The sequence below is a fragment of the Propionicimonas sp. T2.31MG-18 genome, assembly GCF_964266745.1.
Lineage (GTDB): Bacteria > Actinomycetota > Actinomycetes > Propionibacteriales > Propionibacteriaceae > Propionicimonas.
This window is the reverse complement of record NZ_CAXWGX010000001.1, coordinates 572,411-630,081: the sequence shown is the minus strand read 5'-3', so window position 1 is coordinate 630,081 and position 57,671 is coordinate 572,411. Positions and strand designations below refer to the sequence as shown.

Sequence of the window (57,671 nt, the reverse complement as noted above, 5' to 3'; positions counted from 1 at the left end):
CGCTCGGCGCCCTGGGCGACCTCGAGACGCTGGCCGCGTGGGTGGCGTCCTGCCAGGGCACCTGCCCGCCCCGCCAGCTGGACGACGTCCGGGTCGTGGTGTTCGCCGGTGACCACGGTGTCGCCGCGGACGGGGTCTCGGCCTACCCGGCAGCGATCACCCCCGCGATGGTGTACGGCATCGCCGGCGGTCATGCCGGGGTGTCGGCGCTCGCGGCTGCCAACAACGTGACCGTGAGCATCTACGACCTCGGTGTCGCCGTGGACTTCCCCGACCTGCCCGCCGAGATCAGCCGGTTCAAGGTGCGCCAGTCCTCCGGCCCGATCCACCTTGAGGACGCGATCAGCCGCGCCGAGGTAGAACAGGCACTTGCTGCCGGTGACACGATCGCTGCCGAGCAGATCGCGGACGGCGCCCAGCTGCTGATCTCCGGTGACCTGGGCATCGGCAACACGACCATCGCCGCCGCCCTGGTCGCCGCATCCCTGGGAGTGCCGGCCGCGGCGGTGACCGGACGCGGCACCGGGATCGATGAGGGCACGCTGGTGCACAAGACGGCGCTGATCGAGGCTGCCCTGGCCAGGACCGGCGAAAGGGTGTCGGACCCGATCGAGCGGCTCGCCGCGCTCGGGGCCGCCGACTTCGCGGCCGCCGTGGGCTTCATCTCCGGTGCCGCACGCCGCGGCGTGCCGGTACTCCTCGACGGGGTGATCGCCGTCTCCGAGGCACTGGTGGCCGAGGACTACGCCCCCGGCACGAAGGCGTGGCTGCGGGCCGGCCACCGCTCCACCGAACCCGGGCAGGCCCTGGCGCTGGACAGGCTCGGCCTCACGCCGCTGGTCGACTTCTCGATGCGGCTCGGCGAGGGCAGCGGTGCGGTGCTGGCCGTGCCGATGGTGCGCTCGGCGGTGGCCGCGCTCACCGGCATCGCCCAGCTCTCCGACCTGACGTGAGCGCGTTCGCCGGGCTGCGACTGGCGTGCCGATCGGGCAGAGCCCGCGCCGCGAGGTGAAAGGCCTTCGCTGACGGCGCATCCGAACACTGAATCGTCCCGGGTCTGGTGGAGGCAAGTGGTGGGGTTTTGGCCGGCGTGGCCCGACGGTGTAGGCAGTCCGTCGGGCCTGCTGCATGAGGGGACGACACTCGTCGTCGACGTACCAGCCGCTGGGGGCGGGCCTGCACTAGTGACGCGCATCGGAGTATCCAGCTCGGCGCGGTTGCCTGCCCCACATCTGCCCCACGAAGCTCGTCCGCTGGCGTAAGAACGGCACAAAACCCGTAGTGGGAAGCATGTTTGGCCGTCTCCCGAGGGAGGTTCAACTCCTCTCTCGCGCACCGTAAGGTGCCTCTGACCAGGGCAAACAATCCTCTCTCGTGTTCCATTCCGGTCGGACCAGAACCTTCTGACTAGGACTTTCGCGGATGGCATGGGTGGCCGATGGCCAGATGAGCCCACGCGGGGCCGCTTCTGCCCCACAGAAATGGCCCGCTGAAACTGGATCTGACTAGGTACGGAAGACGACTGGGGCATCTCCGGACGGGCTGTGCTGCCCCACGAGAGCTCCAGGAACAGGACAGGAGCCGAGGCTCGTATCGCCGCTGCGACGCCGCCGTCATGGTTTCTCTCCCCGCTCCAGAAGAACGTCCTCAACCGGGCAGGCCTCCGCCACCCGTGAGCAACTCCCGATCACAATCGTGGCCTGGAGCGAACGCACCGACCACCGCAGCCGACGCCGAGGCGCTCTTGTGGATTGACCCCGTCAAGAACGAGACCACCATGACACCCACGAGAGCCATCAGGCTGCGTGACGCCACTGTCAACTGTTCGTGCAGCAGACCCTCTGATGGGCGACGAGAAGTTCTACGGCGGGGTCCGTCGTGTGCTCTGCCGCACGACCAGGCGTGGCCGAATCGGTTCCAGCAGCGCAGGGTCAGCTTCTTCATTGAGAAGTACCTCGAGGCACCGGCGGCCGAGCGCGCGGAAGTCCTGTCGCACCGTGGTGAGTGGAGGCATGAACTGGCTGGCGAACTCGTGATCGTCGAAGCCGACGACGCTGATGTCGTCGGGCACACGGACGCCGGCCTCAGCGAAGGCTCGCATCATTCCCAGAGCCATGAGGTCTGAGGCGGCGAAGACGGCGTCGGGGAGGCCGTTCTTGAGCAATCGCCTGCCGGCGTCGTAGCCGCTTTGGCCGGTCCATTTGCCGTGGATCGGCTCCGGTACTTCGAGGCCGTGGGCAAGCAGTTCGTCCTGCCATCCCTCGAGGCGGACGCTTCCGTCCAGCCAGTGCTGGTTGCCGGCGAGGTGAACGATGCTGCGGTGCCCGAGCCGGACGAGATGCCTAGTTGCGAGGCGGGCGCCGAGGCGCTGGTCCTCGGAGACGACTCGGACGCCGTCTGACGGAGTCGGGTCGGGCGCGAGCATCACGACCGGGAGTCCGCGCGCCCAGGTGAAGGACGCCGCCACTTCGCGAGTCGCAGCAGCTTCTCTACGCAGGGGGGCGATCACCACGATGCCGTCGACGAATGCGTCCGCGAACGTCTGAAGGGTGGACTGCAGCGATCCGAATGCGTCCCGTTCCTTGACGGTGAGCAGTACCGAGTAACCAGCCTTGCGAGCGGCTTCCTCCACGCCGTTGAGGGCGCCCATTGGGCCGTAGCGCCATGAGCCATCGGTGACCACCCCAATGGCGCCCGCGCGAGACTTCACGAGCGCGCGGGCGGCGCCATTTCGCCGGTAACCGGTCTCGGCGATCGCGCTGAGTACTCGCTGCTTCGTGTCAGGGGCGACGTGGCTACTTCCGTTGAGGACGCGAGAGACGGTCTGGTACGAGCAGCCGGCGATGCGTGCGACATCGTGAAGGCTCGGTCGCCTTGGTGATGGGGATGGCACGCCAGCAGCGTAGCCCATTTGAGGGGGTTGACACCCGACTGTGTCAACGTTCACAATCTCAGTCGTGCGAACGTTCACACGCAGGTGAGCGCAGCGCAAGATCGAACTCCACTGCTCGACGCAGAGCGGGTGTCGCCGATCGTCAATACCAGAACTCTTCATGGAACGCCGAAGGAGCGTAAATGAACAAGAAGTGGACCACCGCTGCCGCGGTCGCAGCCCTCGCCCTGGGTTTCAGTCTCAGCGCCTGCAGTACCGGTACGACCGCGTCCAGTTCGGCCGACAACGGGGTCTCCGCCAAGGCGGACGCGGCGCTGAAGGAGATCCAGGGCAAGGTGCTCAGCAAGGGCCCGCATGGCGAGGACCCGTCGCCCAGGGAGGCTGTCGCGCTGAGCGACTCCGAGGTCGCCCAGATCAAGGCCAAGGGCGCCACGGCCGCCATCGTGATGCACTACGCGGGCAACGACTGGGCTACGGCCCAAGTGAACGGGCTCAAGAGCGAGTTCGCGCGTCTGGGCATCGAGGTTGTCGCTGTGACCGACGCGAACTTCAAGCCCGACCAGCAGGTCTCCAACATCGAGACGGTTCTGGCCAAGAAGCCGGACATCATCGTGTCCATTCCGACTGACCCGGTCGCGACCGCTGCGGCGTACAAGAAGGCTGCCGAGGCGGGCGTGAAGCTCGTGTTCATGGACAACGTGCCGAATGGTCTGGTGGCGGGCACCGACTACGAGTCCGTGGTCTCTGCCGACAACTACGGCAACGGTGTGGTCTCCGCGCACCTCTTGGCCAAGTCCCTGGGCGGCGCGGGCAAGATCGGCGTCATCTACCACGAGGCGGACTTCTTCGTCACCAAGCAGCGCTACCAGGGGTTCACCGAAACCATCGCCAAGGACTACCCCGACATCAAGGTCGTGAAGGCTCAGGGCATCGCTGGCCCCGACTTCGCCGGTGACGCTCAGAAGGTGGCCGACGCCATGCTGAGCCAGAACCCGGACCTGAACGGAATCTGGGCGGTCTGGGACGTGCCGGCTGAGGGCGTGATGGCAGCAGCCCGCGCCGCCGGACGTACCGATCTGAAGATTGCCACCGAAGACCTGGGCACCAATGTGGCTATCGCGTTGGCGCAGAACCAGCTGGTCGTCGGGCTGGGAGCCCAGCAGCCGTTCCAGCAGGGTGTCACCGAGGCCGATATTGCCGGTGGTGCACTGATCGGCAAGAAGGCGCCGGCCTACGTTGCGCTCAACGCCCTTCCGGTCGATCACAGCAATGTGCTGGACGCCTGGAAGCAGGTCTACAGCACGGAGGCGCCGGCTGACCTTCAGAAGGCCTACGTGAAATGACCGTCGTCCCGGAGGGTGGCGTCGAGGGGATGTACTCCCCGGCGCCGCCCCCCGCCGTCCCAGCGGTGCGGATGGTGGGAATCAACAAGTCCTTCGACACCGTGAGAGTGCTTGAGGATGTCGACTTCGAGGTCCTCCCGGGCGAAGTACATGCACTGGCCGGGGGAAACGGGGCCGGGAAGTCGACCCTGATGAAGATCCTGCAGGGTGTCTACAGCAAGGACTCGGGATCGATCGAGATCGCGGGAAGCCAGACCTCCTTCGGCTCCATCCACGATGCCAAGGCCGCTGGTATCGGCATGGTGTTCCAGGAGTTCAGCCTGATCCCCTCCCTCACTGTCGCGCAGAACATCTTCCTCAACGCTGAACCGCTGAAGGCCGGCCTGATCGACGACCGGGCGATGGTGGAGCGCGCACGGGCCGTCTTCGACCGGATGCAGACGCCTGTCGACCCGACCCGCGAGCTCAGTGCGATGAGCACCGCCTACTGGCAGCTCACCGAGATCGCCAAGGCTCTCAGTGAAGATGCGCGGGTCCTGATCATGGACGAACCGACGGCATCGCTGGCCCGGCACGAGGCCAAGGCGCTGTTCGAGGTGATCACCCGGCTCAAGGAGCAGGGCATCGCGATCATCTACATCTCCCACCGGATGGAGGAGGTCTTCGAGATCGCTGACCGCATCACGATCCTCCGCAACGGGGTGCGCCTGCTCACCATGCCGTTGAGCCAGATCTCACCCGCCCAGATCGTGGAGGGCATCGTTGGAAAGGCGGTGGAGGTCTCCGCGGTCACAGCGGCGGTGGCCGACGACGCGCCGATCGTCCTGGAGGCCCGCGGACTGGCTTCCAGCAGCGGGATCCACGACCTGGACCTCACCCTCCGAGCTGGCCAGGTCGTAGGCCTGGCAGGCCTGATGGGATCGGGGCGCAGCGAGTTGGCCAGAGCCCTCTACGGCATCGACAAGATTACCGCCGGAGCGCTCGCCGTCGGCGGGCGCGAGGTGTCGATCGGGTCACCGAGGGAGGCGCTCGCCCACGGGATCTGCCTGATTCCCGAAGACCGTCGCCTACAGGGCCTGATCCTGGAGCACTCCGTGACCGGCAACCTTGCGCTGCCGCACCTCGACGAGGTTCGCAAGGGGTGGTTCGTCGACGAGCGCGCCACCTCTTCCCTGGTCGCGCGGCTCATCGCGACCTTCGGCATCAAGGTCGCCGACCCGAGCCGGCCCGCGAAGCTGCTCTCTGGCGGGAACCAGCAGAAGATCGTGATCGCCAAGTGGATCAGCCGCGGGCCCCGCGTCTTGATCATGGACGAGCCGACCGCCGGCGTGGACATCGGGACCAAGGCGGAGATCATCGCCACTGTCAGAGCCCAGGCCGCTCAAGGAATGGCGGTTCTGGTCATTTCGTCGGAGTACTCAGAACTCCTCGCAATGAGCGACCGACTCCTCCTCGTGCGCGATTTCACAATCGTGCGCGAGATCGATCGCTCGGCAGTCACCGACGAGCAATCCCTCGAACTCGAAGTACAAGGAGTGGCGGCATGAACGTGATCTCAACCAAGCCCGCCGAGATCGTGGGCGCCAGGAAGCGCTTCACCATCGACTGGCGACGCGACATCATCTACGTCGGGTTCGTCGCTGTCGTGATCGTCTTCGCAATCCTCCTGCGCGACCAGGGCTTCGTCTCGACGACGAGCCTGATGAACATCCTGCGCCAGACCGCCATCGTCACCGTCCTGGCGGTCGGCATGACCTACGTGATTGCCGCCGCCGAGATCGACCTTTCCGTGGGCTCCGTCGCCGGCCTCGCTTCGGTCGTGACAGCCATGACGCTGTCGTCCTTCGGCCTGGTGCCCGGCATCATCGCCGGGCTGGCGGTCGGAGCTGCGATCGGCGCCCTAAACGGAGCACTGGTCGCCTTCGTCCGCATCCCGTCCTTCCTGGTCACGCTGGCGATGATGGGCATCGCGTTCGGGATCGCCCAATGGACAACAGCCTCAGCGCCTCAACCGATCCTTGACATGACGTTCAACAACGTCTTCGGAGGGGGCTCCCTCGGGCCGGTCCCTGTCCTCATTCTCTGGATGCTCGTCGTGGTCGTCATCGGTTCGGTCGTCCTCAAGAAGATGCCGTTCGGCCGTCAGGTCCTGGCCACCGGAGCGAACAAGGTTGCCGCGGAGTACTCGGGGATCGCGACCCGGTGGATTCGCTTCCGGGTCATGATGATCTGCTCGATTGGGGCCTCCCTCGCGGGGATGCTCTACGCGGGACGGCTGCAGTCGGGCCGCTTCCAGTGGGGCCAGGGCGACGAGATGAACGCCATCGCCGCCGTGATCCTCGGTGGCACGGCGCTCTCGGGCGGGCGTGGATCAGTCATCGGCACATTCTTCGGTGCACTCCTCATGGCGACGATCAATTACGGCCTCATCCTCGGCGGCCTCGACACCAGCCAGCAGCAAATCATCCGGGGAATCATCATCGTGCTCGCGGTTGCGCTGGCGCGGCAGAAGTAACTCAACGAAAAGGAACGACAATGACTGAGAGAAACACGTCCCACATCGTTGTGGGCGACGGCCGGTTCGTCGTCGACGGCGAGCCGCTCAAGCTCTATGGCGGCGCCGTCCACTACTGGCGGCTCGACCGGGACAAGTGGGACGGAATCCTTGACTCCGTCAAGGGCATGGGGTTCAACATGATCTCCATCTACATGCCTTGGGAGATCCATGAGATCGCGAAGGGCGAGTTCGACTTCTCGGGCAACAAGGACATCGATGCGTTCATGACCTTGTGCGAGCAGAAGGGCCTGACGATCGTCGCCCGGCCCGGCCCCCAGATCAACTCCGAGCTGACCTGGTTCGGTTACCCCAAGCGCATCCTCGAGAACGACCGTCTGCACGCACGCAACGCCAAGGGAGGCATGACGGTCCTCACACAGGTGCCCAAGCCCATCCCTGCGCTCAACTACGCCGCGGACGAGTTCTTCGAAGAGACCGCACTCTGGTACGACGCCATCTGCGCGATCCTGGCCAAGCACGCCTACCCCAACGGCGGCCTTGTCGCCGCACAGGTCGACAACGAGATGGCCTACTTCTTCTGCATCAACGCCTACGCCGCCGACTTCAGCGAAGCCTCGCTGCGCAACTACCGCACGTTCCTGATCAACAAGTACGGCTCACTGGACGCGATTAACGCCGCCCACGGGCTGTCCGCCGCCTCGATCGACGAAGTCGACGCCCCGCGCCGGTTCAGCGCCACCCGGGCGATCGAGATCCCGCGGTACGCCGACTGGATCGAGTACCGCGAGGTCTACCTGATCGACTCCATGGACCGCCTCGCCGGCATGATGCGCGAGCGCGGGCTGGACAAGATCGCCCTGTTCCACAACTACCCCCACCCCCTGGGCCCGGGCGGAGCAGCCTCCGGCTTCACCACCCCGTTCAACATCGCCAAGCTCGAGGAGAAGCTCGACTTCGTCGGCTTCGACATCTACTCCCGCAAGGAGCTCTACGGCCACGTCAAGACCGTCGGCAGCTACGTCGTGGGAACCAGCCGCTACCCCTACATCCCCGAGTTCATCGCCGGCGTCTGGCCCTGGTACCTGCACCCCGGCGAGCTCTACGACGAGGAGTTCGTCACCAAGGCCGCCCTCGCCCAGGGCATCAAGGGCTTCAGCCGCTACATGCTCGTCGAACGCGACCGCTGGCTCGACTCACCGGTCCGGCGTGACGGCCGGGTCCGCGAAGACCACGCCGCCATGTTCGGGGCCGCCAACCGCATGCAGCTCGAAGGACGCTTCTCCGACCTGCGCCGAGAATCCGACGTGCTCCTGCTCGCCAACCGTGAGTACGATCGGCTGGAAGCAGCCAGCGTGCTGGTGTCCTTCCCGGGGGACTTCCTCGAGACACCGTCAGGCTTCTCCGAGTACGCAAATCCCCTGACCATCAGCGAACACCCCCTCGGCTTCGACAAGGCACCCCAGCTGGAGAAGTCGGAGTGGTTCGGAGCCCTGCATCGAGCCCTCAGCTCGGGGGGCTACGACTTCGTCCTTTCGGACACGGCTCTGGATCCCTCTCACTGGTCCAAGTACCGGGTCGTCAGCATCACGACCCTCGACTACCTTGACGCTCGCCTCCAACAGGCACTGGTCGACTATGCGGCAGCCGGCGGCACTCTCGTCATCGGTCCGCGCCTGCCCCGGTACGACAGCCTGATGCGCCCGTGCACCATCCTCGCCGAGGCCGTGGCGGCCAACGCCCCCCGGATCGTCCTGGTCGACTCGGCCGAGGAAGTCCCGAGCGCCATGATCCGGACCTGTGGCCAGGCCGGGGTAGCCCTGATCGGGCGAAGCGACCCTCGTCTTGACGTCATCGTGCACGGCGACATGGTCGACGAGGCGCGCAAGGTCGTCTTCGTGGTCAACCCCACAGCCGATCGCATCGAGGCGACAGTAGCGATCAGCGTCCCGCTCCACTCGGCCATCGAGCTGTGGACCGGGGAGCCGGTCCGACCGAGCGGCGACACCATCTCGGCCTCCATGGCGCCCTACTCAATCCACGTCTACGACTGCCGCACGGCCTGAAAGGAACCGAACATGCTTCACGGAAATGTGCTGATGGCCGACCTCGACGTCGACCAGTGGCGTAACGCTCAAGATCTCGTCCTGAAGTCAGCGAAGGAGGCGAAGCGGCTCGTCGTCATGCTCGAGGACGGCGAAGTGGTCAAGTGCCGGCACACGACGGGCCGGGCAGTGAACCAGGCTCCGACCCGGGTCGAGGACCTGAACGTCGCGGCGCGCTCGCTGTACGAGGCCAACAAGGAGGACACCGACTTCGTCCTCGTGATGGAGCGCGACGCGGCGGACGACTACTTCGCTCGCTATCAGGACGCCTGGAGTGCCGACGAGGATCTGGACGAGTACGTCCGCAGAACCTACGCCTCGCTCGACGACTTCGCCGACAGGATCGTCACCTACCCCACCCCCGCCCGCGAGACCCTCGGGCTGCAATGGCGGATCGGGGCCACCTTCGAAGAACTCGAAGGCGCGGTCCGCTCCCTGGTCGATCCCGGCTCAACGGTGGTTCTCGCCGTCCACGACGGTGAGAAGCTGTGGACCAGCCTCATCCTCTCCTTCGACGCCGACCTGAAGATCATCTCGATCGGAACCGCCGACCCGAGCCTGGTGGACATCCATGGTCCTCGCGCCGACGTGGTGGAACGACTCGTGCGTTTCGCCGACGCACGCGAAGGCAACGTCGGGCTGGTCGTCGAGGCCACGCTGCACGCGGCCAAGGAGTTCCTCGCCGCCACCGACAAGCGCGCCGCACGTGCCCGCCTGGGTGAGTCCTTCGCCATCAGCGAGCGGTGAGGTCGCCCTTGGGTAGGAGCGGCTCTGCACGCTCCTACCCAAGGCAGCCCTGGGCCCGTGAGCGCCACCCCTCGAGGCGCGATTTCCAGTGCGGCCTCGGCGTGAGGCGAGGGGACCGGGGCCCTTCCGTGACGCGTCAACAAGTGGCAGCGGCAATGAGGCACGAAGACGTCAGACCTTTGTCAACGCCGGTCGGAGCTTCGACCCCACTATCGCCGGCGAAATCCTTCAGTTGTCGACCGGCGCCGACACCCCACCGGCTCGATGAACGATCGGGTCGGCCGTGCACTGGGGGGAGAGTCCAGGGACATCACACGGCACGCGTGGACTGTCCCTCAATCAGCCTCGGCAGGAGGGCGTCGTCAGGCGTAGGCGTTTCATCGACTCCGATGATCTTCAGGAGCTGTCGCAGGGCAGCGCGGCCCGCGCTCACAAAGTCAAGCAGAACACTGGTTAAGGGCGGCGTCTGGAATTCCGCAACCGGTGACCCGTCGAGACTGACCACGCTTAGATCTCGAGGCACCGCCACGCCTTGGTTCCGCAACGCAGCCAGCGCGCCAACCGCCAATGTGTCGCTAGAGATGACGAGGCCGGAGGGGAGGCCCCTCTTGATCATCTCCAGAGCCGTTCGGTAACCGGCCCGGGGTGACCAGTCCGTCGGTTGTGCGGGTGGCTGTACCTGGAGTGAAGACAAGGCCATTTCGCGACGCCAGCCGGCCTCGCGTGCCTCTGAGGCCGCCCAGCCTTCGGGCCCGCCCAGAAAGTGAATCTCGCGGTGCCCGAGAGCAATTAAGTGACGTGTCGCGATTTGGGCAGCGAGCACCTCGTCGACACCGACGCTGTCCGGACCGATGCCACCGCCTTGATCGAAGGTCACCAAAGGGACATTTCTGCCCAACTCGCTAAGCGCGGACTTTAGGCCCGTCATTGGCGCGAGAACCAGGATCCCGTCGACCGCCCCCTGGGATAGGGACCGAATCGCGGCCCCAAGTGAGGCTACCGAAACATCCGGGACGGTTACCAAATCAGTCGAATATCCATGACTTCGCGCCTCCTCGGCAACTCCGTACAAAGCAAGCGACGGACTTGTGACAGATAGGTCGTACACAATGACGCCGATGTGCCTCGTCCGACTAGTGGCCAACGCGCGCGCGACACTGTTGGGCCGGTACCGCAGTTCCGCTACCGCTCGCAACACTCGAGCGGTGGTCTCCTCACTAGCGCCGCCCTTGCCATTCACCACCCGCGAAACCGTCTGGGCGGAGACCCCCGCATACCGAGCCACATCCGCCAACCGAGGGGCGCGCTCCTTTGGGCTTGTCACGATTGTCCTGATGGTCGAAGGGGTTTTCGCGACCGAACGCTAGCATGCGCGGGCGTAATGAGGCTTGAGGTGCGGGTTGGCACTGCCTCTGATCCGGGCTGCTTCACCGCGTGCTCCCCGAAGCGACACGCTCGGGCGGATATGGCGGGCGGATGGCGTGCGCGTTGCCGCTGGTGAACACTGGGCACCGCGCATGGAGCTGCCAGGTTGGCTGCCGTTTTCTTGGATGTTGGCACGAACATCTCCGAACCGCTCACCGCTCGTGGGACGTGATCCGCCGGCCCGTCCATCATCGTTCTAGCCCCTTCCTGGTTTGACGCTGGGCGTGCGGGACCGTGGTCCGAGCCTTGCACTGCTTCGCGCGCGAACATCTGCTCGAGTGCTACGTACCTGACGGTTCTAGCTTAGCGCTAAATCAGCAGAAAGGCCTAGACATCAGACTCCGAAGGGTGTCGGACTCTGGTTCGGGGCCCGGGCCGCTCCGGGAAGCCTTCAACGAGCTGATGAAGCCGTTTTGACTAGGGATAATGGTCGATTCAACCGTTCGGCTAGAGTGCCGGGAATGGCTCCGGCGGACAGTTGGCTGGCTGCACCCTTGACGACGTACGTACGTTAGCGCTAACCTATCGGCAGATGGGTTCCACGATGTAGTGGGCAGTGGCCCTCTCGAGAAGGTAACTTGACAATGGCGACCAAGACGGATGGGGCGGAGCCCCTCCACTTCCAGCTAGCTCAGCCAGCAGTCCGAACCGACCGCATCGAACGGATGCTGGCCCATGTGCAGGCCTGCAACCCGGGAGTCTGCATCGAGCGCGCGCGCTACTACACGCAGTCCTACCGGAAGACCCAGGCCCATCCAGAGATCATCAGACGCGCCAAGGCGCTCGCGCACACTCTCGAACACACCTCGATGTACGTGCTGCCAGGCAGTCTCCTGTTGGGCAATCAGGCGAGTCAGCCCAATCAGTCCCCCTTGTTCCCCGAGTTCACGATCGACTTCCTCAGGGACGAGATCCTGGGCGGCGATCCCTACTTCCCGCCGGAGCGGCCGGCGGACAAGTTCGAGATTCGTGAGGAGATCCTTCCCGAACTCGAAGAGATCATCGACTTCTGGAACGGGCAGACCCACCGCGAGCGTGTCTACGCCCGGCTTCCCAAGGAAGCGCTGCAGGCCCAGTATCAGGTCGGCGCAGTCAACATCCTCAACTACACCAGTGGCGGTGACGGGCACTTCGCCCCGCCCTACGCATGGATTGCAGAGCGCGGCCTCAACTACTTCATCGAGCAAGCCCGCGCATCGATCGCGAAACTGGATCCCGCCGATCACGAAACCCGGTCCAGCCGAGAGTTCTACCAGTCGGTGATCATCACCTGCGAAGCTGTCATCAACTGGGCCGGCCGCTACGCCGACTACGTTGAGGAGCTTGCCAGATCAGAGGCCGACCCTGTCCGCAAGGGTGAGCTGCTGAACCTCGCCGCCATCTCGCGTCACGTCCCGGCCCAACCTGCGCGAACGTTCCATGAGGCGCTGCAGCTGGTCACCTTCATCCAGTACGCCATCCAGATCGAGGACAACGCTCAGGGCGTCTGTTTCGGGCGCTTCGACCAGATGATGTACCCGTACTACAAGCGTGACGTGGAGGCCGGGATTCTCGACCGGGATCACGCCCTCGAGCTTGTTCAGAACTTCCTTGTCATGTTCAGCGTGATCGAGCGAATCCGAAGCTGGGACGACACCGAGTTCTTCCGCGGGAAGCCGATCTTCCAGAACGTCGTCATCGGTGGTATCGACCCGGATTCGGGCGCCGACGCCACCAACGAGGTCTCCTATCTCGTGCTCGACGCCATCCAGAACACACGCACTGTTCAGCCGGCACATTACGTCCGCTGGCACAAGGATGCGCCGGAGGCGTTCAAGATGAAGATCGCGGAGACGATTCGGCTGGGCACGGGCTTCCCGGCGGTCGCGAACGACGAGGCGTACATCAAGGCGATGCTCAACCGAGGCTACTCTTACCGGGACGCGGCAGATTACGGCATCATCGGCTGCGCCGAGCCTGGTCCGGCCGGCTTGCGTGGAGGCAGGACTGGTGCCGCCTGGTACTCGCTGGTGAAGTGTCTCGAACTGGCGCTGTACAACGGGAAGGACCCGAAGTCGGGGGTGCAGCTGACCCAGAATCCGTCCGGCCACGACCTCGCGACCTTTGAGAGCTGGGACGAAGTCTGGGAAGCCTTCGTGCATCAGGCGCTGTACTACCTCGAGCTCCACGTGATCATGGACAACGTCATCGATGAGATGTACGAGCAATACATCGATGAACCGTTCGGCGGGCTCATGTGCTGCCCTGAGACAACGATGGAGCGAGGCAAGTCCATCAAGCAGGGTGGCGCGAAGTACGACTTCACCGGGAATCAGACGATCGGGCTCGCGAACGTGGCGAACAGCCTCGCTGCGATCAAACGGCTTGTCTTCGTGGAGAAGGCTCTGACCGGCGAGCAACTGATGCACGCACTCCAGACCAACTTCGAGGATGTCGCGTCGACTCCACCGGGGCCACAGATCCGGCAGATGTGTCTGAATCAGCCCAAGTACGGCAACGACGTCGACGACGTGGACTACATCGCCCGGGATGCGCTTGCCCTCGTGTGCAGCGAGCTTCCCAAGCACCGAAACACCCGGTACGGCCGCGGACCAATCGGAGGCTTCTTCCAGGCGTCCACAACCACCGTTTCCTCCAATACCCCATTCGGTAAGGCGGTTGGCGCCCTGCCTGACGGCCGGCTGGCGGGACAGCCTTGCTCCGACGGGCAATCCCCGTTCCGGGGAACCGACACTCTCGGGCCGACTGCTGCGGTGAGTTCGGTGAGCAAGCTGAACCTGGTCCTCCTCTCGGAGGGCTCGCTGTACAACATGAAACTACTTCCTCAGGACCTCAAGGCCTGACCGGCCAGAAGACAAAGGAGTCACAATCATGGCAATCCAAACCATCGAGCCCACCGAGACCTTCCGCGAGGTTGAGCGGGACGACATCCCCGTACGTCGCGTTCAAGGCGACACCGGCCTTCAGCGCCTGGTTCATCTGATGGACTACTACTTCGATCGCGGCGGCATGCAGATGCAGTTCAACGTTGTCTCCCGCGAAACTCTCCTCAAGGCTCAGGCCGAGCCCGAGAAGTACAAGAGTCTGGTGGTTCGCGTGGCCGGATACTCGGCGTACTTCGTCGGCCTGGAGAAAATGGTCCAGCAGGACATCATCGAACGGACCGAAGAGCGGCTCTGAGGCTTCGAAAAAGGACGGTGTTCCGCAGCATCTCGTTGGACGCCGGATCGACATAGCTCGGGCAGTCCTGGCCCAAGAGGTTGGTCACTTGGAAGGCGTGAGCCCTCCAAGTGACCCCCCTTGGGCAATGCAAATCAGCGCTCCATTTTGAGAGAGGATACGGGTGCGCACGATGGCCGATACATCGGCCCAGCCACTGGGGCGGGTGTTTGACATCCAGCGTTGGAGCCTGCACGACGGGCCCGGCGTCCGCACTACCGTCTTCCTCAAGGGTTGCTCCCTGGAATGCAAATGGTGCGCGAACCCGGAGTCTTGGTCGGGCGATCCCGAAATGGCCTTCTTCGAGGACGAGTGCATCTTCGCCGGCGCGTGCGCGAATGCGTGCCCCTTCGGCGCGATCACCATGACGAGCGACGGACCCGTCACTGACTGGAGTGTGTGTAAGGGCAAGTGCTACCGCGAGCTGGAGCCGCCGTATCCCTGCACCACCGTGTGTCACGCACAGGCGCGTCGCACGCTGGGTCGCCACATGACCGTCGATCAGGTCCTGTCGACGGTCGAACGGGATCGCGGCATCTATCGGAACAGTGGCGGAGGGCTGTCGGTCTCAGGAGGGGAGCCCTTCTACCAGTCGGTGTTTCTGCGCGCACTGTTGCGTGAGGCGAAGGGTCGTTGGCTCAGCACAGTGGTGGAGTCCTGCGGCTTCGCAAACTGGGCGGCATATGAGAAGACGTTGGAGTACGTGGATTTCATGTATCTGGACCTGAAGGAAATGGACTCCCTGAAGCACCGCGAGTTCACGGGTCAGCGTAATGAGGTGATCATCAACAACGCGCGGAAGATCGCCACGTTCATGGATGCAAAAGGTTCGCCGTTGGTCATCCGGACTCCGGTCGTCCCAGGGTTGACGGCATCCGAGAAGAACATTCGCGACGTTGCCACGTTCGCGAGATCGCTGCCCGGCGTGGATACGCTTGAGTTGATGCCGTACCACCGACTCGGGCGTGGCAAATACGGGCGCATTGGCCGTGAGTACGAACTGCCCGATGTTGAACCGCCTGGCAAGAAGGAGATGGAGCCGCTGCTGGCCATTGTGGCCGAAGTCGGCCTGAACCCGAAATGGGGCCCGACTGTCGACGAGACGGGAACGGGCAGTCTCCAAAAGCAAGTGAAGTAAAACTTCCGGCCCGCAACGATGCGGAGCCCGATGAAGACAACGAAAGGAAATTTCGCAGATGTTCAAGAAGACCAAGTTCGCAGTCGCGGGTGCAGCCGCACTGATGCTGGCTGTCAGCGCCTGCGGCACGGCAGCGAACGCCGGTGGCTCCGGTGCAGCCCAGGCGGGGCAGCCCGCCAAGAAGATCGTGATCGGGTGGAGCCAGCGCGGCATCAGTGGCAGCGACTGGTGGAAGACTCTCGTCGAGGGCGGCCAGTCCGAAGCAAGCGCCGCGGGAGCGACCATCCAGCTCCTCGACGCCAACGGGGACACCGTCCGGCAGAACAGTGATGTTCAGACTCTCATCTCCAAGGGTGTCGATGTCGTGATCATGAACCCGAACGATCCGATCGGCGTTGGCGCATCTGTCGCCGCGCTCAAGGCCGCCGGGATCCCGCTCGTCGTCGTCAACTCCAATCTCGACCCGTCGCTTGTCCCCGACTCCTTCTGCTACGTGGCTGAGGATCAGAACGCAACCGGTGCCCTTTCTGGCGTCGACACCGCCCAAAAGGCCCTCAAGAAGTTCGGCGAAACGGGCAAGATCAAGCTCGTCTCCATCGGGGGCTTCCCCGGCGACGTCATCAGCGATCTTCGCTACAACGGGTTCCTCAGCGGGTGGGACAGCGTCATGAAGGACCATCCGAAGGTCACCACCGTCAAGCTCCCGATGAAGTTCGGCTCATGGAAGCCTGACCAGGCCCTGGCGCCCATGCGCGACGTGGCCACTGCCAATCCTGACCTCAACGTCGTCTTCAGCATGAGCGATGTCATGCAGGGTGGCATCGAGCAGGGGCTCAGGCAGGCCGGCGTCTGGGACAAGGTCATTCAGGGCTCCTACGACGGCGGCATGACCTCGGTCAAGCAGATGATCGACAACCCGGAGGGCCCGCTCCAGAACACCGCGTCAAACCAGCCGTGGGACCAGGGTGCCACCGCGGTCAAGATGGCCATCGCTGCGGTGAACGGCGACAAGGGCGCATGCTCGTCGGGAACCAATTACATCAAGACCACCCTGGTTACTCCTGAGAACGCGGCAACGTACTACAACTCCAACGACACATACGTTCGCGCAGCAAAGTAGCTGGACTGCCCCCGGCGCATGAAGCGTCGGGGGCACCCGCCCTCGAGCTTGAAGTGATTGCGAAGGAATGATTATGAACTCAGACGAGGGCGAGCGGCCCTACGTCCTCGAGGTGGAGGGCATCGACAAGGCCTATCTCGGGGTGCACGCCCTCCAGGAGGTCAGCCTCCAGGTGAGGGCCGGATCGATTCATGGGCTTGTGGGGCAGAACGGCGCAGGCAAGAGCACCCTGGTGAAGATGCTGTCCGGAGCCGAAGTGCCGGACCGGGGCACAATCACGGTCGCCGGGCGGGTCCAGACGATCCGTAGGCCCACCGATGCAAGGGCGGCGGGCATCTTCACGATCTTCCAGGAGCTGAGCCTGGTGCCATCCCTTTCCGTTGCCGAGAACATCTTCCTCGGACAGCTGCCCTGCCGCCGCCCTCTCAGGTCGGTGGATTGGGGCAAGATGCGCGTGCTGGCCAGGGGCGCGCTTGAACGAGTCGGATTTCAGAACATCGACGTCAGCCGGGCGGTGGGTTCCCTCCCCGTGGCCGAGCAGCAGGCGGTCGAACTGGCCAAGGCGCTCTATCACGACGCGAAGGTTGTCCTGCTGGACGAGCCCACCTCGGCGCTTCCCGCCCCGGATGTGGAAAGCCTCTTCGAGTTGCTGCGCAGGCTGGCCTCTGATGGCCAGGCGATGCTGTTCATTTCGCATCGGTTGGACGAAGTCCACAACCTTTGCGACGAGATCAGCGTGATGCGCGACGGCTCACTCATCGACAATCTGCGGACGAACAGTTGCTCCCAGGCGGACATCGTGCGGGCAATGATTGGCGAGAAGCTCGAGAAGTCGATCTCAGCGGCCGCCCTTCAGGGCGAAAAGGCACCCCGGTTGGGATCCGGTGCCAGCGAGGAGATTCTGCTGACCGGCCGCGGACTGTCCGACCGGAACCGCGTGGACGGAGTCAACCTGAGCCTTCGGCGCGGCGAAGTGCTCGGTCTTGCCGGCTTGGTCGGAAGCGGCCAGTCAGAGCTCGCCGGCATGCTTGCGGGCGCAAACCCCATGGAAGAAGGAACGCTCACCTGGAAGGGTAAGCAGGTGGCCATCTCCGGCCCCCGCGACGCCATCCGCCTCGGCATCGGCCTCCTCCCCCAGGACCGAAAGACGGAGGGCTTCGTCCCCGAGTTGAGCGTCGCCGAGAACATGACCTTGGCAAGCCACAACACATTCAGCCGGGGTGGCGTGCTCGATACCAAGCGCGAAGCAGCAGTTGCGAAAGACATGGTGCATCGCCTCGGCATGAAGGTATTCAGTGTCACACAGCCAATGAAAACGCTGAGCGGAGGCACCCAACAAAAGGGAATCCTCGCCCGCTGGCTGGTCCGGAAAGCGGAGCTGCTCATCTGCGACGAACCGACTCGAGGAGTGGATGTGGGAGCCAAAGAGGACATGTACGAGCTGCTGCGCGCGTTCTCCGCCTCTGGCGGAAGCGTCGTGATCGCGAGCTCTGAGATCTCGGAAGCCCTCATGTGCGACCGGGTTCTCGTCCTGAGGAACGGGCGAGTGGTGGCGGACCTTGACCACGATGAGATCGACGCCAAGGGCCAAGTGATCCTCGACGCCTTCGCCACGTCCCCATACGACAATGCCGTACCCAGCGAAGCTGGAATCACCGATAGGAGCGTTTGAAATGGTCAACGTTGTGGGCCAAGTCAGAGAACTTGCGGCCACGGGCGCCAGAAGAAGTGCGAAGGCAAAGGCGATCCTCGCGCAGAGCTACCTGCTCATCGTGCTCATCGCGATCTGCCTTGTCGGGGTGGCTGTGTCCCCGGAGTACTTCCTCACGGCCCGCAATCTGGCGAACGTCGTTTCGGTCGCGGCCATCTACATCCTGCTGGCGTTGGGACAGTTCTTCGTCGTCCTCACCGGCGGAATTGATCTGTCGGTCGGCTCGATCCTGGCGCTCTCCACCGTCCTCTCGGCCATCACGCTTCGGGCCGAGCTGGGTGCGGGGGCTGCCACCACGCTGACCCTGGCCGGGTGTGCGCTTGCCGGCGCACTCAACGGACTGCTGATCGTCTGGCTGAAGCTGCCGCCGTTCATCGCGACGCTCGCGACGATGAGCTCGATCAAAGGCGCCAGCTACATCATCCAGTCGACCGAGTTGATCCAGATCCGTGACGCGGGCTTCATCGAGACCTTCGCGACCGGGTCAATCATGGGCGTCCGGACCCCCATCCTGCTGGCAGGGCTGGCGACGATCGTCGTGGCGATGGTCGCCCGATACACCACATTTGGCCGTGGGCTCTACGCCATCGGTGGCAACACCGAAGCCGCCCGCCTCTCAGGCCTGCCTGTCTCACGAAACCTGCTCATCACCTACACCGTGTCGGGCGTCCTGGCCGGATTGGCCGGCGTGATGGCGGCGGCACAACTCCGCCAGGGCAGCTCTCTCATCGGCGTCGGATACGAGTTGGACGCGATCGCCGCGGTGGTCATCGGTGGGGCGTCCCTGGCCGGAGGCAAGGGCAGTCCACTCAACGCGGTCATCGGTGTGTTCGTCCTGACGCTGATCATCAACATCATGAATCTGGTCGGAATCTCCTCTGAGCCCCAGCTTGTGATCAAGGGTCTGGTCATCGTTGTGGCGGTGTTCTTGTCCAGCGCTGGAGGCGTCAAACGCATCTCCGACTGGCTCCGGCGAGCGCGTTCGGGCCGCTGATCTCACCGCACATACGAGCCGAAACAGGGACTACGAAGGGAGGGAGGTGGGTCGAGCCGCCTGGCGGCTGGACCCACCCCGACGATGGCTGAACAAGTTCGAACCGCCAGCAAGGCGAAGCTCATCGGAATCATCATGCCGCGGGATGGCCTTTTCGGGCCCGTAAGCCTGGGTGTTGCGATCACCGACGCGGCCCGTGCGGTGGGGTATGCGACCACGAACGTAGCCGTTCCGCAAGACCCGGACATGATGACCGGCGTGATCAGGGAGCTGCACCGGCTTCGCGTCGAAGGGCTCGTCATCGTTGACTCGACGACGGGCGTGGACGCCATGACGCAGGCGCTCTTCAGCGACTTTCCGGTGTCGATCATCAGGGGCGGAGAACTCGCCCCCGGACGAACGGGTGTGTGGATCGCGCAGCGGACCGCAGCCCGCCAGGTCAGCCAACATCTCTTCGACGTCGGCTGCACGCGGGTGGCGCACGTGGCCGGCCCGGACGACTGGTATGACGCCCATGAACGCGTCACCGGGTGGAAGGAAGCCGTCGCTGGCAGGGAAGGGTGTGCCCTCCTGCGTGCAGACAGTTGGGGGTCGGAGGCCGCCTACGAGGTGAGCAAGAGCCTCTTCAGCGACGAGTCCCGACCCGATGGGATCTTCGCCGCGAACGACCTGCTCGCACTCGGGGTTCTCCGGGCAGCCAAAGATGCAGGACTTGACGCGCCCAGGCAGGTCGCTGTCGCCGGATTCGACAACATCGCCGGATCGGCCTACTTCCAGCCCGCACTCACCAGCGTCGAACAACCATTTGCAGAGGCCGGGCGCAGCAGCGTGGACATGCTCCTGTCGGCGATCCGGGGGGAGAGCGGCGGAGTCGTAACCTACACACCCCGTGTAGTGATACGCGCCTCCACGTCCGACTTCGCCCGGGGGTCGAACTGACCAGCGCTGCTTGTCCGACTCGGGGCAACTCGCGGCGGAGCGGTGCACTCGATGACCGTCGCGGATCTGCAAATGCATGCTCTTCCTGCCGGAGCTGGCGCGCATCTGGCCCAGGCAGGAGATGGCGGGCGCCACAGCTCATCCGCCCCTGATGAGCGTCCCGCCGCCGAGGTTGGCTACACGCGGAGTACCCCCCGCGCTGCAGCCAACCTCGGCACCGGCAGGCTTCCGAGAGTTTCCCGCGCACCGTTGCCAGTCACGGGCGAGGAAAGGCGTCGACATGCGGCGCGGTAGCGCTATCACGACAATGTTGATTCCGCAACAGCGACGACGACCTGGCTGCGCCAACGCAATCCCGGGGAGTAATTGGCCCACAACGAATGTCCGGCACCCGCAAGGAATAGGTGCACCGTCGAATGATTCAAAGGAGCGAACACGGTGGTTGAGGAAGCGCTCCGCCTTTGTCGCGGGAATGTGCGGCTCGAGGTCTTGACCCTTGGGGCGACCCTCCGCCGATTCGAGGTACTCTTGCCCAGTGGGGAATGGCGAAACATCGTGCTCGGCTCAGCGGTCGTCTCCGACTACCTTGAATCGAACCGATATGTAGGCATGACCGTAGGCAGGTTCGCAAACCGGATCGCGGGCGCGCGATTCGCCCTTGACGGCAGAGAATATTTACTGGACGCCAACGAGCCGCCCAATCATCTCCATGGAGGCGCGGGAGGATTCCACTCCCGCACTTGGACAGTATGCGGATCGGGCGAAGACTGGGTCGAACTCAAGCTCATCAGCCCGGCCGGCGAGCAGGGCTATCCTGGCGAGGTTGAAGTGATGGCGCGCTACCAAGTACTCGCAGACGGCGCTCAAGTAACCTACCTGGCCCACACCAGCGAACCAACCGTGCTGAATGTGACCACCCATCCGTACTTCAATCTCAACGGCGAGGACGCAGGCACCAACACCGACCGGCACCAACTTCAGATCCACGCAAGCAGCTACACGCCGAACTGGGACGACGGAATCCCGACCGGCGAAATCCGAAAAGTCGAAGGATCCGCCGCAGACTTCCGAAACGGGTGTCACCTTGGGCGAGCGACCCACCAAGCTGAAGGCGAGGGAATCACCCGGCGCGGAGGTTTCGATCACAGCTTCGTCGTCGACGGTGAAGGGATACGGGAGCATTGCCGACTCGTCGGCCCGGATGGTCTCACCCTCACCATCGTGAGCGATCAGCCAGCACTCCAGGTCTACGGTGGCGACCACTTCGACGGCACCCAGGTCGGGACCTCAGGAGTGCCGTACGTGCGGCGGGCCGGTGTGGCACTTGAGACACAGGGCTTTCCTGACGCGCCAAACCACGCGGGATTTCCGACGACAGTCCTGCGACCCGGAGAGATCTACCGGACTACCACCTCCTGGCTTGTCGGGTCGCGCACCGACGTCGGGCTGTTGGAGTGGAGGCGCATGCCGGCTCGCCGTCCTCGAAAGGGAAGCCCAGCCGACTAGATCACATTGCACCCGGCGGGAGCTACTTCGTGAAGGGTGAGGCGTAGTCCGAGGGCGTTGGTGACTTTGAGGACGGTGGGCCAGGCGGGTTGCCTTCGGCGGAGAGGGCCTTGTGCAGACCGTCGCGGCTCATGCCGACCCGGTGGGCGAGTTCGCTCATGTTCTGTGAGCGCGCGATCACGCCGAGGGCGCGGGGGACCGCGGTTGGGTCGTCCGCGTACTCCTCCAGGACGATCTGGAGGTACGCGGCAGCATCATCGATGCCGTCGAGGTAGTCGACCGCATCGAAGCGGGTGTACCTGTCAGCCGTGGTTGTCATCACCGTCCTCCTCAGAGTGCCAATCGACTGCGAACTGGCGTGCCCGATCGATGTCTGCCTGTGTCGCCGTCTTGCAGGTAGACCCGGTAGTCCGGGCCATAGGTCAGTCGGAATTCCCACGCCCTGGCCGGCAGGCTTGGTGTCGCCGAGGTTGCCGTGGGCGGGCCGGTCGATCCGCTCGACGATTCGCAGGCGCGCCCGCCGGCCCTTGAGCCTTCCGAGCCAGCGGTCGGCACCTGTGTTGTAAGGGCTTCGACCATGTGTCGACTTAGCTGACACTGCGACGACCTGGAAGAGATCTGAGTCGGCTTGATAGTGGCTCGGTCCGTACGCTCGTTGGATGGATGCCGGTCGTCGCGAGCTGCATCGGCTGGTCGACGCCCTGCCGGAGGATTCCAGGTGGCTCTGTCGCTGGCCGACCTGCGAAGGCGGCTCAGGCCCGGTCTCGCATGCCGCCGCTGGCCTCCCGCTTCCTTCGGCATGGGCGTCGATCGAGGCGGATGCGTCGACCTGTCCGGGCGTGTGGATGAAGTCTTCGCCGACGGCTTCGGGGCACCACGACCACGAAGGCCAGTGGAAGGGGTCGGTAGGAGACGAACTGGATCCTGCCCCACATCTGCCCCACGATCCTCGTCGAACAGCGCAACAACTGTACGTAATGCCTAGTCAAGAGCTAGTTGGCACCCGCCCCACGGTAGGTTCAACTCCTCTCTCGCGCACTTTTTTGTGTCCGGCCCTGATCAGGGCACACAGCATCTGACCGCGGTCTTGGGTCCTGGCCCGGTTCGGATGAGCCCGCACCTCCCGGCGCCCCACGGTGGGCGCACCGGCTGTTCCGCCCGCTGACGGTCGGTGGAGCCTCACCACCGCTGTCACCGGATGTTCGGCGTGGCGTCGGTTCCGGGTCATGTGCACGAAGCGTTGGGCTGGTGGCCTGAAGCCTCAGCGTCCACGCACGAAAGGCACACCATGGCCCGGATCCCACGGCTGCTCGCGACGGCAGCGGCCGGCACTGCTCTCCTTCTTCCTGCCGGAGTGGCGCAGGCGACCCCTCCCCCCGCCCAGACCGTCACCGGCCCGAGTTCCTCCCAGTCCCCGTTCCTTGTTCCCACGGCGCCGGGGGTGAGGACGGAGTCGCTGCTCACGGTGGGTGACGCGGCCGACAACGGCTACCGCATGGTCGGCATCCCGGACGGGCTGGGGGCGTTCGACAACGGGGACGGCACGATCACCGTGCTGATGAACCACGAGCTGGGCGCCACCAAGGGTGCGGTGCGGGCGCACGGATCGAAGGGTTCGTTCGTCTCGAAGTGGGTGATCCGCACCTCCGACCACCGGGTCCTGTCCGGCTCCGACCTCATCCACCGGATCATGTTCCGCCGGGCCGACGGCACCTATGTGGCCGGCACCACGGCGATCGACCGGCTCTGCTCGGCCGACCTGCCGCCGCACTCCGCGTTCTACAACCCCCGGACCGGGCGGGGCTACAACGGCCGGCTCTTCATGGACGGGGAAGAGGCGACGACCGGACGGGCGTTCGCCCACGAACTGAACGGGACGTCCTGGGACCTGCCCGACCTGGGCCGCTTCCAGTGGGAGAACTCCCTCGCCAACCCGGCCACCGGCGACAGGACCGTCGTCATCGGCACCGACGACTCCACACCCGGGCAGGTGTACGTCTACGTCGGCACCAAGAAGGCCACCGGCAACACGATCGAGAAGGCCGGCCTGGCCGGGGGGCAGCTCTACGGGATCAGCACCCCGGGCTTCACCGACGAGTACGACCGCGCCACGGGGGACGCCGTGCCGGGCTTCCGTCCCCACCGGTTCACGCTCGCCGGTCTCGGCGACGTGAGCGGCCTCGACGCGGCCGGTCTCCAGGAGCGCTCGGAGTCGAAGGGGGTCACCGAGTGGTGGCGGCCGGAGGACGGCGCCTGGGACGCCCGGAACCCGAACGTGTTCTACTTCAACACCACCGCGCGCTTCGACGGGCCGTCCCGGGTGTGGAAGCTCACCTTCACCGACGTCACCAGGCCGCAGCTCGGCGGTCGGGTCAGCCTGCTGCTCGACGGCACCGAGGGCCAGCACATGCTCGACAACATGGCCGCCGCACGAAACGGCAAGCAACTGCTCCTGAACGAGGACCCGGGCAACACCCCGTACCTGGCCGGCGTCTACAGCTACACCCTGCGCACCGATCGGCTCACCAAGGTCGCAGAACACGACCCGAGCCGGTTCACCGAGGGCGGCAGCGGGTTCCTGACCACCGATGAGGAGTCGTCGGGGACAATCGACGTCTCCCACCTCCTCGGGCGAGGCACGTACCTGGTCACCACCCAGGCCCACCAGGGCCTGGCCGATCCGGAACTCGTCGAGAACGGCCAGCTGCAGCTCATCCGTGTCCCGTGGACCGACCACGGGCGCGGCCGGAAGCAGTAGTCCCGAGTGGCCGGCCATCCTGCTCGGTGGGGCTCACTCGAGTCGCGCCGAGCGGGTGGCCGCCGGAACCAGCCCGTTCCTCGGACTCCGCACCCTCAGCGCGTCGGCAGCGCCGTCCGCACGGCGGGAGGTCGCATTCATCTCGAAAAGCCCTCGCGCAGGTGCGCCCCTCGGGCCCAGAATGGGTGGCCAAGAGTTCCTCGCCCCCACCGCTGACGTCTGTGGGGTGACACCTCCGGGAGGATCGAGACATGACTGCTGAAAGCGGTTGGCCGGATCGCACCCACCTGCCGATCCGTCCCTTCCAGCAGGTCGGGCACATCGATCGGACCATCGATGGTTCGGACCCGATCGAATGGCCTCGTGAGGTGGAGGCGCCCGATGGCGCGCCGAACGTCCTCCTGGTGATGACCGACGATGTCGGCTTCGGTGCCAGCGACGTGTTCGGCGGACCGATCCCGCTCCCGACGTATCGGCGCCTGGCGGAGCGCGGTTTGCGGTACAACCGCTTCCACACCACCGCACTGTGCTCGCCCACCCGCGCGGCGCTCCTGACCGGGCGGAACCACCATGTCGCCTCGACGGGCATCATCATGGAGTTCTCGACGCCCTTCCCGGGCTATCACAGCATCGTCTCCCAGAGCGTGGGGACGCTGGGGGAGATCCTGACCGGCAACGGCTACGCGACGGCATGGTTCGGCAAGAACCACAACGTCCCGGACTGGCTCACCACTCCGGCGGGCCCGTTCACCCTCTGGCCGACAGGGCTGGGGTTCGAGTACTTCTACGGGTTCCTCGGCGCGGACGCCCACCAGTTCCGCCCCGCGGTGTACGAGGGCACGACTCCCGTCGACCCGTACCTGGGCCACGAGGACAACTACCACCTCGACGCCGACCTGGCCGACCACGCGATCACGTGGATCCGGACGCAGAAGGCCGTTCGACCGGGCAAGCCGTTCTTCGCCTACTACACGCCGGGCACGGCCCACGCCCCCCACCACGCGCCGAGAGAGTGGATCGAGAAGTTCGCGGGCCAGTTCGACCACGGCTGGGACGAGCAGCGCGTCCGGACCTTCGAGCGGCAGAAGGCGATCGGGGTGATCCCGCCGGACGCCGTGCTCAACCCGACCCCTGACCACTACCGCCGCTGGGACGACCTCTCGGAGGACATGAAGCGGGTGTGTGCCCGCGAGATGGAGTGCTACGCCGCCGCTCTGGCGCACTGCGATTACCAGGTCGGCAGGGTCGTGGACGCCATCGAGGAACTCGGCGAGCTGGACAACACCCTGATCATCTACATCCAGGGCGACAACGGCTCCAGTGCCGAGGACCCGACGGGACACGGGCTGACCAGTGAGATCGGCGTGATCGCGAACGGCCTGGTCGATCGCGAGGACTTCATGGTCGAGAACATCGACGAGTTCGGCGGCATGTGGTTCCAGAACCACTTCTCCCACGGCTGGGCGCACGCGATGAACTCGCCCTACCAGTGGGACAAGAAGATCGCGTCCCACCTCGGCGGCTCGCGGACGTCCATGGTGGTGTCCTGGCCGAGCGGGATCACCGATTCCGGCGGGCTGCGCTCGCAATTCACGCACGTCACCGACATCGCCGCCACGATCCTGGACGTTGCCGGCATCCCGATGCCGGAGAGGATCAACGGGGTCGACCAGGTGCCGCTCAACGGGGTGAGCCTCTCGCCGACCTTCACCGACGCCGACGCACCCGAGAAGCACACGACCCAGTACTTCGAGGTGGTCGCGAACCAGGGCATCTACCACGACGGCTGGATCGCGAACACCGCGCCCAAGCGCTTGCCGTGGGTGGGGATGGGGCCCACCAACCCGGACCCGTTCGAGGACTACGAGTGGCAGCTTTACAACCTCAACGACGACTTCACCCAGTCGAGGAACCTCGCGGACGACCACCCGGAGAAGCTTGAGGAGCTGCGCCAGCTCTTCCTCAGCGAGGCCCGGCGCAACCAGGTGCTGCCGCTGGACGACCGCTACATCGAGCGGCTCCGTCCCGAGAACCGCCCGCAGCACAACGCAGGCCGCACCACCTACACCTACTTCCCGGGTGTCACCCGGATCACCGAAGGCATGGCGCCGGACGTCAAGAACACGTCGTTCCGGATCTCGGCACAGGTGACCCTCCCCGACATCGGCGCCGAGGGGGTGATCATCACCCAGGGCGGCTGGTTCGGGGGCTTCGCGCTGTACCTGATGCAGGGACGCCCGACGTTCGCCTACGCCCGATCGCACTACCCGGAGCACAAGTACGTGACCACGGCCCCCGACGCCCTCGGCGCCGGAGACCACACCGTCGTCGCCGAGTTCTCCTACGACGGCGGCACCCCGGGCAGCGGAGGCGACCTGATGCTCATCGTCGACGGGGACGTCGTGGCGCGGGGCCGGATCGACCAGACCGTGCCCGTGCGGTTCTCCGCGGACGAGACGCTGGACATCGGCGAGGACACCGGTACACCCGTCGTGCGGGACTACGACGTCCCGTTCCGGTTCACCGCGACGATCCGCAGGGTTGTCGTGGAGATTCTCGGCTAGCGCCCTGGGCGCGGCCCCCGACGACGGCCCGGTGGCCCGAAAAGGAGGTGCTGACAGTGAGGATGCTGGGCAGCGTTGCCCCCAGCGACGTCGAGCGAATGATGGACCGCCTGCTCATGACGGAAGGGGCCACCCGGCACCGCAAGCTCTCCGCGTTCTGGGTGCTGATCACGCTGGCCACGGTCATCGCCAGCGCCGGCGTCATGGCCGATTCGACGGCGACGGTGATCGGGGCGATGATCGTGGCCCCGCTGATGACCCCGATCCTCGGCACGGCGCTGTCCGTGGTGCTCTCCCGGCGGCGTCTGATCCTGGTCAACCTGGGGATGGTGGTGGCCGGAGCCGCGTGCGTGATCGTGATCGCCTACCTGCTGGGCATGACGAACCACACGCTGCTGGTCGCAGACACGAACGCCCAGATCGCCGCGCGGGTGTCCCCTCGGCTGATCGACCTGCTCGCCGCCCTGGCGACGGGGGTGGTGGGTGCCTTCGCCATGGTGCGCTCCGACATCTCGGACACCCTTCCCGGGGTGGCGATCGCGATCTCACTGGTACCGCCCCTCGCCGTGGTGGGCCTGACCCTGGAGTCGGGGGCCCCGCAGCAGGCGGTTGGCGCCCTGCTGCTGTTCGGGACGAACGTCACCGCGATCATCGCGACGGGCACGGTCGTCTTCCTCGCCTACGGCGTGCGGCAGGCGGCGAGTGAACTCGGGGCCGGCATCGGCGTCCTGCATCGGGCAACCGTGGCCGTGGTCATCGCGGCGGTCGCCGTGCTCGCCGTCCCCCTGGGGTTGGGCAGCTGGGTGGTCCTCCAACAGGAGCTGATCGCGGCCAGGGCCGCCCCGGTCGCGACGGAGTGGGCGAGCGCCCAGGGTTGGCAGATCCAGGACATCAGCGTGCGGCAGGGGAGCCTTCGCATCGTCGCGCTCGGACCCCCGCCGACAATTCAGGAGGCCGGCCTGCGGGAGCGGCTCGACCGGGCCGGCCTGCAGGGTGTCGACGTGCGGGTGACCCTCGTGCTCGGCGGCAGCGTCGTCCTTGTCGGTGGACGGTGAACGGCGAGCACGTGAAGGGGGATACCCGCGGGGCTAGGAACCCGTCGCCGGCGGTGCGGTCCTCGCGTCCTGGCGGGGGATGAACAGGGTGTTCAGAAGGATCAGCAGCGAGGCGGTGAGGGGGACGGCGACGAGCGCTCCGAGCAGGCCGAGAAGGGTCGCCCCCACCATGGCGCCGATCAGCACGAGTGGCCCGGGCACCTCCACCGCCTTGTTCATGATCCTTGGCGTGATCACGTAGGCCTCGACCTGCATGTAGGCGAAGTAGGCGACGGCGAAGATGATCGCGGTCGTCCACGAGTTCAGCAGGCACACGGCCGTGCCGATCACCCAGAACAGGACCGAGCCGATCATCGGGATGAGCGTGATCAGGAATGAGGTGAAGGCGAGCATCACCGCATAGGGCGCGCCGAGAATCATCAGGAGCAGGAACGAGAATGCTGCGTTGAGCGAGGACAGCTGGAGGCCGCCACCGATGAACGCGCCCACAGCGGACGTGATCCGCTCGGTCACCTCTGCGGCCTTGTCGCGGCGGTAGGCCGGCAGGAGCCGGTAGAGCGCCTGCTTCATGCCGTCGAGCGAGCCGAGGAAGTACAGGGTGAGGACGAGCACGATCATGGTGCCGGACACGCCGTTGATCAGGCCGGAGCCGAGCGACAGGATGCCGGTGCCGACCGCGAGCAGGTGCGCGGGGTCGGCGAGCCAGCTCCCGAGCTGGGCCAGGGTGCTGGTGTACGCGGTTCGTCCGCCGACCGAGCCGGTGAGGCTCTGGAACCACGGCGCCTGCTGGATGCCGGCGATGTAGCCGGGCACGGCCTGGGCGAACGCGACCACCTGCTCCACCGTCGCGGGTACGACGAAGGCCAGGACGGTGACGACGATCACCGCCAGCCCGGCGAAGGTCAGGCCGATGCTGCGCCCACGGGTGTATCCGCGTCCCTGGAGCCGACGGACCAGTGGGTCGAGGGCCAGGGCGAGGAAGAGCGCTATCACGACCGTCAGGAAGATCGCGCTCAACGACGCCGCTGCGCTCCCGATCGCGAGCCCGAGGAGGACTCCGATCGTTCCCGCGAAGGCCCAGGTGAGCGGGTTCGTCAGCCGGGCGAGGACGGCCAGCGGAGAGCCCGTCCGCGTCAGGGCTGCGTCGTCCGACTTCGGTTCGTCGTCCGGGTTCATCGGTCGTCTCCTTCCTGTGCGTCCGCCCCGTCGCGGGCGGTGTCCGCGTAGCGCGCAACGGCCTCCCGGTTGGTGGCGAGGACCGCCGTACCGCTCCACAGCTCGAACAGCTTCAGCCGGGTGGCCAGGTCCGCCCGAACCCGGGTGTAGGCCAGATCGACGCCCCGGTCGGCCAGCCAGCTCCGCAGCAGCCGGAGACTGCCGGCCCCGGTCACGTCGATGTCCGTGACTCCCTCGAGGTCCAGCACGAGCGCACGCACGGGCGCGGGGGCGCCGGTGACCACCTCCTTGGCGCGCTGGAGGAGCAGGTTGCCGTTGGCGAAGAACACCGGGGCCGCAAACCGGAGGACGATCACGCCGGGGGCCGTCTGGGTGCCCGCTCCGGCGGCGTCGGTGAGCGAGATGTGCGGGTCGTCCGGCCCGACGAGGACGTCGACCGGCGGGTTGGCGGCGCGCCGCGCCAGGTTCACCAGGGAGAGGACGAAGGCGATCAGGATGCCGCCGATGGCGCCGACCACCAGCACGCCGAGCGCGCAGACGACCGCCACGCCGAACTCCGAGCGGGACTCACGCCAGAGCAGCCGGTACTCGTCGACGCCGAGGAGCCCCCACACGGCGACCGCGACGATCGCGCCGATCGCGGGGGACGGGATGCTGGCCAGCAGGCCCGTCCCGGCGACCAGCAGCAGGAACGACCCGACGGCCAGGACGACGCCGGGCAGCTGCGTCCGCGAGCCGGCGGCGTCCATCGCGGCGGTGCGCGACCCGGATGCCCCGACACTGTACGAGGAGCTGAAGCCGGCCGTGATGTTGGCCAGCCCCAACGCGACAAGGTCCTGGTTCGGTCGGGTGGGGTAGCCGTTCCGCTCCCCGTAGGACCGTGCCAGCAGGAGTCCCTCCGCCATCGCCACCATGGCGAGGGCGATGGCCGAGGGCACCAGCGACAGCCAGGCCCGCCACGACAGGAGGGGCACCGCGAACACCGGCGGTCCGGCCTGCACCGCGCCGAGGACGGCCACGCCGCGCGCGGGCAGCTCCAGCCAGGCCGAGGCCGCGGTGCACACGAGGATCGCCGCCAGCGCCCACGGCACCCGGGGCAGGAACCGCCGGCCGACGAGCAGCAGGGCGAGCGCGAACGCCCCGACGGCCGTCGACCACGGATCGGCCCGCGGGACGAGCGTCACGAGCGCCAGGAGCTTCTCGAAGAACCCGAGCTCGTGCCCGAGGGACACGCCGAGCATCTTGGCGACCTGGCTCACCAGGATCTCCGCGGCGAGACCGGAGACGAACCCGATCAGGATGGGACGCGACAGGAAGTCGGCCAGGAACCCGAGGCGGAGCAGGCCGGCCGCCAGCAGGATCAGTCCTCCGACAATGGCCTGCGCGGAGGCCAGCACCAGCAGATTGCCCTCGCTGGCGCCCAGGGCGAGCAACGAGGAGAACACCAGCGCCGACGCCGCGGCGTCCGGCGAGGCGACGAGCTGTCGAGAGGACACCAGGAACACGTAGACCAGGGTCGGCACCACCAGCGCGTACAGGCCCGCCGTGGCCGGCAGCCCCGCGATCTGCGCGTAGCCGACGTTCAGGGGGACGGCGATTGCGATCAGGCTGACCCCCGCGAGCAACTCCCGGGCCAGGTTCCGACGGGTCACGCCGGGCAGAAGGCGCGCGGGCAGGACGTTCCTCGCGGCTGCGAGGAGCCGCCGTGACGCCGGACCGCCCTCGGCCATGGCAGAACCCTAACCCGAAGTGGTCATCCAGACACGGCGGGACGCTCGTGCGCGTCGTTCGGGTGCCGGAGTGGGCGGCGGCACCGGTTGACCGGGGCTGCGGGCACCTTGATGATGGCCACATCAGCCCGTGCGGCCGCACTTCCAGACCACCGAGGAGGCTGAGATGACGAACCAGTCCACCGCGCGCGAGGGCCTGCGCCTGCCCTTCTCCGTGATCGCCAAGCCGACCGGCGCCGCGTGCAACCTGGACTGCTCGTACTGCTTCTTCCTCTCCAAGGAGGTGTTGTGGGGCCACGAGTCCCAGCGGATGACGTCCGGCACTCTCGACCGCTTCGTGCACGACTACCTGGCGTCCCAACCCGACGGGGAAGTGACCATCAGCTGGCAGGGCGGCGAGCCCACGCTGCGGGGGCTCGAGTTCTTCGAGGAGGCGGTCCGGCTCGCCGAGCGGCACCGGCGTCCGGGCCAGCGGGTGAGCCAGACGATCCAGACCAACGGCACCCTCCTGGACGACGCGTGGGGCGAGTTCCTTGCCGCCAACCGTTTCCTGGTCGGGCTGTCGGTCGACGGCCCGGCGCACCTCCACGACAGGTACCGGGTGAACAAGGCCGGGCGGGGCAGCTACAGCCAGGTCCGTCGCGGCTGGGACGTCCTGCGCCGTCACGACGTCGAGACCAACATCCTGTGCACCGTGCACGCGGGCAACGCGGCCCACCCGCTGGACGTCTACCGTCACTTCCGCGACGAGCTGGGTGCGCGCTACCTGCAGTTCATCCCGATCGTGGAGCGGGTCGAACCCGGCTGCGACGCGGACGCCGAGCGCGGATATCGCGACGAGCACGGCAACTCCGTCCTCTACCGGCAGTCGGGCAGCGGGACCACGTCGCGGACCGTCGCGCCGGAGGCGTGGGGTGAGTTCCTCTGTGCGATCTTCGACGAGTGGATCCGCCGCGATGTCGGCGAGGTCTTCGTCCAGCACTTCGACGTGATGCTGGGTGCCGTGTTCGGGCAGTACACGCTGTGCGTCCATTCCCCGGAGTGCGGGCGCGCGGTGGCGATGGAGCACAACGGCGACGTGTACTCCTGCGACCACTACGTCGAGCCGGACTACCGTCTGGGCAACGTCTCCGAGTCGCCCTTCTCCGAACTCCTCGCCCTTCCGCAGCAGCAGGCGTTCGGGCGGGGCAAGCGGACGTCGCTGCCCGGGCAGTGTGTGGAGTGCCCGGTCCGCTGGGCCTGCCACGGTGGTTGCCCGAAGGACAGGTTCGCAACCACCGCCGCCGGTGAGCCGGGCCTGAACTACCTGTGCGCCGGCTACTACCGCTTCTTCACCCACGCCCAGCCCTCCGTCGAGGCCATGGCCCGGCTGCTCCGCAACGGCCGAACGGCCGCCGACATCATGGGGGTCGCTCCTGTCGAGGGCGTCCCGGCCCCTGACCGGCCGACCCGACCGGAGCGTGCGGGGAGCACGTAGGAGTGCCGACGGCGACGCGACGCGAGGTCTCGTCGGTCCGGAAACGGTTGTCGACCCACCAAGGCGGTGGCCGGGGGGCGATATCTTCGGGCCACACGAAGGAGGACCGATGGCCACACGAGCGACTCCCCCGACGGTGGCGGGCGCCGTCCCGCTGGCCATGACCACGCGCCTGTGCGCGCTGGCCCTGGGCGTGGGAGTCCTGGCGGGCGCCGCAGCCTACGCCTACGTCGCGCTGCAGCACGAGGTGACTCACTGGATCTGGCATGTCCTGCCCGGCTATGCCGGCTTCACCGAGGCGCCGTGGTGGATGGTCCTGCTGTTGCCGGTGGTCGGGGCGCTGCTGACCTTCGCCACGTTCCGGCTGCCGGGCCACGGCGGGCACTCGCCCCTGGTCGGGTTGTCCCTCGACGTGGGTCCGCGGGAGCTCGTCTCGGCGCTCGCTGCGGCCCTCGCCAGCCTGTCCTTCGGCGCGGTGCTGGGCCCGGAGGCCCCGTTGCTGGCCGTGGGCACGGCGGCGGGCGCTCTCGCGTTCCGGGCCAACCAGCCGGTTGGCCGGCAGGTGATGATGATCGTCGGCGCGATGGCCGCTGCGGGGGCGCTGTTCGGAAACCCGCTGATCACCTCGATCCTCATGCTCGAGGTCGCCCTCGCCGCCGGCGCCACGATGGCCTCGCCGGTGATCCTGCTGCCGTCCCTGGTCGGGCTGGGCGCCAGCTACGTTCTTCAGGTCGGTCTGGGCCAGTGGGCGGGACTGGGCGCCACCCAGATGGCGCTGCCCGCCCTCGCCGCCTACCCGAACGTCCGGCTGGTCGACCTGGCCGTCGCAACTCCGCTGGCGATCGCGGTGGCCGCGCTGGCGATTCTCGCCCGGCTCGGCGCGCTGCGGGTGGAGGGCTTCGCCCGGCGCTCGCCGCTGCCCACGATCCTGCTGGCCGCCGGGGTCACCGGGCTGTGCGCGCTCGCGGCCACCGCCCTCACGGGGAGGTCGTACGAACTGGTGCTGTTCTCCGGGCAGACCGCGATGACGGAGTACCTCGGGCTGACCGCGTTCGGCACCGGCATCGTCGTGCTGGTGGCCAAGCTGATCGCCTACGCAGCATGCATGGGCGGCGGGTTCCGGGGCGGTCCGATGTTCCCCGCCATCGCCATCGGCACCATCCTCGCGGCGATGGCCTCCCCGCTCGTCGGGCAGGGCGCGAGCACGGCGCTGGTGGCGGCCGCCATCGCCGCCGCCACGTCCGCCGGCATGCGCTTCCCGTTCACCGGCGTGCTCATCGGTGTGCTGCTCACCGTCACGGCCGGGCCGGCGGCGACGGTGCCGGCGATCATCGGTGCGGTCGTGGGCATGCTGATCCGTCTCGCCGCCGAGCGGCGGCTGCCCGTCCTCGCCCCCGGCGCCCCGGTCGCCTGACCGACGCGGCTCGCGGCGCCGATCAGGGATCGGGCCGACCGCGACACCGGCAGGAGTCGCAGGGGACGCGGGGGCCGTGGCGGCAGCAGTCCCCATTGACCCGCCGCAGTGTGGGGTGTCCGATGAGGGCAGATCGCGGCCTCCGTGCCGTTCGTCACCGGAAGGTTGAGCCCAATGAAGCGCCCCGTCCCGTACGTTCCGAGCCCGTCCCCCGCCGCGTCTCTTCGCCGCGTGCTCGTCGCCGTCCTCTGCCTCAGCGTGGTGCTCACGGCCGCACCCTCGGTCGGGTCCGCGGACGCGGCCCCTGCCGCTCCGGCAGCCCCGATCGGCGGAGCGCAACCGTCCTTCGGGCCCAACGTGATGGTCTTCGACCCGAGCATGCCGGTGAGCCAGATCCAGGCCGCGGTGGACGCCGTCCGTGACCGGCAGGTCGACAACGAGATGGGTACGGACCGGTACGCGTTGCTGTTCAGGCCGGGCACGTACGGCTCGGCCGCCGAGCCGCTCATCATCCAGGTGGGCTACTACACGGAGGTGGCCGGGCTGGGCCTCAATCCGACCGATGTCACCATCAACGGCCACGTCGACGTCTACAACCGGTGCCGCGCCGCGTCCGGATGCATCGCGCTGGACAACTTCTGGCGCACGGTGTCGAACCTCACCATCAACGTGATGGGTCTCGACGGCTGCCGGAGCTCTGCCAACTTCTGGGCCGCGTCGCAGGCCTCACCCATGCGACGGGTCAACGTCACCGGCGGCAACCTGACCCTGATGGACTACTGCACCGACGGCCCCCAGTACGCCAGCGGGGGCTTCATCGCCGACTCGAAGACCGGATTCGTCATCAACGGCTCCCAGCAGCAGTACATCGTCCGGAACAGCAACGTCGGTGGCTGGTCGAACGGCGTCTGGAACCAGGTCTTCTCCGGCGTCGTCGGCGCCCCGGACGAGTGCTTCCCCGCGGTCCCGGGTGGCTGCGGCCCCTACACCACCCTGGCCAGGACGCCGGCAAGCAGGGAGAAGCCCTACCTGTACGTCGATGCGGCAGGCACCTACCAGGTCTTCGTCCCCGCTGCCCGCGTGAACTCCTCGGGCGCGTCGTGGGACGACGGCCCGACCCCGGGCCGCTCGATCCCGCTCTCGACGTTCTTCATCGCCAGGCCGACGGACTCGGTGCAGGCGATCAACAACCAGCTGTCGCGGGGCAGGAACCTGCTCCTGACGCCCGGGGTGTACGACATCGGCCGGACGATCACCGTCAAGCGGGCGGACACGATCGTCCTGGGCATCGGGCTGCCGGCGCTGACCGCCGTCAACGGCGCGGTGGTGATGGAGGTCGCCGACGTCGAGGGCGTGGACATCGCGGGCATCACCATCGATGCGGGGACGAAGAACTCGCCCGTCCTGCTGCGCATCGGCAAGAAGTCCGGTCGCAACCACAACAGCGATCCCGCCAACCCGACCGCCCTGCAGGACGTGTTCTTCAGGATCGGCGGCCCCCACGTCGGCAAGGCCGACGTCAGCCTCGAGGTGAACAGCGACCACGTCATCCTCGACGACATCTGGGCCTGGCGGGCCGACCACGGGAACGCCGGCACGGTCGGCTGGAAGATCAACACGGCGAAGAACGGCGTGGTCGTCAACGGCGACCACGTGACCGCCACAGGCTTCTTCGTCGAGCACTACCAGCAGCACAACGTCATCTGGAACGGCAACGACGGTGTGGTCGTCCTGTTCCAGAACGAGCTGGCCTACGACCCGCCCAGCCAGAAGGCCTGGATGCAGGCCCCCGGCGTCAACGGCTGGTCCGCGCTCAAGGTCGCCGACTCGGTGACGAGGTTCAACGGCTACGGGATGGGCAGCTACAGCTTCTTCAACCAGGGCGTGGACATCTTCGCCGAGAACGCCTTCGAGGTCCCCGCCACGCTCGCTCCGGGGAGCCTGCACAACCTGCTCACGATCTTCCTCGACCCCGCCAAGGGGAAGGGCGGGATCACCCACGTCGTCAACGGCACGGGAGGCTCCTCGACCATCGCCAACCCCAGCACCCCGGTCACGGTGGTCGACTACCCCGCGGTGCCCTGACGCAGAAAGGGGCCGTGGAGGCCCCCGTTCAGCCCAGGGCTTCGAGGGCGGCGTTGCCCGGCCCGAAGTGCTTCAGCAGGACGAGGGGTTCGACCGTGCTGCGGTTGGTGACGCGGACGCCCCGGCGTGCGGCCTCCTCGGAGACGAAGAACTCGTCCTCGGTCAGGTCGCCGAAGCGGATCAGCGTGGACGCGGCAGCGTCGTGCGCGCCGAAGGTCCCGTGTCCCTGGATGACGATCGCCCCGTAGGCGTCCGTGTTGGTGAGGGTGACGGCCGCTCCCGGCCGGACGACGAGCTCGGTGGCGCTGAATGCGGGCGACTTGTGGACGATCCACCGCTCGGTGTAGCCCGGATGGGCGTCTGCCGCCGACTCCGCGGTCTCGAACGGGACCAGCCGGCGGTTCTCGGCGAACGCCGGATCGGTGTTCCGCTCCCAGTCGATCAGGTCGAGGATGTAGTCGAGGTCGCCCACGCGGTCCGCCGGGGCGTCCTTCCACAGCAGCTCGTCGGGAACCTCGCGGTTGTTGCTCCACGACTCGCACATGCACAGCACGTCGGAGGCCGCCTGCGGCTCGTACGTGCAGGCGCTCGCCGGGGCGTGCAGGACTCCGGCCGGCACGTCCCAGCCCGTGCCCAGCTCGGTTCGGTACCCGAAGGAGAGGTCGGTGATCCGGTTGTCGCCGCCGCGGCTGAAGGCGACGAGCCGCTCGCGCACCTGCTCCCGGGTGACGCCCGGTTGCAGGCCGAGGAACGATACCGGCTGCGCGGCGAGGTGGTTGTTCATCTGCGGCGCGTAGTAGTAGGCCTCCGGCTTGGAGACCTTGCCCAGGGGCAGCGCGTGCTCGTCGCGGTGGTGGACGTGGAAGGGGAGCGCCTGCTCGTTGTCGAAGAACTTCGCGAAGACCGGCCACGTGCCGTGCGCCCGCCAGATCCGCTCCCCGACCAGGGCCGCGCCGAGGTGGTCGATCACCTGGTCGAACGGGAGGAGGCCGCCATCGGGACCGACCACGAGGCTGAGTCCCTCGAACTCCCCGGCGGCAGGCCCGTTGTCGGCCCGGATCGGGGACGCCAGCCACCGCTCGTCGATCCCGCCACGGTCCTTGCCGAACGCGTAGTAGTCGTCAGGGTGCAGGCGCAGGCGGCGTCCCGGCGTGGAGAACACGCGGGGAACCCAAGTCGGCGCGAGCCGGAGCACGCCCTCACCCTGGTCCAGGCAACGATCGGCGGCGGCCGCGGTGACGCTGGCCCCGGTGGTGGACGGCATGGCGTGGTCCTCGATTCGGCAGTGGTGCTGGCGGACGGGCGTCCTCAGGCCTCGGGCGCGGCCTGGTCGTACTCGCTGGTGACGATCACCCGTGCGCCGGCGTCGGCGGCCACCTCGAGAAGAACCGGGCCGGGCCGCTTGTCGGTGATCAGGGTGGTGTTGGCGGAGAGGTCGGCGACCTCCGCGAACTCCCGCCTGCCGAACTTCGTGCTGTCGGCGAGGAGCAGCGTGTGGGCCGCGCAGTCCATCATCTCGCGCATCATCCCGGCCTCCGGCAGGCTGCTGGTCCAGACCGTGCCCTCGTCGGAGACCCCACCGACGCCGATGATCGCCCAGTGGGTGTGGATCGAGCGGGGCTTGCCTGCGCCGTCGGACAGCGCCACCGGCCCGATGGTCACCTGGGATCGCTGCCGGAAGGAGCCGCCGAGGACGTAGATCTCGCGCACCCCGCGCGAGTAGAGCTCCTGGGGGAGGGCGAGGTTGTTGGTCACGACCGTGAGCCCGCGCTTGGCGGCCAGGTACTTGGCAAGGGCGAGGGTCGTGGTGCCACCGTAGATGATCAGGCTCTGCCCCTCGTCGATCAACGACGCGGCCACCTTGGCGATCTCGTCCTTCGCCGCGGCCTGCGCGTCGATCCGCTTGACGAACGGGACGATCTCGGTGAACCGGTCGTCCGGGGAGATCGTCACTCCACCGTGGGTCCGTTCGACGGAACCCTGGGAGGCGAGGGTTTCCACGTCGCGACGGACGGTGTCCTCCGAGACGCCGAACTCGGTGGCGAGTTCGTGGATGGACGCCTGCCCGCGATCGCGGAGGAAGTCCAGCATCTCGGCGCGACGCCGTGCGGGGTAGAGGCTCTCCTTGCTCACCCTGGTCACCTTTCTGCGGCTTTCTGCGATCATCCTGCCACCTTTGCCGCATCTTTGGCAAGAGTGCGCGGAAGTTATCGATCTGTTATCGCAAGAAACCGCAGAAATGCCTTGACTGTCCGAGGAAACCCGCGCAAGGATGGAGTTGAAGGTGCGATCGTGAGTCATAGAGCGGAGTCGCCGCTCCTCCGACGCGCCACGCACGACAAGGGAGTGAGATGCGCAAGAAGTTCCTGGCAGGGACCGCTGCGGTGGCAGCAGCGGCTCTGGCGATGACCGGCTGTGCCACTGGTGGCACCACCGCCGCCTCGTCCGCCGCCGCCGGCGGCGGAGAGGCCGTGACCCTCGAGTTCGCACAGTGGTGGGAGCCGGAGCTGCCGGCCGGGTCGCTGCGCGGTCTCATGGACCAGTTCGAATCGGCGAACCCGGGCATCAAGGTGAAGCTGATCAGCGGCCCGTACGCCTCCACCAAGGAGCAGGTCGTCGCGGGTGCGGCGGCCGGCACCATGTCCGACGTGGTCGGTCTCGACGGCGCCTGGGTCAACGACTTCGTGAAGCAGGGTTCGCTGGCGAACCTCACCGAGCTGATGACGTCGGCCGGCTTCGACGAGAGCCAGCTCGCCGCGCAGGTCAAGCTCGACGGCTCCACCTGGATGATCCCGGTCGCGAACTTCGTCTACCCGATGTTCCTCAACGACGACCTCCTGAAGAAGGCCGGCCTGTCGGGCGCACCGAAGAACCGCACCGAGTTCATGGCCGCGGCGAAGGCGATCAGCGCCCTCGGCGACAACACCTCCGGCTGGGTGCTGCCGCTCGACACCGCCACCCCGAACGGCATCCAGAACGACGTGATGTCGTGGGTCTGGGCCTCCGGCGGCTCGATGCTCAAGGACGGCAAGCCGTACCTCGTCGGCAACCAGGACGTCAAGGACGCGATGGAGTTCATCAAGCAGCTCTATGACGCGGGTGCGATCGCCAAGGGCACCTTCACGATGAAGGAGCAGGACAAGGTCAACGAGTTCACCAACGGCCGCGTCGGCATGATGATCGACTCCCTCGCCCACGTGAACCTGATCCGCGAGCAGAACAAGGACCTCAAGTTCACGGTGGCGGCCATCCCGCCGGCCGACAGCTACACCGGCAAGGGCGCGCTGCCCTACGCCTCGTGGGGCATCGGCGTCGCGGCCAACAGCAAGCACCAGGCCGAGGCCTTCAAGCTGGTCTCGTTCCTGCTCGGCAAGGACGTCAACGCCACGCTCTGCTCCGCCGCCCATGCCTTCCCGGGCAACACCCAGGCGGTGCCGGACTTCGTGAACAACGACGAGGCGTTCAAGCAGGCCTTCGAGATCTACAAGAACAGCAACGCGACCAACGAGTTCACCGGCCTGCCGGTGGCCGAGGACCTGATGCGCTCGTTCGACGAGCAGTTCCAGAAGTACCTTTCCGGCAAGCAGTCGGTGGACGACGCCCTGGCCGCTTCCCAGAAGGCGTGGGACGCCGCGTTCGCCGGCTGACACCCATCGCTCGAACGGTGGGGGTCGTGAGGTCACCCTTGCGGCCCCCACCCCACAACGGAAAGGAGGCGTAGCCGTGAGCCACCTCTCAGTGCAGGCTGACGCCGGCCGATCCCGGACGAGCGGACGGCCCGCGCCCGCCGAGCGCGCAGCGAGCGCCCGGCGGGGCCTGGTCCCGTACGGCTACCTCTCGCCGACCATGGTGCTCCTCGTGGTGCTCATGGTCATCCCGATCGTGATGGTCATCGGCTACTCGCTGATGGACAACGTGATCATGAAGAAGAACCCCCAATTCGTCGGGTTCACGCACTACGTCGACATCCTGGCCAGCGACACCTTCTGGGGAGCGGTCCTCAACACCCTGTTCTTCACGGGGGTGAGCGTGGTGGCCCACCTGGTGCTCGGCCTCGCGTTCGCGATGATGCTGAACAGCCAACTGCTCGGCCGGCGCACGAAGGCGGTGTTCCGCACCATCTACGTGCTCCCCTGGCTGTTCACCGTGGCGATCATCGCCGTCCTGTGGCGGCTCCTCCTGGAGCCCAACGGGGTGATCAACTACCTGCTGACGGCGTCCAACCTCGCCGGCAGCCAGATCGAGTGGCTGGGCTCGCCCGACACGGCGCTGTTCGCGGTGACCTTCATCAACATCTGGTCGGGCTACCCGTTCTACATGGTCAGCCTCCTGGCCGGCCTCCAGGGGATTCCCGCCGACTACTACGAGGCCGCGCAGGTCGACGGGGCCAACGGCTGGCAGCAGTTCACCCGCATCACGCTGCCGCAGCTGAAGCCGATCATCATCAGCATGGCGCTGCTCGACGTCATCTTCACCACCCAGCAGTTCGCGCTGATCTGGATGACGACGGGGGGCGGGCCGCTCGGGGTGACGGAGATGCTGAGCACCTTCACCTACAAGCTGGCTTTCACCAAGTACCAATTCGGGACGGCGTCCGCGTCGGCGGTGATCGTCCTGGCCATCTCGATGGTGCTGGCCGTCCTCTACGTCCGCGCCCAGAAGGCGAGGGACTGACATGACCCGCAGCCGCCGTCGCGCCATCGCCCGGATCGGGCTCGTGCTCGCGCTCGTGCTCGGAGCGCTGTACGCCGGGCTCCCGGTGCTGTGGATGCTGTCGAGCTCGTTCAAGCCCAACACCGAGATCTTCCAGTACCCGCCCCGGCTGATCCCGGAGACCTTCACGCTCGACGCCTACACCACGATCTTCACCGATCCGGTCAAGGTGCGGTTCTTCCTGAACAGCTACTTCGTCTCCCTGACCGTGACCGCACTCACCCTTCTCGTCGCGGTGCTGGCTGCCTTCGCGCTCAGCCGCTACGAGTTCCCGTTCAAGCGGGTGCTGAACGTGGTGATCGTGAGCGTCCAGGCCGTCCCCCCGATCACGCTGCTGATCCCCTACTTCGGGCTGATCGTGTTCCTCGGGCTGTACAACACCTACCCGGGCCTGATCCTGACCTACCTGGTGTTCACGCTGCCCTACGCGATCATCATGATGACGGGCTACTTCAACACGCTGCCGCGGGAACTCGACGAGGCGGTGAAGGTGGACGGCGGCTCGTCCTGGACGGCCCTGTGGCGGATCCTCGTGCCGGTCGCCGTCCCGGGCATGGTCTCGGTCGGCATCTACACGTTCATGATCGCCTGGAACGAGTACCTGTTCGCCCTCACGCTCACCAAGACGCCCGAGATGCGGACGGTGCCGATCGGCATCCAGCTGCTGATGGGCCAGCACTCCTACGAGTGGAACCAGATGATGTCGATGAGCATCCTCGGCTGCATCCCCGTCCTGCTCCTCTTCCTCTTCTTCCAGCGCTTCTTCATCGGCGGCATGACCGCCGGCGCCGTGAAGAACTGACCACCCACAGACCCACCCAAAAGAAGAACAATCAAGGAGAATTTCAATGCTTACCACTGGTGACGGCGTACTCAAGGTCGCCAACGAGGCGGGCTTCGCCGTCCCGGCGTTCAACATCAGCGACTACGCGATGTTCGCGGGGATCTCCGACCTCTGCGAGCAGCTGCAGGCGCCGTGGATCGTCGCCATCCACCCCGACGAGTACGCCCACATCGGGCCGGACCTGCTCAAGGCGATCATCGCCCGGGCCCACCGCTCGTCGGTGCCCATGGCGATCCACCTCGACCACGGCGGGACGTACGAGCAGGTGCTGACGTCGATCCAGAACGGCTACACCTCGGTGATGATCGACGCCTCGGTCAAGCCCTTCGACGAGAACGTGGCGATCACCCGCAAGGTGGTCGAGAGCGCGCACGCCGTGGGCCTCTCGGTCGAGGGTGAGCTGGGCACGATCGGCGCCAACGACTCCTACGGCGAGTCCGGGGCGACCGAGGTCATCTACACGACCGCCGAGGACGCCGTGGCCTTCGTCGAGCAGACCGGCGTGGACAGCCTCGCCATCGCGATCGGCACGTTCCACGGCCTCTACCCCGCCGGGATGACGCCGAAGCTCAAGCTCGAGCTCCTCACCGAGATCAAGGCGGCCGTGCCGATCCCGCTGGTGCTGCACGGCGGCTCGAACAACCCCGACGACGAGATCCGCATCGCTGCGGCCACCGGCATCAACAAGATCAACATCTCCTCCGACATCAAGGTCGCCTACCACTCGAAGATGCGGGAGGTGCTGGGTGATGACCCGAAGCTGCGCGAGCCGCTGATGATCCAGCCGGCGTGCGTGGAGGCGATGAATGTCGTGGCCGCGCAGAAGATCGACCTGTTCGGCGCCGCCGGCAAGGCATCGCTGTACCGCTGAGCCGGCTGCAGGGGAAGTGGGAGCGATGAGCCACGAACTGGTTCTGGGCCTCGGTGGCTGCGTCGACTTCGAGATCGCCTGGGATGCCCGGGCGCTCGAGGAGCTGGCGGCGAAGCACCACATCGGGGTTGCCGACCTGGATTCGGGCATCGCGGTCGAGGACGAGCGTTCCCTGATGCGCTCGCTCCTCGCTTTCGTCCGGGACGGTGTCGGGGGAGAGCGCTTCATCCCCTCCTCCGACATCGCGATCGCGTTCGCGTCCCGCTTCCCCTGCAAGGTCACCCTCGGCGGCACGTGCGTCCGCGCTGCCCTGGCTATCGCGCGGCTGGGCGTCCCGAGCCTGGTGCACCTGGTGAGCATCGACGACAACGTCCGGCGCCTGCTGTCGCCGGGCATCGACTACATCAGCAGCGCCACCCGGGACACCCTGGACCCGCACCTCATCGTGCAGTTCCCGGCCGGCGCCACCGTCGCCCTCAGCGACGGGGTGGTTCGCGCGGAGCACCCGAACCGGATCATCTACGTCAACGACCCGCCCAACCGCGACCTCGTGCTGAGCGCCGAGCTGCCGCAGGCACTGGACGGCGCGCGCGCTTTCCTGCCGGCCGGGTTCAACGTGATGCGTGACCCTGATCTCCTCCGGGACCGGCTGGCGTCCCTGCAGTCGGCGATGACGCGACTCCCGGCCGACGCCGTGGTGTTCTACGAGGACGCCGGGTTCCACGACAACGCCATGCGGCAGATCGTGAGCAGCGACTTCCGCGGACGCATCGATGTGCACAGCCTCAACGAGGACGAGTTGCAGTCCTACCTCGGACGCCGCATCGACCTCCTCGACGTCGAGGACGTCGTCACCGCGCTGGCCGAGTTCGCTCCCTACGCCATCGCGCCGACCGTCGTGGTGCACACCAAGTACTGGTCGCTCGCGCACGGCGAGCGTGCGAGCGACGTCGCGGCCGCCCTCGCCGGTGGGGTCGATCTCGCCAGCACCCGCTACTGCCACGGCGACGACTTCACCGCCGCCGACCTGGCCGGCATCCGGGGCGGACCGGTGCACCCCGGCGGGCTCGCGTTCGCCGCCGGCATCGTGGAGCGGCTCGGGAACCGGGTCGCGTGCGTGCCGGGACGGCTCCTCGACGTGCCTTCTCCCACGACGATCGGGCTCGGGGACACCTTCGTCGGCGGCTTCCTCGCCACCCTCGTCCGCGGCCCGCTCGGTCTGGAGCCCTCGGCGGAGAACGCCTGAGCGATCCTCACGCGGTTCCCCGTGGACGATGTCGACGATCCGGCCGGGCAGCACTGAGGAGACCCTTCCCGGCGATCCGCGCGTGGGGTTGTGCCCGCCATTGGGCAGGCTGGGCACATCATGAATCCTGAGCCGATCGAGCTGTTCGTCCGGGTGGTCGACCTGACGGGTGTTCTGATGAACGCGATCCTGGGTGGGGTGATCGCCCGGGCCAAGCGGTTCGACCCGGTCGGCTTCCTCACCCTCGCGATCATGTCCGGGCTCGGCGGCGGCATGATCCGGGACGTGCTGCTGCAGGTCGGGCCGCCGCTCGCGCTGACCGATCCCGCCTACCTGCTCGTGGCCATCGCGGGGACGGTCGTGGCCTTCATGGTCCCGGTGAGCAGGCGGCTGTGGGACCTCAGCTTCCCGTATCTGGACGCCCTCGCCCTCGGGTGCTGGTCGGCGGCCGGTGCGTCGAAGGCCCTCGCCGCCGGCCTGGGCTGGCTGCCGGCGGTGATGATGGGCACCATCACGGCGATCGGCGGCGGGATGCTCCGGGACATCGTGCTGCGCAAGACCCCGGCGGTCTTCGGTGGCAACACGCTCTACGCGACCTCGGCGATCCTGGCGTCGCTCGTCCTCGTCGTGCTCCAGCCGCTCGCGGGCGGCGCTGTGGCCACCCTGGCGGCGAGCGTCGTCGGCATGTTGATGACGCTGCTGGCCCGCCGGCTCGACTGGCGGCTCCCCGAACCGTACGCATGGTCACCGAAGCGAGCCCTTGCGATGCTCCCGCGTCCCCGCTGGCGGCTCAGGGGCAAGCCGGCATCGGGCCGTGGCCGGCACGGTCCGGCGGACCGGCCGGCCTGATCCTGCGCGCGGCCCCTCGTCTGCGTGGTCGTCCGCGCCGCGTCGGCGCCGAATCGGCTCCTCCGCCTGGCGTGGAACCTCTTCCGCTGATGGTGTACTAGTGCCGCACGCCGAGAGGAGTGAGGATGGCAGGCACAGGAGCGACACCGGCGCCCACGCGGACAGCGCGGCGACGGCCCACCCGGGACGTCATCCTCGAGGCAGCGAGCGAGCTCATGGTCGCCGACGGGGTCAGCGCGACCTCCGTCGAGCAGATCGCCCGTCACGCGGGGTGCCAGCGGGCCACGATCTACACGCACTTCGGGTCGAAGGAGAGCCTGGCGCTGGCGGTCCTCGAGGCTCTTGTGGCGCACTGGGCCCACGCCTCCGCCGCCGGCCGGCCGGGGGCCGTCGTGGCCGAGGGCAGCGACAGGTGGGAGCGGATGCTCCTGGAGGTGTGGAGCGACGTTCGCGGCGACGAGGGCGGCAGCCGGCGGGTGCTGGCGATGGTGCAACAGATACGGCGGGTCCTCGCGGCGACGGTGCCCGAGGAGCGTCCCGCACGGATCGAGGCGGTCCTTGACCTGATCGAGGCCTTCGAAGAGCCGGGCCGCGACGCCGACGCCGATGCCGGGATCGAGCCGTCGCCGGTGACGGCCGAGCACGGCCCGGCGCCCCGGGCGGCGCCGACGATCAAGGAGGTCGCCGGTCGCGCCGGGGTGTCCTTCAAGAGCGTCTCCCGGGTGCTCAACGACCACCCGCACGTGACCGCGGAACTGCGGGCGAGGGTGCAGGCGGCCATGCAGGAACTCGGGTACTCGCCCAACGCCGTCGCCCGCACCCTGCGGTCGGCCAGTTCACCGACGGTCGGGTTGGTGATCGACGACAGCGAGGCGTTCCCGTACGCGTCGGACATCATCCGCGGAGCGCAGGACGCGGCGAGCGACCTCGGCAAGGTGCTCGTCATCACCTACATCGACGGACGCGAGACATCACGCGCCCAGGTCCTGGACCACCTGCGGCAATGGCAGGTGGAGGGTGTGGCCTACACCTCCCCGCACCACAGGGTGATCCACCAGAGCGAACTCCTGCCGTTCTCGCCGCTCGTCCTCGTCAACTGCACTCCGGAGGAACCCGGCCCCGCCTCGGCCGTCCCGGCCGAGTTCGAGGGTGGCTACGTGGCCACGAGGACCCTCCTCGACGCGGGCCACCGAAGGATCGGGTTCATCAGTGGGCCGGCCGGCTTCCCGGCGTCCCACCTGCGTCGCGAGGGCTACCTCAAGGCACTCGACGATGCCGGCGTCCCCGCCGACCCGGGGCTTGAGTTCGTCGGTGACTGGTGGCAGGAGAGCGGCGCGGCCGCGGCCCGGGCGTTCATGGCGCTGGCGCAGCCGCCGACCGGCATCTTCGCCTCGAACGACTGGATGGCGATGGGGGTCTACGACGAACTCCGCACCATGGGCCTGGCGGTGCCGACGGACGTGTCGATCGTCGGCTTCGACAACCGCGAGGTGATCGCCGCGCACATGCGTCCGCCGCTGACAACAGTCGCTCTCCCGTACTACGAGATGGGCCGATGGGCCATCGAGGCCCTGCACCACCACAACACAACGGGTGGCCAGTTCCGCTGCAACCTGATCCAGCGCGACTCCGTCGCGATCAACGTCTCAACTTGATAACGGGCGTCTGACAACGTTGACACACATATGTCGGTTCTCTTACGTTTGTACCATCCCGCCAACGGTGGCCGGGAGTACCTATGAAAGGGGAGAGCGTGCGACTCAAGATCGGCACGGCAGCCCTCGCCGCCTCGCTCGCACTGGCGGGATGCTCTGCATCAGCGACCGCCTCCGCGCCTGCGTCGTCGTCGGGCAGCGCCGCGGCAGCTGGCCAGACCATCCGGATCCTCGCCGAGGGCGGGGGTGTCGGCCTGCAGAAGGGCATCGCCGAACAGTTCACCAAGGACACCGGCGTGAAGGTGGAGTTCGTCGAGGTCCCCTACGCCGACGTCCACGACAAGCTCGCCGCCGACATCTCGACCGGTGCGGGCGCCTACGACCTCGCCACGATCGACGTGATCTGGATGACCGAGTTCGGCCCGTCCCTCGCGCCCATCGACGACCTGATGACCGCGGACGTCGCGGGTGACCTCCCCGCGGCCCTGGTCGCGGACGCCAAGTTCGAGGATCACTTCATCGGCATGCCCCAGTGGGCGAACGCCGAGATCCTGTTCTACCGGAAGGACCTCTTCGCCGACGCCAAGGAGCAGAAGGCGTTCAAGGCGCAGTTCGGCTACGACCTCGTCCCGCCGACGACCTGGCAGCAGTACCGCGACGTGGCGAAGTTCTTCAACCGCCCCAAGGACAAGCTCTACGGCACCGCGGTGAAGGGTGCCGTGGAGACCGAATGGCTCGCCTACGTCCTCCAGGCCGGCTCGCCGTCGGTCGTCCTCGACACGTCCGGGGCCGTCATCATCGACGACGCCAACCACGTCAAGGCACTCGAGGAGTACATCGCGCCCTACTGCACCGACAAGGTCGGCCCCGACCCCGCGACCACCGACTGGGCGGCGGCGCAGAACCTCTTCTACCAGGGGCAGTCGGCCATGATGCTCTTCTGGGCGCACGCCTACCGGATGACGCCGGAGGACAGCAAGGTCAGCGACAAGGTCGGCGTGGCTCCCATGATCGCCGGGCCCGGCGGCATCGCCGCGATCCCGGGTCCCTGGTACAACGTCATCCCGAACGACTCTCCGCACGCCGACCTGGCCAAGCAGTACATCGCCTACGCCTACGAGCACAACGCGATGGGGATCGACGCCCCGCTGGGGCTGGCGGCACGGACCTCGGCCTACGAGCAGTTCCAGGACAAGGCCGGCTACGAGGCGTTCACGCCACTGCTGACGACGCTCAACGCACCGGCGACCACCGGCCGCCCGATGGACGTCCACTGGCAGCAGATCACCGATCAGGTGCTCACCCCGAGCGTCCAGAAGGCCCTGACCTGCAAGGCGTCCCCCACCGACGTCCTCGCCGAGGCCAGGACCAAGATCGAGGCCATCCTCAAGCAGTGACCCCCGCGGGTGGGCACGCCGCCACGTGCCCACCCGGCTCCGCCCCTCCAGCCTGGCCGAAAGGACGTCCCGATGGCACGCCGCCGCTTCGCGTCGCTGCTGATGCTCCCGGCGATCATCTTCCTCATCGCCACCGTGGCCTACCCGTTGGGCACGTTGATCTTCAACGCGTTCTTCTCCGTGAAGCTCCTCACGCCCAACCGCCGCACCTGGGTCGGGCTGGACAACTTCGTGAACACGCTGACCTCGCCCGAGGTCGGGTCTGCGGCCCTCAGGACGCTGCAGTACTCCGTGTTCGCGATGACCCTCGAACTGCTCCTCGGCTTCGGGGCCGCGCTGCTGTTCTACGCCATGCGTGAGCGGTCCGGATGGGCCAGGACGGTCTTCATCTTCCCGCTGCTCGTCCCACCGATCGTGGCCGGCCTGTTGTGGAAGTTCCTGCTCTCGCTCGACACCGGCATGGTGAACCGCGTCCTCGAACTCGTCGGGCTGACCCCGGCCTCCGGTCCGATCAATTGGCTCGGCAACACCGACACCGTCATCTTCACGGTCGCCTTCGCCGACATCTGGCTGACCACGAGCTTCGTGGCCCTCATCGCCTACGCCGGCCTGCAGGGCCTCCCCGGCGACGTGCTCGAAGCCGCGCAGGTGGACGGTGCCGGCTACTGGCAGCGGGTGTGGCACGTGATCCTGCCCCTGCTCCGTCCGGTGATCGCGGTCATCGTGATCATCCGGGGCGTCGACGTGGCCAAGACCTTCGACCTCATCTTCATCCAGACCGAAGGTGGTCCGCAGGGCGCGTCCGAGGTCCTCAGCCTGGAGATCTACCGGACGATGATCCGCTACGGCAATGTCGGCAGCGCCTCGGCGACCGCCGCCGTGTTCCTCCTCGTCATGGCGTTCTTCGCGGCCATGGCCTACCGAGTGATCTGGAAGCCCGCCAATGACTCCTGAGAACCGTCCTCCCGGCCTGGGCAGGGCCATCACCGCGCAATTCGGCATGGTGCTGATCGTGGGCGCCTTCGTGCTGCCCTACGCCCACCTGCTCCTCACCTCGTTCAAGCCACCCACGGAAGTGCTCGCCATCCCGCCGACGTTCATCCCGAGCCGCTTCGAGCTCACCAACTACGTCAGCGCGCTCAGCGATCCCGGCATCACCCGGTCCTTCGTGAACAGCCTGCTCGTGGCGGTCGGGGGCACAGCGCTCACCCTCGTTCTCGCCATTCCGGCCGCCTACGCCGCAGCCTTCTACGGCACGAAGCTCGGCAAGGCCTTCCTGATGGTCGCGCTCATCGTGCGCATGCTCCCGCCGGTCGCCCTCGCGATCCCGATCTTCCAGGCCTTCCGCCAGCTGCGTCTCATCGACACCCAGCTCGGACTCATGCTCGCGCAGACGGTCATCAGCCTGCCCCTGGTGATCTGGCTCCTCGCAGCCTTCTTCGAGTCCATTCCCCAGGCGCTGGAGGAGGCTGCCCTGATCGACGGCTGCAACCGGCTGACGGCGATGCTGCGCGTCACGCTGCCGGTGGCCGGTGGGGGTATCGCGGTCGCGGCGATCTTCGCGTTCCTGTCGTCCTGGAACGAGTTCCTGTTCGCCCTGATGCTGACCTCGGTGAACGCCGTGACCGTCCCGCTGACCATCGCCAACTTCAAGTCACAGTTCGGCCTGGACTGGGGCTCGATGACAGCCATGGCCGTCATGTATTCGCTCCCGGTCATCGCCGTGACGCTCGCCCTCCAGCGCCGGATCGTGGCCGGCATGACCTTCGGCGCCGTCAAGGGCTGAACCCCCCTCCGCCGACCTCCACACCACCGAGAGAGAACATGGACCCCTGCACCGACAACCGCTATGACGTCACCACCTGGCCCGTCGGCGATCCGGCCGAGGACATCGGCGAAGTGATCAACAGCATCATCGCGGACGTCAGGAGCAGGCAGGCCGTCACTGACGACAGCGACCGGGGGAAGCCCGGTGCCGTCATCTCCATCCCGCCGGGGGACTTCCGCCTGCGGACCCAGGTGCTGGTCGACATCAGCTACCTCCGGATCGAGGGGTCGGGCCACGGCTTCACCTCCTCGAGCATCCGGTTCAATGTCCCCGACGACGAGCAATCCGCCCTGCACGAGGTGTGGCCGGGCGGCAGTCGCATCCTGGTGGACGCGCCGCTGCTCGGTGAGGCCGAGGGGTCGGCGGGAGCCGCGTTCCTCGTCGCGCGGACGGGGAGCCCGCGAATCAGCTCGGTCGAGTTCTCCGGCTTCTGCATCGACGGGCTGCACTTCGTCGCGGACGGCTCGGGGGTGCACCCCGAGAACACCTACGTCAACGGCAAGACCGGAATCCACGTCGCCAGCGCGAACGACTCCTTCCGGATCAACGGAATGGGATTCGTCTACCTGGAGCACGCGGTCACCGTCTACCACGCCGACGCGCTGTCGATCCACGACAACTTCATCGCCGAGTGCGGGAACTGCATCGAGCTCCGCGGGTGGGGCCAGGCATCGAAGATCACCGACAACCTCATCGGTGCAGGCTTCAAGGGCCACTCGATCTATGCCGAGAACCACGGGGGCCTGCTGGTCACCGCGAACAACGTCTTCCCGCGGGGGGCGAGCAGCGTCCATTTCGACGGCGTCAGCAGGTCGAGCCTCACCAACAACCGGCTCCACTCGTTCTACCCCGGCATGGTGGTCCTCGACCGGGACAGTTCCGAGAACCTCGTGGGCGCCAACCACTTCCTGAGGGATCGTGAGCCGTGGACCCCGTTCGACGGCGTCGACAACGGAAGGGATGACCTCTTCGGACTCGTCTCCATCTGTGGCAGCAACAACTCGGTCATCGGCAACCACTTCTCCGAGGTCCTCCACAGCGAGGGGATCCGGCCCGCGGGGGCGACCCCGACGATCATCCGGCTGCGCGAGGGTACCGGCAACTTCGTTTCCAGCAACCACGTGGTGGCCCTGGACGCCCGCGCCACGACGGGGGAGTCGGCCTTCTCGGCACAGGTGGACGCGCTGCTCGCCACCACGGCCCCGGAGCGCCTTCGGGTGACGACGGTCGCTGTCGATCCGCCGTCGGTGCAGAACACGATCCTCGACTCGGGAACCGAGTCGGAGGTCCTCGCGGACCGTGCCACGAACGCGGTGAGGCCGACGCCGAAGGCCGGCTCATGATGCCGTCCGGCGACGCCCGCCCTCGCTTCCACTTCACGGCGACCAGCGGCTGGATCAACGACCCTCACGGCATCACGTTCCGCGACAACGGGTACGACGTGTTCTACCAGCACGTCCCCGACTCCACGGTGTGGCGACCGGACTGCCGCTGGGGGCACGCGCGCGGTGCGGACCTGCTGTCGCTGCAGGAGCTTCCGATCGCCATCGCGCCGGGCGATGGCGACGACGGCATCTGGACCGGCTGCCTGGTGGTCGACGACGACGGGCGTGCGAGCGTGCTGTACACGGCCACGCGCGTGCCGGACTTCGGCATCGGGCGCATCCGGTCGGCCACCCCGACCGACCATCGCTGGACGGCGTGGGAGAAGGGACCCGTCGTCGCCGATGCCCCCGAAGGCCTCGACCTGATCGCCTACCGCGACCCGTTCGTGCGCCGCGAGGGCGACCGGTGGCGCATGTTCGTCGGCGCCGCCGGACGGGACGGAACCGCCATGGCGCTGACCTACGTGTCCGACGACGCGACCCTGGCGTGGCAGTACGACGGTGTCGCCCTCTCCCGCTCCACCAGGGAGACCGATCCGGTCTGGACGGGCACCTTGTGGGAGTGCCCCCAGGTCTTCCCCCTCGGGGACCGGTACGTGATGGTCTCCTCGATCTGGGACGACGACCGGCTCCACTACGCGGCGTACGCGCTCGGTTCGTACGAGGACGGCAGGTTCCATGCCGAGACCTGGGGGCGGCTCACCCACGGGCCGAGCTACTACGCCCCCTCGCTGTTCCTCGACGGCGAGCAGCGTCCGTGCCTGTCCTTCTGGATGCGCGGCATCGCCGACCCCGTGGCCGGTTGGGCCGGTACCCACAGCGTCCCCCACCTGCTCGAACTCGCCGGCGACCGCCTCGTCGCGACGCCCCACCCCGACGTCGAGCGGTACCACCAGGAGTCGGCCGATGGCGTGGTGCCGGACGCGGCGCAGGCCGTCGACGTCGCCTGGGAGCCGGGAGACGGCGACCGGCTCGTGATCGCGCGGGGCGCACGCGAAGTCGCCACGATCGAACGCGCCGGCGATGAGACGTCGGTCAGGGTCGGCGAACTCGCCTGGACCGTCCCCGGAGGTGACGCCCTGCGGATCATCGTCGACGGGCCGGTGCTGGAGCTCGCCACGGGCAGGGCGAACTTCGGTTCAGCCATCCCCACGCCCGCAGGCGAGCTCTCGGTCACGGCACGGGGCGTGCCGCCGCGCGTCCGCGTGCTCGCGAGAACGTGACCCGCGCCGGGTTCAGGCCGGCTTGACCGCCCGCACGATGGCGCCGTGCATCTGCGGGGCGACCTCGTGGGTGAACACCACGTCGATCCCGGTGAAGCCGGCCGCCGTCAGGCCGTCCACGTACTCCTGCCGCGACAGCGCTCCGGCGACACAGCCCACGTGGCTGCCGCGCTCCTCGCGGTCGGCGACGCTCAGGTGGTCCTCGGCGACGACGTCCGAGACGCCGACGCGTCCGCCGGGGGTGAGGACGCGGAACATCTCGGCCAGGACCTTCGGCTTGTCGACGGACAGGTTGATCACGCAGTTGGAGATCACCACGTCGACCGCGCCGTCGGGGAGCGGCAGCTGCTCGATGCGTCCCTTCAGGAACTCGACGTTCGTCGCCCCGGCCCTGGCCGCGTTCGCGCGGGCCAGCTCCAGCATCTCGTCGGTCATGTCGACGCCGTAGGCGAACCCGGTGGGGCCGACCCGGCGGGCGGAGAGCAGGACGTCGAGCCCGCCACCGGAGCCGAGGTCGAGGACCCGATCACCGGGGTTCAGATCGGCGACAGCTGTGGGGTTCCCGCAGCCCAGGCTTGCCGTCACCGCTTCCTGGGGAACCTGGTCGGCCTGCCCGCCGTCGTACAGGGCCGAGCCGAACACCTCACCGCAGGCGTCGCCGCCGCAACAGCCGCTCCCGCCGCCGTCGAGGTCGTCCAGGACGTCCAGCGTCCGTCGCCCCGTCCCCATCGCCGCCCGGGCTGCGGCCGCGTACCGGTCCCGGACCTGCTCCACCACATCGTTCGTGCTCATCGCCGTGCTCACTTCCTCGGTTCGATCGTCAACAGTTGCCTGGCCGGTGCGGGATCGAGGAGCTGCCGGATCGCCTGCAGCGCGTCGGTGTCCACCCAGTACCAGGTCTGGCGCCCGTCCCGCTCGCGCTCGAGGAAGCCGGCGTCGAACAACGCGCCCAGGTGGTGGGTCACCGTCGGCTGGGTCAGGCGCACCTGCTCCGCGAGGGCCCCGGTGGTCGCGCGTCCGCCGTCGGCCGACCGGATCAGGCTCAACAGCCGCAGCCGCGCCGGGTCCGCCAGCACTTTCAGCGCCGTGGCCAGGGCCAGTGCGTCGTCCGGCTCGAGGGGGGCCTGCAGGACCGGTGAGCAACACAGCTCGCCCACCAGGTTGAGCCGCCGGGGAACCTCTTGAGAACTCATAGAGGTATGTCTATCATATCGACTGCCATCAAACAATCGATGGCTGTCTATGGAACTGGAGTTCGCCGTGGTCGACTACCTCGCCACCCTCGCCGCCACCGTCGCCAACGACGTCTGGACCACCCTCGTGCACAACTGGCCGTACCTGCTGGCCAGCGTCCTGGTGGCCTCGGTCGTGCAGGTGTACATCAACCAGGACCGGCTCGCCGCCTGGTTGCGTCGCCGCACCTGGGTCGCCATCCTCGGCGCCGTCGCGCTCGGCGCCCTCACGCCGTTCTGCTCGTGCGGCACCACCGCCGTCGTCCTCGGGGCGATGGCCTCCTCCGTCCCGTGGGCGCCGATCGTGGCGTTCATGGCCTCCTCGCCGCTGACCAGCCCCGAGGAGTACGTCTTGTCGGTCGGCCTCTTCGGGCCCGCCTTCGCCACCACCTTCTTCCTCGCTGCCGTCGCCGTCGGCCTCGTCGGTGGCGGGGCGGCCTGGTTGCTCGAACGCAAGGGCCTCCTCGCCGGCCAGGCACGCATGTCCACGAACGCGGCCACGGACTGCGGCCCGTCCTGCGCGGCCGCGGAGGCGACCGGCCCTGACGCATCGGGGACGCCGGGCGGGACGCGGCTGCTCACCGTGGTCGAGCGGCCGGCCGTGGTCGTCGCGCAGCCGACGCGGCTGCGCCGGTTCGGCGAGGCGCTCCTCGCCAACACCCGCACGCTGGCCCTCTACTTCCTCGCCTTCGCCGCCCTCGGCTACCTCGTCATCCGCGTCCTTCCCACCGGCCTGATCACCGACTGGCTCGGCACCGGCAACCCGGTGTGGTCGGTCCCGCTCGCCGCCCTCCTCGGGATCCCGGTCTACCTCAACACCGACGCGTCCCTGCCGCTGGTGGCGAGCCTCCTCCACGGCGGGATGGCCCCCGGAGCCGGGATCGCCTTCCTGATCACCGGCGCGGGCACCAGTGTGGGGGCGATCAGCGGAATGCTCGTCATCGCGCGCTGGCGCGTCGTCGCCCTCGTGGTCGGCACCCTGGTCGTGACGGCGATGGTCACCGGCTGGCTCGCCGCGCTGTGGTTGTAGGCGCGACTGCCCGTCGCCTGCCACGGGCGACGGACCGGCGTAGCGTTGAGGGAGAGGAGTGCGACGAGCGAGGCGGTGGGTGACGGCGTTGCCCGGTCGCCGAGCAGCCATCGGGCCACCCGCCTTCGCCGGTCAGCGGCAGCACGCCCTCGGGGGAGCGCCGGCATGCGGAAGTACCTGGAGTGGGCCCAGCGGGAACCGACCACTGCGCAGGTGGTGGCCACGCTGCTCCCCGCCGGCGTCCTCTTCCTCGTCGCGCTGCCCGCCGGGATCGTGGTGCTGGCGGGCCGGCTCGACCACGCGCTGGCCCTGCCGCGGCTGCTCCTGGGCCCCGTCAACGCCGTGACGGGCCTCGTCCTGCTCGGCGTCGGGGGCTTCGTGGCGCTCTGGTCGGTTCGGGCGGAGGCACGGCTCGGCGGCGGGTCACCCGTGCCGATGATCCCGACCCGGCGCCTCGTCGTGGTGCCGCCCTACGCCTACTGCCGCAACCCCATGGTCCTCGGGACCGTCCTCGCCTACCTGGGGATCGGTGTGTGGCTCGGCTCAGCCTCCGCGGTGGCGATGGTGCTCCTCCTCGGGGTGCTCCTTGTCACCTACGTGAAGCTGGTCGAGGAGAAGGAGCTGCGCCTGCGCTTCGGTGAGGAGTACGAGGAGTACCTGCGAACCACGCCGTTCCTCCTGCCACGGTTCCCCCGGCGGGGCAGCCGGGCCGGCCCTACTCCATGACCTTGGTGGCCTCGGCGAGGTTGAGCCGGAGGATGCGCAGCACGGGTGGGATCTCCGACAGGAGCATGACGACGAGCAGCCCGCCCAGGATGATCGCGACCGATTCGGGCTTGATGTACGCGGTGAGGGTGAACGCCTCGGAGGACAGCTGGGCGTACAGCAGGTCGGCCGTCCGCAGCCCGAGCAGGACGCCCAGGGGAGCCGCGACGAGGCCGAGCAGGAGGTTCTCGATGGTGATCATCCAGGCGATCCGTCCCGGCCCTTCCCCGATCGTCCGCATGGTGCCGATCTCGCGGGTCCTCTCGGTGACGTTCGCGTTCAGGGTGTTGTAGACGACCACGAAGGCCATGGCGAGCCCGAAGGCCAGCAGCAGGCCCTGGTAGAAGTCCATGAAGCCCATCATCTCGGTGAAGCGTGCGAGCAGTTCGGCCTTGACCGAGACCGAGAGGGCGCCCGGGGTGTCCGCGAGCCGGTCCTTCACCCCGGACGCGTGGGTGGCGGCGGTGGTCACGTAGAGCGTGTTGTAGCGCTCCGACAGGCCGGTGAGCCGCCTGCCGACGTCGAGATTGACGAAGACCGGGGCGCCGAGGGTCTCGGTGCTGATGGCGGCGACCGGGAGGTCGATCCACTGGTCGCGCACGGGCGTGCGGACCCTCGCGACGTCGCCGATGCCGAGCTGGAGCTTCTCGGCGAGGGTGCCGGTGATCACCATTCCGCCGGAGGCCAGCGCCTCCTGCGCGGAGCGTCCCTCGACGATCTGGAAGCCGTGGAACCCCGCCGGAGGCTCGGCGCAGGTGAGCGAACCCTGGTAGGTCCTGCCCTCGGTACGGAACTCCGCCGGCAGGACCAGGGCCGTCTGCACGTCCGTCACGCCGGGCCAGTGCGCGACCTCTGCGGCCCGGCTGCGTCCGAAGGGCTCGGCGAAGACCGCCTGGACGTCCCACCGCTCGCTGAAGCTGTCGAAGCGCTCCAGCATCTCGTCCATCGCGTCGAACATCGACTGCGTGGTGACCGCCAGCAGCATCGCGAACGCCACGCCGACCACCGTGTAGAAGCTGCGCCGCTTCTGGCGGAACAGGTTGCGCAGCGGGATGCGAACCACCAGGGCGGCCGGCAGCACCGGGGAGAGCACGCGTTCGAGGAGGGGGATCCGGCCACCGGCGAGGGCAGCGTTCGGGTCGGCGTGCATCGCCTGGGCGGGAGGCAGGCGCGACGAGCGCAGGGCCGGGACGATGCCGGCCAGCAGGCAGGCCGCCGTCGAGATGGCGGCCGACCCGGCCACGATCTCGGGATAGACGTGGTGTTCCAGGAAGGGCACGCCGAGCATGTCGACGTACTGCTGGGCGATCAGCCGGGCGAGGACGTCCCCCAGCACGAAGCCGAGCGCGGCTCCGAGCGCGGCGACGACGAGGGCGAACGAGAGGTACTGGCACAGCACCTGTGCGTCGCTGTAGCCCAGCGCCTTCTCGAGCCCGATCTCGCGCCGCTGGGACGTCACGAGGCGGGTCAGGGCGATGAACAGCGAACTGGAGGAGATGGCCAGGATGACGGCCGGCAGGAACAGGGCCATCACCCGGTTCTGGTCGATCTCCTCCGCGAGCATGAAGCTCGACGGCTGGTCGGCGCGGAGCGTCGAGGCGACCACCCGGGACCGGCCCAGCTCGTCCTCGACGGCGTGGAGCACCGTGCGCACGTCGGCCTCGGGCTCGGTGATGACGGCGACGTCGGTGATCACCCCCGGCCGCCCGACGAGCCGCTCGGCGTCGTCGGCCCTGAGGAACAGCACCGCGAACTCGCGCGGGGACGGCAGCGCGCCCTTCTCGGGCACCGCGTACATGTACTCCGGACTGGCGGCGATGCCGACGACGCGCACGTGCTTGTGCTGCCGTTCCGTTCCGAGGGTGAGCTCGTCGCCGGGACGGGTCCCCGTCTCCTGGGCGAACTTGACGTGCAGGATCGCCTCCGAGCCGCCCCGGCGGGGCCACGCCCCCGCGAGCAGGAGCAGGTCGTTCACCGCCGGCCGCCCCTTGTTGGGCAGGCCGACCACCCTGGCCAGGGCGGTCTGGGCCGACGCACCGCCCAGCTGGAGGGGCACGTCCTGGACGAGCCGTCCTTCGGCCGCGAGGACCCCGGGCAGCGCACGGACGGCCGCCACCTTGACGCCGGCCGTGTCGCTCACGGAGACCGAGAAGTCGGCGAACCTCAGCTCACGATTCGCCCGCTCGACCGATCGCGTCAGGTCGAGGTAGCCCGCCTGGAAGGCGACGAAGGTCGAGATGCCGAGGCCGACGACGACGACGAGGCCGGCGAACTGGCCCTTGCGGGCGAGGACGTCGCGCCACACCTTCAGCAGGAGCATTCTCATCGCGCCTCACCACTCCACGTCCTCGGGCGGGATCGGGTGGGCGTTGACCTCGATGCGCGAGATCCGTCCCTCCCGGAAGTGCAGCACCCGGTCCGCGGCTGCGGCGAGCGGCTGGTTGTGGGTGACGATCACCACCGTCGTCCCCAGCAGCCGGTTCACCTCGCGCATCGCCGACAGCACCAGCGTCCCGGTGCGGAAGTCGAGATTGCCCGTCGGTTCGTCGCCGAGCACGAGGGCGGGCTTCTTGGCCAGCGCCCGGGCCACGGCGACCCGCTGCTGCTCACCTCCGGAGAGCTGGGACGGGAAGTGCTCCAGGCGCTCGGAGAGGCCCACCTTCGCGAGCAGGTGGGCGGAGTCCTCCCGGTCGCGGTCGCCACCCCCGCGACCACGACC

At 67.5% G+C, this 57,671-nt stretch carries 45 protein-coding genes (2 of these 45 running past the window's edge); 34 read left to right on the top strand and 11 right to left on the bottom strand.

Going from position 1 to position 57,671, the window contains the following annotated elements; translation table 11 throughout:
- Window positions 1-953 carry the 3' portion of a nicotinate-nucleotide--dimethylbenzimidazole phosphoribosyltransferase gene (gene cobT / locus ACFQQJ_RS02630; protein ID WP_377103783.1) on the top strand. 91 nt of this gene lie to the left of the window's left edge, so the window shows 953 of its 1,044 coding nt (coding positions 92-1,044); its start codon lies beyond the left edge, outside the window; the stop codon is at window positions 951-953.
- Between the two features lie 908 nt (window positions 954-1,861).
- Here cobT and ACFQQJ_RS02625 read toward each other — a convergent pair.
- Window positions 1,862-2,893, bottom strand: a complete 1,032-nt coding sequence (locus ACFQQJ_RS02625) for a LacI family DNA-binding transcriptional regulator (RefSeq protein ID WP_377103781.1) — start codon at window positions 2,891-2,893, stop codon at window positions 1,862-1,864.
- Window positions 2,894-3,075: 182 nt separating this feature from the next.
- On the opposite strand from ACFQQJ_RS02625, the gene ACFQQJ_RS02620 reads away from it, so the two are divergent.
- Genes ACFQQJ_RS02620 through ACFQQJ_RS02600 form a run of 5 tightly spaced genes read left to right on the top strand, consistent with a single transcriptional unit; the run spans window position 3,076 to window position 9,603 of the window.
- A complete protein-coding gene (locus tag ACFQQJ_RS02620) occupies window positions 3,076-4,236 on the top strand; it encodes a substrate-binding domain-containing protein (protein ID WP_377103779.1) in 1,161 nt (386 codons plus the stop codon).
- Window positions 4,233-5,783 (top strand): sugar ABC transporter ATP-binding protein, encoded by a 1,551-nt coding sequence (locus ACFQQJ_RS02615; protein ID WP_377103777.1) that lies wholly within the window; start codon window positions 4,233-4,235, stop codon window positions 5,781-5,783. The genes ACFQQJ_RS02620 and ACFQQJ_RS02615 overlap by 4 nt, the downstream gene beginning before the upstream one ends.
- Window positions 5,780-6,751 (top strand): ABC transporter permease, encoded by a 972-nt coding sequence (locus ACFQQJ_RS02610; RefSeq protein ID WP_377103775.1) that lies wholly within the window; start codon window positions 5,780-5,782, stop codon window positions 6,749-6,751. Before ACFQQJ_RS02615 ends, ACFQQJ_RS02610 begins: the two co-directional genes overlap by 4 nt.
- A 20-nt stretch (window positions 6,752-6,771) precedes the next feature.
- Window positions 6,772-8,817, top strand: a complete 2,046-nt coding sequence (locus ACFQQJ_RS02605) for a beta-galactosidase (RefSeq protein WP_377103773.1) — start codon at window positions 6,772-6,774, stop codon at window positions 8,815-8,817.
- 12 nt (window positions 8,818-8,829) lie between these two features.
- Window positions 8,830-9,603 carry a hypothetical protein gene (locus ACFQQJ_RS02600; RefSeq protein WP_377103771.1) on the top strand — a complete coding sequence of 258 codons (774 nt, stop codon included), beginning with the start codon at window positions 8,830-8,832 and terminating at the stop codon, window positions 9,601-9,603.
- 310 nt (window positions 9,604-9,913) lie between these two features.
- Here the strand turns inward: ACFQQJ_RS02600 and ACFQQJ_RS02595 are convergent, their stop codons facing one another.
- On the bottom strand, window positions 9,914-10,888 hold the full coding sequence (locus tag ACFQQJ_RS02595; protein WP_377103958.1) for a LacI family DNA-binding transcriptional regulator: 975 nt from the start codon (window positions 10,886-10,888) through the stop codon (window positions 9,914-9,916).
- A gap of 724 nt (window positions 10,889-11,612) precedes the next feature.
- Here ACFQQJ_RS02595 and ACFQQJ_RS02590 point away from each other — a divergent pair.
- The 8 genes from ACFQQJ_RS02590 to ACFQQJ_RS02555 all read left to right on the top strand — a co-directional run bounded on the left by ACFQQJ_RS02590 (window position 11,613) and on the right by ACFQQJ_RS02555 (window position 21,655).
- Entirely contained in the window at window positions 11,613-13,871 is a 2,259-nt protein-coding gene (locus tag ACFQQJ_RS02590) for a glycyl radical protein (protein WP_377103769.1), read from the top strand.
- A 28-nt stretch (window positions 13,872-13,899) separates the two neighbouring features.
- Window positions 13,900-14,208 carry a glycine radical domain-containing protein gene (locus ACFQQJ_RS02585; RefSeq protein ID WP_377103767.1) on the top strand — a complete coding sequence of 103 codons (309 nt, stop codon included), beginning with the start codon at window positions 13,900-13,902 and terminating at the stop codon, window positions 14,206-14,208.
- A gap of 172 nt (window positions 14,209-14,380) precedes the next feature.
- Window positions 14,381-15,385: a glycyl-radical enzyme activating protein gene (locus ACFQQJ_RS02580; RefSeq protein ID WP_377103956.1), complete on the top strand. Its 1,005-nt coding sequence runs from the start codon at window positions 14,381-14,383 to the stop codon at window positions 15,383-15,385.
- A 58-nt stretch (window positions 15,386-15,443) separates the two neighbouring features.
- Window positions 15,444-16,505 carry a sugar ABC transporter substrate-binding protein gene (locus ACFQQJ_RS02575; RefSeq protein WP_377103765.1) on the top strand — a complete coding sequence of 354 codons (1,062 nt, stop codon included), beginning with the start codon at window positions 15,444-15,446 and terminating at the stop codon, window positions 16,503-16,505.
- A 73-nt stretch (window positions 16,506-16,578) separates the two neighbouring features.
- The gene (locus ACFQQJ_RS02570; protein WP_377103763.1) at window positions 16,579-18,177 is read left to right on the top strand and encodes a sugar ABC transporter ATP-binding protein; all 1,599 of its coding nucleotides are present in this window, start codon (window positions 16,579-16,581) and stop codon (window positions 18,175-18,177) included.
- Window position 18,178: 1 nt separating this feature from the next.
- Window positions 18,179-19,210: an ABC transporter permease gene (locus ACFQQJ_RS02565; protein WP_377103761.1), complete on the top strand. Its 1,032-nt coding sequence runs from the start codon at window positions 18,179-18,181 to the stop codon at window positions 19,208-19,210.
- Between the two features lie 84 nt (window positions 19,211-19,294).
- Window positions 19,295-20,149, top strand: a complete 855-nt coding sequence (locus ACFQQJ_RS02560; RefSeq protein ID WP_377103759.1) for a substrate-binding domain-containing protein — start codon at window positions 19,295-19,297, stop codon at window positions 20,147-20,149.
- Between the two features lie 438 nt (window positions 20,150-20,587).
- A complete protein-coding gene (locus tag ACFQQJ_RS02555) occupies window positions 20,588-21,655 on the top strand; it encodes an aldose epimerase family protein (RefSeq protein WP_377103757.1) in 1,068 nt (355 codons plus the stop codon).
- A 22-nt stretch (window positions 21,656-21,677) separates the two neighbouring features.
- Here ACFQQJ_RS02555 and ACFQQJ_RS02550 read toward each other — a convergent pair whose 3' ends face one another.
- Window positions 21,678-21,974 (bottom strand): addiction module antidote protein, encoded by a 297-nt coding sequence (locus ACFQQJ_RS02550; RefSeq protein WP_377103755.1) that lies wholly within the window; start codon window positions 21,972-21,974, stop codon window positions 21,678-21,680.
- Window positions 21,975-23,096: 1,122 nt separating this feature from the next.
- Between ACFQQJ_RS02550 and ACFQQJ_RS02545 the strand changes: the two genes are divergently transcribed.
- From ACFQQJ_RS02545 to ACFQQJ_RS02535, 3 genes are all read left to right on the top strand, one after another.
- Window positions 23,097-24,413, top strand: coding sequence for a hypothetical protein (locus ACFQQJ_RS02545; protein ID WP_377103753.1), 1,317 nt, complete (start codon window positions 23,097-23,099; stop codon window positions 24,411-24,413).
- Window positions 24,414-24,664: 251 nt separating this feature from the next.
- On the top strand, window positions 24,665-26,977 hold the full coding sequence (locus ACFQQJ_RS02540; protein WP_377103751.1) for an arylsulfatase: 2,313 nt from the start codon (window positions 24,665-24,667) through the stop codon (window positions 26,975-26,977).
- 62 nt (window positions 26,978-27,039) lie between these two features.
- Window positions 27,040-28,032 (top strand): DUF389 domain-containing protein, encoded by a 993-nt coding sequence (locus ACFQQJ_RS02535; protein WP_377103954.1) that lies wholly within the window; start codon window positions 27,040-27,042, stop codon window positions 28,030-28,032.
- Window positions 28,033-28,065: 33 nt separating this feature from the next.
- On the opposite strand, the gene ACFQQJ_RS02530 is transcribed toward ACFQQJ_RS02535, so the two are convergent.
- Together ACFQQJ_RS02530 and ACFQQJ_RS02525 are read right to left on the bottom strand one after the other, a co-directional pair.
- Window positions 28,066-29,208: an AI-2E family transporter gene (locus ACFQQJ_RS02530; RefSeq protein ID WP_377103749.1), complete on the bottom strand. Its 1,143-nt coding sequence runs from the start codon at window positions 29,206-29,208 to the stop codon at window positions 28,066-28,068.
- Window positions 29,205-30,938, bottom strand: coding sequence for a SulP family inorganic anion transporter (locus tag ACFQQJ_RS02525; RefSeq protein WP_377103747.1), 1,734 nt, complete (start codon window positions 30,936-30,938; stop codon window positions 29,205-29,207). Before ACFQQJ_RS02525 ends, ACFQQJ_RS02530 begins: the two co-directional genes overlap by 4 nt.
- Window positions 30,939-31,104: 166 nt before the next feature.
- On the opposite strand from ACFQQJ_RS02525, the gene ACFQQJ_RS02520 reads away from it, so the two are divergent.
- From ACFQQJ_RS02520 to ACFQQJ_RS02510, 3 genes are all read left to right on the top strand, one after another.
- Complete coding sequence (locus tag ACFQQJ_RS02520) at window positions 31,105-32,415, top strand: anaerobic sulfatase maturase (protein ID WP_377103745.1); 1,311 nt, start codon at window positions 31,105-31,107, stop codon at window positions 32,413-32,415.
- Between the two features lie 109 nt (window positions 32,416-32,524).
- The gene (locus ACFQQJ_RS02515; protein WP_377103743.1) at window positions 32,525-33,829 is read left to right on the top strand and encodes a chloride channel protein; all 1,305 of its coding nucleotides are present in this window, start codon (window positions 32,525-32,527) and stop codon (window positions 33,827-33,829) included.
- Between the two features lie 174 nt (window positions 33,830-34,003).
- A complete protein-coding gene (locus tag ACFQQJ_RS02510; RefSeq protein ID WP_377103741.1) occupies window positions 34,004-35,914 on the top strand; it encodes a hypothetical protein in 1,911 nt (636 codons plus the stop codon).
- Between the two features lie 28 nt (window positions 35,915-35,942).
- On the opposite strand, the gene ACFQQJ_RS02505 is transcribed toward ACFQQJ_RS02510, so the two are convergent.
- Both ACFQQJ_RS02505 and ACFQQJ_RS02500 read right to left on the bottom strand, forming a co-directional pair.
- A complete protein-coding gene (locus tag ACFQQJ_RS02505) occupies window positions 35,943-37,178 on the bottom strand; it encodes a hypothetical protein (RefSeq protein WP_377103739.1) in 1,236 nt (411 codons plus the stop codon).
- A 44-nt stretch (window positions 37,179-37,222) separates the two neighbouring features.
- Window positions 37,223-38,080, bottom strand: coding sequence for a DeoR/GlpR family DNA-binding transcription regulator (locus ACFQQJ_RS02500; protein ID WP_377103737.1), 858 nt, complete (start codon window positions 38,078-38,080; stop codon window positions 37,223-37,225).
- 185 nt (window positions 38,081-38,265) lie between these two features.
- Between ACFQQJ_RS02500 and ACFQQJ_RS02495 the strand changes: the two genes are divergently transcribed.
- From ACFQQJ_RS02495 to ACFQQJ_RS02440, 12 genes are all read left to right on the top strand, one after another.
- Window positions 38,266-39,561, top strand: coding sequence for an ABC transporter substrate-binding protein (locus ACFQQJ_RS02495; protein ID WP_377103735.1), 1,296 nt, complete (start codon window positions 38,266-38,268; stop codon window positions 39,559-39,561).
- A gap of 76 nt (window positions 39,562-39,637) precedes the next feature.
- Window positions 39,638-40,588 carry a carbohydrate ABC transporter permease gene (locus ACFQQJ_RS02490; protein ID WP_377103733.1) on the top strand — a complete coding sequence of 317 codons (951 nt, stop codon included), beginning with the start codon at window positions 39,638-39,640 and terminating at the stop codon, window positions 40,586-40,588.
- 1 nt (window position 40,589) lies between these two features.
- Complete coding sequence (locus tag ACFQQJ_RS02485; RefSeq protein ID WP_377103731.1) at window positions 40,590-41,429, top strand: carbohydrate ABC transporter permease; 840 nt, start codon at window positions 40,590-40,592, stop codon at window positions 41,427-41,429.
- 46 nt (window positions 41,430-41,475) lie between these two features.
- Window positions 41,476-42,342 (top strand): ketose-bisphosphate aldolase, encoded by an 867-nt coding sequence (locus ACFQQJ_RS02480; RefSeq protein WP_377103729.1) that lies wholly within the window; start codon window positions 41,476-41,478, stop codon window positions 42,340-42,342.
- Window positions 42,343-42,367: 25 nt separating this feature from the next.
- The gene (locus ACFQQJ_RS02475; protein ID WP_377103727.1) at window positions 42,368-43,588 is read left to right on the top strand and encodes an ADP-dependent glucokinase/phosphofructokinase; all 1,221 of its coding nucleotides are present in this window, start codon (window positions 42,368-42,370) and stop codon (window positions 43,586-43,588) included.
- A gap of 120 nt (window positions 43,589-43,708) precedes the next feature.
- Window positions 43,709-44,437 carry a trimeric intracellular cation channel family protein gene (locus ACFQQJ_RS02470; RefSeq protein WP_377103725.1) on the top strand — a complete coding sequence of 243 codons (729 nt, stop codon included), beginning with the start codon at window positions 43,709-43,711 and terminating at the stop codon, window positions 44,435-44,437.
- Between the two features lie 125 nt (window positions 44,438-44,562).
- Window positions 44,563-46,092 carry a substrate-binding domain-containing protein gene (locus ACFQQJ_RS02465; protein ID WP_377103723.1) on the top strand — a complete coding sequence of 510 codons (1,530 nt, stop codon included), beginning with the start codon at window positions 44,563-44,565 and terminating at the stop codon, window positions 46,090-46,092.
- Window positions 46,093-46,190: 98 nt separating this feature from the next.
- Entirely contained in the window at window positions 46,191-47,489 is a 1,299-nt protein-coding gene (locus ACFQQJ_RS02460; RefSeq protein WP_377103721.1) for an ABC transporter substrate-binding protein, read from the top strand.
- Window positions 47,490-47,561: 72 nt separating this feature from the next.
- Window positions 47,562-48,443: a carbohydrate ABC transporter permease gene (locus ACFQQJ_RS02455; protein ID WP_377103719.1), complete on the top strand. Its 882-nt coding sequence runs from the start codon at window positions 47,562-47,564 to the stop codon at window positions 48,441-48,443.
- Window positions 48,433-49,275, top strand: a complete 843-nt coding sequence (locus ACFQQJ_RS02450; RefSeq protein WP_377103717.1) for a carbohydrate ABC transporter permease — start codon at window positions 48,433-48,435, stop codon at window positions 49,273-49,275. Before ACFQQJ_RS02455 ends, ACFQQJ_RS02450 begins: the two co-directional genes overlap by 11 nt.
- A 38-nt stretch (window positions 49,276-49,313) precedes the next feature.
- A complete protein-coding gene (locus ACFQQJ_RS02445) occupies window positions 49,314-50,660 on the top strand; it encodes a NosD domain-containing protein (RefSeq protein ID WP_377103715.1) in 1,347 nt (448 codons plus the stop codon).
- A complete protein-coding gene (locus ACFQQJ_RS02440; protein WP_377103713.1) occupies window positions 50,657-51,925 on the top strand; it encodes a glycoside hydrolase family 32 protein in 1,269 nt (422 codons plus the stop codon). Before ACFQQJ_RS02445 ends, ACFQQJ_RS02440 begins: the two co-directional genes overlap by 4 nt.
- A 12-nt stretch (window positions 51,926-51,937) precedes the next feature.
- Here the strand turns inward: ACFQQJ_RS02440 and arsM are convergent, their stop codons facing one another.
- Both arsM and ACFQQJ_RS02430 read right to left on the bottom strand, forming a co-directional pair.
- Complete coding sequence (gene arsM / locus ACFQQJ_RS02435; RefSeq protein ID WP_377103711.1) at window positions 51,938-52,717, bottom strand: arsenite methyltransferase; 780 nt, start codon at window positions 52,715-52,717, stop codon at window positions 51,938-51,940.
- A gap of 8 nt (window positions 52,718-52,725) precedes the next feature.
- Window positions 52,726-53,118, bottom strand: a complete 393-nt coding sequence (locus ACFQQJ_RS02430; RefSeq protein ID WP_377103709.1) for a metalloregulator ArsR/SmtB family transcription factor — start codon at window positions 53,116-53,118, stop codon at window positions 52,726-52,728.
- 49 nt (window positions 53,119-53,167) lie between these two features.
- On the opposite strand from ACFQQJ_RS02430, the gene ACFQQJ_RS02425 reads away from it, so the two are divergent.
- Together ACFQQJ_RS02425 and ACFQQJ_RS02420 are read left to right on the top strand one after the other, a co-directional pair.
- A complete protein-coding gene (locus ACFQQJ_RS02425) occupies window positions 53,168-54,187 on the top strand; it encodes a permease (RefSeq protein WP_377103707.1) in 1,020 nt (339 codons plus the stop codon).
- A 165-nt stretch (window positions 54,188-54,352) separates the two neighbouring features.
- A complete protein-coding gene (locus ACFQQJ_RS02420) occupies window positions 54,353-54,913 on the top strand; it encodes a methyltransferase family protein (RefSeq protein ID WP_377103705.1) in 561 nt (186 codons plus the stop codon).
- Here ACFQQJ_RS02420 and ACFQQJ_RS02415 read toward each other — a convergent pair.
- Together ACFQQJ_RS02415 and ACFQQJ_RS02410 are read right to left on the bottom strand one after the other, a co-directional pair.
- A complete protein-coding gene (locus tag ACFQQJ_RS02415) occupies window positions 54,903-57,272 on the bottom strand; it encodes an ABC transporter permease (RefSeq protein WP_377103703.1) in 2,370 nt (789 codons plus the stop codon). The genes ACFQQJ_RS02420 and ACFQQJ_RS02415 overlap by 11 nt on opposite strands.
- A gap of 12 nt (window positions 57,273-57,284) precedes the next feature.
- Window positions 57,285-57,671 carry the 3' portion of an ABC transporter ATP-binding protein gene (locus ACFQQJ_RS02410; protein WP_377103701.1) on the bottom strand. The gene runs 363 nt beyond the window's last position, so 387 of the gene's 750 nt are visible here — the last part of the coding sequence; its start codon lies beyond the right edge, outside the window; its stop codon occupies window positions 57,285-57,287.

Excerpts from the sequence above, each read along its gene's own strand:
- ACFQQJ_RS02530 (WP_377103749.1), bottom strand. The coding sequence starts at position 29,208 with ATGAACCCGGACGACGAACCGAAGTCGGACGACGCAGCCCTGACGCGG.
- ACFQQJ_RS02570 (WP_377103763.1), top strand. The coding sequence starts at position 16,579 with ATGAACTCAGACGAGGGCGAGCGGCCCTACGTCCTCGAGGTGGAGGGC.
- ACFQQJ_RS02445 (WP_377103715.1), top strand. The coding sequence starts at position 49,314 with ATGGACCCCTGCACCGACAACCGCTATGACGTCACCACCTGGCCCGTC.
- ACFQQJ_RS02600 (WP_377103771.1), top strand. The coding sequence starts at position 8,830 with ATGCTTCACGGAAATGTGCTGATGGCCGACCTCGACGTCGACCAGTGG.
- ACFQQJ_RS02455 (WP_377103719.1), top strand. The coding sequence starts at position 47,562 with ATGGCACGCCGCCGCTTCGCGTCGCTGCTGATGCTCCCGGCGATCATC.
- ACFQQJ_RS02415 (WP_377103703.1), bottom strand. The coding sequence starts at position 57,272 with ATGCTCCTGCTGAAGGTGTGGCGCGACGTCCTCGCCCGCAAGGGCCAG.
- ACFQQJ_RS02590 (WP_377103769.1), top strand. The coding sequence starts at position 11,613 with ATGGCGACCAAGACGGATGGGGCGGAGCCCCTCCACTTCCAGCTAGCT.
- ACFQQJ_RS02500 (WP_377103737.1), bottom strand. The coding sequence starts at position 38,080 with ATGATCGCAGAAAGCCGCAGAAAGGTGACCAGGGTGAGCAAGGAGAGC.
- ACFQQJ_RS02540 (WP_377103751.1), top strand. The coding sequence starts at position 24,665 with ATGACTGCTGAAAGCGGTTGGCCGGATCGCACCCACCTGCCGATCCGT.
- ACFQQJ_RS02520 (WP_377103745.1), top strand. The coding sequence starts at position 31,105 with ATGACGAACCAGTCCACCGCGCGCGAGGGCCTGCGCCTGCCCTTCTCC.
- ACFQQJ_RS02505 (WP_377103739.1), bottom strand. The coding sequence starts at position 37,178 with ATGCCGTCCACCACCGGGGCCAGCGTCACCGCGGCCGCCGCCGATCGT.
- arsM (WP_377103711.1), bottom strand. The coding sequence starts at position 52,717 with ATGAGCACGAACGATGTGGTGGAGCAGGTCCGGGACCGGTACGCGGCC.
- ACFQQJ_RS02605 (WP_377103773.1), top strand. The coding sequence starts at position 6,772 with ATGACTGAGAGAAACACGTCCCACATCGTTGTGGGCGACGGCCGGTTC.
- ACFQQJ_RS02465 (WP_377103723.1), top strand. The coding sequence starts at position 44,563 with ATGGCAGGCACAGGAGCGACACCGGCGCCCACGCGGACAGCGCGGCGA.
- ACFQQJ_RS02495 (WP_377103735.1), top strand. The coding sequence starts at position 38,266 with ATGCGCAAGAAGTTCCTGGCAGGGACCGCTGCGGTGGCAGCAGCGGCT.
- ACFQQJ_RS02450 (WP_377103717.1), top strand. The coding sequence starts at position 48,433 with ATGACTCCTGAGAACCGTCCTCCCGGCCTGGGCAGGGCCATCACCGCG.
- ACFQQJ_RS02580 (WP_377103956.1), top strand. The coding sequence starts at position 14,381 with ATGGCCGATACATCGGCCCAGCCACTGGGGCGGGTGTTTGACATCCAG.
- ACFQQJ_RS02585 (WP_377103767.1), top strand. The coding sequence starts at position 13,900 with ATGGCAATCCAAACCATCGAGCCCACCGAGACCTTCCGCGAGGTTGAG.
- ACFQQJ_RS02470 (WP_377103725.1), top strand. The coding sequence starts at position 43,709 with ATGAATCCTGAGCCGATCGAGCTGTTCGTCCGGGTGGTCGACCTGACG.
- ACFQQJ_RS02515 (WP_377103743.1), top strand. The coding sequence starts at position 32,525 with ATGGCCACACGAGCGACTCCCCCGACGGTGGCGGGCGCCGTCCCGCTG.
- ACFQQJ_RS02610 (WP_377103775.1), top strand. The coding sequence starts at position 5,780 with ATGAACGTGATCTCAACCAAGCCCGCCGAGATCGTGGGCGCCAGGAAG.
- ACFQQJ_RS02615 (WP_377103777.1), top strand. The coding sequence starts at position 4,233 with ATGACCGTCGTCCCGGAGGGTGGCGTCGAGGGGATGTACTCCCCGGCG.
- ACFQQJ_RS02620 (WP_377103779.1), top strand. The coding sequence starts at position 3,076 with ATGAACAAGAAGTGGACCACCGCTGCCGCGGTCGCAGCCCTCGCCCTG.
- ACFQQJ_RS02550 (WP_377103755.1), bottom strand. The coding sequence starts at position 21,974 with ATGACAACCACGGCTGACAGGTACACCCGCTTCGATGCGGTCGACTAC.
- ACFQQJ_RS02430 (WP_377103709.1), bottom strand. The coding sequence starts at position 53,118 with ATGAGTTCTCAAGAGGTTCCCCGGCGGCTCAACCTGGTGGGCGAGCTG.
- ACFQQJ_RS02475 (WP_377103727.1), top strand. The coding sequence starts at position 42,368 with ATGAGCCACGAACTGGTTCTGGGCCTCGGTGGCTGCGTCGACTTCGAG.
- ACFQQJ_RS02510 (WP_377103741.1), top strand. The coding sequence starts at position 34,004 with ATGAAGCGCCCCGTCCCGTACGTTCCGAGCCCGTCCCCCGCCGCGTCT.
- ACFQQJ_RS02560 (WP_377103759.1), top strand. The coding sequence starts at position 19,295 with ATGGCTGAACAAGTTCGAACCGCCAGCAAGGCGAAGCTCATCGGAATC.
- ACFQQJ_RS02420 (WP_377103705.1), top strand. The coding sequence starts at position 54,353 with ATGCGGAAGTACCTGGAGTGGGCCCAGCGGGAACCGACCACTGCGCAG.
- ACFQQJ_RS02535 (WP_377103954.1), top strand. The coding sequence starts at position 27,040 with ATGCTGGGCAGCGTTGCCCCCAGCGACGTCGAGCGAATGATGGACCGC.
- ACFQQJ_RS02425 (WP_377103707.1), top strand. The coding sequence starts at position 53,168 with ATGGAACTGGAGTTCGCCGTGGTCGACTACCTCGCCACCCTCGCCGCC.
- ACFQQJ_RS02565 (WP_377103761.1), top strand. The coding sequence starts at position 18,179 with ATGGTCAACGTTGTGGGCCAAGTCAGAGAACTTGCGGCCACGGGCGCC.
- ACFQQJ_RS02480 (WP_377103729.1), top strand. The coding sequence starts at position 41,476 with ATGCTTACCACTGGTGACGGCGTACTCAAGGTCGCCAACGAGGCGGGC.
- ACFQQJ_RS02440 (WP_377103713.1), top strand. The coding sequence starts at position 50,657 with ATGATGCCGTCCGGCGACGCCCGCCCTCGCTTCCACTTCACGGCGACC.
- ACFQQJ_RS02485 (WP_377103731.1), top strand. The coding sequence starts at position 40,590 with ATGACCCGCAGCCGCCGTCGCGCCATCGCCCGGATCGGGCTCGTGCTC.
- ACFQQJ_RS02525 (WP_377103747.1), bottom strand. The coding sequence starts at position 30,938 with ATGGCCGAGGGCGGTCCGGCGTCACGGCGGCTCCTCGCAGCCGCGAGG.
- ACFQQJ_RS02575 (WP_377103765.1), top strand. The coding sequence starts at position 15,444 with ATGTTCAAGAAGACCAAGTTCGCAGTCGCGGGTGCAGCCGCACTGATG.